This window comes from Rhizobium sp. SL86, assembly GCF_026672545.1.
Taxonomy (GTDB): Bacteria; Pseudomonadota; Alphaproteobacteria; order Rhizobiales; family Rhizobiaceae; genus Neorhizobium.
In genome coordinates this window covers 1-56,801 of record NZ_JAPPRJ010000005.1, presented here as the reverse complement: position 1 = coordinate 56,801, position 56,801 = coordinate 1, and the positions used below count along the sequence as shown (strand labels likewise).

Here is a 56,801-nt window from a genome sequence, read left to right as displayed (position 1 = left end):
GATGCCATTCATTCTGGCCTCGTTTCCCTAGCCCGCTTTGCCCGCGTTCTTCGCCGCGATATCGACGCTGTCCGTAACGCCATCGACATGCCTTGGAGCAATGGTCAAGCGGAAGGTCAGATCAATCGACTGAAGACGATCAAGCGCGCCATGTATGGCCGAGCAGGTGTAGAGCTTCTCAGAGCGCGGATGATGCCCATCAAATTGGGCTGATCTCCACACAAAGTGAGGCAGACCCGGATTAAGTGCAAAGCGACACATGTCCGGACTGTAAGTGCTAACATGGAAGCGATCACATCGGGCGTGGGAGTTGGAACAACACCCGCAGCAAAGAACTCTTTGAAGTCCATAATTATGCATACGCTGCATCGGTCTTTCCGGCGGCTTAGATGCCCCACGACGAAAGCTGAAGGTTCGATCTAGTATTGCGCATGCACCTGCAGAGAGATCGGTTCTGGGTTATGTCCCGGCACCGGTAGATAGGGGTGATCGGCGTCTTGCTCGAAATAGAAGACCCCCCATGCGACATCGGAACAGAGCATCGCGGCGGTGGCAATATACCCACATATGTGCTAATGTGGGCTTACAGTTTAGGAGGACGTCAGATGAGCCGATTGACGATCGACATAACGGACCAACAACATCAAAGCCTCAAGGCGCTGGCCGCTTTACAAGGCAAGACAATCAAGCAGTACGCACTTGAGCGCCTCTTTCCCGGTGATATCGAGGGAGAACGGGCCTGGGAAGAATTAAAGACGTTGATGAACACGCGCATCAGTAACGCGCTCGCGGGAGAACTATCGACGAAAACCGTAGGTGAGATCCTCGACGAGGAGATTGCCGAGGGGCGCGTTTGACGGCCTACATCCTTACCGCAGAGGCTGAATCGGATCTACGATCGGTCATTCGGTACACACGTGCGCAATGGAGTGCCGCCCAAGTGCGCCACTACGTCTCGGCTTTGGAGCGAGGAATGGGGAACCTTGCCGTGGGCAAAGTTCCCTTCAAGGATATGAGTGCGCTCTATCCAGCGTTGCGGATGGCGCGATGCCAACATCACTACATCTTCTGTCTGCCTCAAGAGGATGCGCCCTCCCTCATTGTCGCAATTTTTCACGAACGAATGGATCTCATGAGGCGTTTGGCTGATCGTCTGAACGAATGATGTTTTGACGAAGGGAGATTGCCTGAGCGCGAGACCGATAAATCGTTGCAATCGAGTGGTCACAAAGAGGGTCGCCAGTTCTGATCCCTTCAAGGCGGAGGCGACTAACGCATTTCGGCGTGTCGCCAATGAACTAGAATAGGTCACCCGCTTCGTACACGGCGGCGTGGTACGCTTGGTCGCGGCGATGAGTTTGCCCACGGTGGCGGCGGATCGGATTCACGCGACAGGCCAAAGCCGGTCGTTCCGCGGGACATGTTCACGCCCGATCTTCATATCGATACGCTGAAGGTGAAGAGCCGGAATTTTCACTGAAAAAAGCTCAAACCGAGCGTGTTGAGGGAGCGCATGCACCACCAAAACCCCTTCAATCCTCAGGCGTAGCGACTTGGGATGCGGTGGCCATAGCTTTCGGCGTTGCTTTCGGAAAAGGGTGAGCTGGAACTGGAAGTGAAGCGAGGCGCGCTTCTGTCTCCGGCGAGACATGGCAGCGCAGACCTGAGACTGGCCCGATGCCGTACCGGGCAAAGTACGGCCTTATGAGGTCGAAGCCACGCTGGTCGCCTGACTGAAAGTGACGGAAAATCCAGTAGGCGATCAAATCCGCCATCTGAATCAGGCGCGATGCCTTTGAATCCAGAAAAAGCGGGACTTCAGCAAAGTTGCGAAGTTGGCCGTTGGCATGCCCCACGTGCTTAAACACATGAGAGAGGGTTTGGATTTTCTCCTCATAGTTGCTCTTGTCGAGGATGACCAAGCCGCGCTGGGGGTTCTTTTTCTTGTAAAGCGTCTTCAGATAGCCGTCAAAACACGAAGCCACCTCCTCGAAGCTCCGAGCCAGAATGTCGTTCGGAGAAAAGAGCCTCTTTTCGATGACGCAAGCGTAGACCTTCAACTGTAACTGCTTGTCTGCCAGTAGCGACAAGATATCGACGACGGCTTGAACTCTGTCGTTGGGAGGCACACCTTTCCAGGTACCGTTGCCCGAGCGCATTGGGTTTCCATGGAACTCGATTTCTCGAGGATTGGTTGAGCTAAAGCGCGCCGCTACAGGATCTATCTGGGCTTCCAGCCAATGCGTTTGGCGCTCGAATATGCTAAAGCCTGCAAGGACAAAGAAGTCGGAGCTTGGATCATGCGAGTGACCAGACTCGTCGAGATATAGTAGATGCAACGAATCCCCCTGGAACGAAAAAGCGGACCGCATGCGGTCCGCTCCAATTCGGTAAGCCGAGTGAAACAATCGTTCAACGCACCGACGGATCAGCGCTCTCGACTATGCTCAATATATATCGGTTACGTGTCGGCTTTTCAAGAGGCGGCTCCGGATGGCTCACAATCGCGAACGTCCAGCATTCGCGGCCTCAGGTCGTCTGTGAACCGCCTGCAGCAGTTATGGGCATCGACTCTGACCTGATGACCGGAGCGAAAAGAAGGTAGCGTCAGGTATCGAGGGGTACAACAAGATCCGCATCAGCACGATCGTTGTTTATCGGAGGCAGGCCCATGGAGGCGTCCCAATCCCGCTCTTGATGGATGGCTTCCTGGTCCGGCCCCGGATCTCCGTCGATCAACCCGCTGACGGGGTCCGCTAGCAAGCTGCGGCCGCTTCGGCTTTGCCTTCGCGGTGATCGCGACCGGTTCCGGACACTGACGGGAGCCATCGAGCGGGAATGGCCCGCTCCAAAGATGGAGCCTCAGATGAACACCGATCTTTCTCTTGCGCAAAACCACGCCTTCCAGCTTTCCCGCACCCTGATGGTTCCGGTCACACTGTTCAGGTCCGGCGACGAGTTCGGCGTTCTGCCGAGCGACGAACTCGACGATGAAGACGATCTGGAGATCGTGCATGAATTCCATCCCTGGCCGGCTCATTGAGCCGGCATTTTCCTCTCCTTGATGCCGCTTGCGCGCGGCAGGCGACAAGGGAAGCTTCGCCGCGCCTTGGCACCGACGGGAGGTGCCAAGCTGCAGATCAGCAGGTTGCCATGGCGCGCCCTTGCCTCCTTTGCTCTTCGCGGACCGCCGGGAACGGTCCCGCAAATTGCGGGAAGAATGGATCTGGAGAGAAGGGCGGCGCCAAGAGCGCCGGGAAAATAATGGAGAAACAGAAACTGGAAGAACTTCGGGACCGTGTCCCGTGCGCAGCCGTGTTGGAACAGGCCGGCTTTTCCATCGATGTCAAGGAGAGCACCCGCAAGGCAGTAAAATACCGGCGCAGTGCGGAAATCGTCATCGTCATCCATGAGGGGCGGGGATGGTTCGATCCACTGTCCGACGCGAAGGGCGATGTCTTCGGTCTCGCGGAGCATCTGGACGGCGTGACCTTCGTCCATGCGCTCGACCGGGTGGCCGCTCTTGTCGGCATCGTCGCCAGGGATCCTGCCTGGTCTCGACCGGCCGGAAAGCCCGCTCACAGCAGTTCCGTCTCTGAACGCTGGGCAAGACGACAGTGCGCGGTCCCTCCATCCTTCCCGAAACAGTGATCTACGATCCTGACCTCACATATGGGCTTCCGGTCGCGATGAGCATCACATCCGGCCTGAACGCAATCGCTCATGCCGTAGAAGGGCTCTATGCACAGGACCGGAACCCGATTGCATCGATGTTGGCGCTCGAAGGTATCCGAGCCCTGAAGCTGGCGCTTCCAGCCATCGCCGCAAACCCGGATAATGCTACGGCACGCTCGAATGCGCTCTATGGCTCCTGGCTCTGCGGCACCGTGCTCGGAATGGTCGGAATGGCCCTTCATCACAAGATCTGCCACACGCTCGGCGGCAGTTTCGATCTACCGCATGCGGAAACACACGCAGTGATGCTGCCGCACACCGTCGCCTACACCGAAAAGGCCGTACCGGATCTGCTGGCGCCGGTGGCCCAGCTATTCGATGCGCACACCACAGGCGAAGCCCTGTACGACTTTTCTGCCGCGTTGGGGGCGCCCATGAGCCTCAAGGCGCTTGGCCTCTCATTGGACGATCTCGACCGCGCCGCGGAGCTCGCCACCACCAATCCCTATTGGAACCCACGGCCCGTGGAGAGGCAGGCGATCCGCGATCTGCTGCAACGCGCATGGAGCGGTTCACGACCAGACTAAATCGCAAGAAACGGGAGGAGAATGCGATGATTACCAGACGGACACTACTTAAAACGACCGCAGCCGCCTACGCTGCCGGTTTCGCCATGCCGGCCCTTGCCGGAAGCGCCAGGATCAAGGTCGGCTACGTGACTCCTCAGTCCGGCCCGCTTTCGGCTTTTGCCGAGGCCGACAAATACATGGTTGCCAGGTTCCTCGACAGCGCCAAGGCCCTCGGCCTCGACGTGGAGGTGATCGTCAAGGACAGCCAGTCCAATCCGAACCGGGCGGCCGAAGTCGTCAAGGAACTGATAAGCCGCGACGAAGTGAACCTCATTCTGGTCGCCTCCACGCCGGAGACCACCAATCCGGTCTGCGCCATTGCCGAAAGCGAAGAGGTGCCGGTCATTTCTTCCGTCGCTCCGTGGCAGCCCTGGTTCATCGGGCAGCAGGGAAATCCCGCCGACCCCGCGAGCTGGCAGGAGTTCGACTACGCCTATCACTTCTTCTGGGGCCTTGAGGACAATGTTTCGGTCTTCCTGAACATGTGGAAGAGCCTCGACACCAACAAGCAGGTCGGAGCCCTCTGGCCGAACGATGGCGACGGCAATGCCTGGGCATCCGAGGTCGGCATGCCGCCGGCGGCAAAGACGGCGGGATACAATCTGACCGACCCCGGCCGCTACCAGAACCTGACGGACGACTTCAGCGCCCAGATCAACGCGTTCAAGCAGGCCGGCTGCGATATCGTCACCGGCATTCCGATCCCGCCGGATTTCACCACATTCTGGACGCAGTCGGCTCAGCAGGGCTTCAAGCCGAAGATCGTATCGATTGCAAAGGCGCTCCTTTTCCCCGAAAGCGTCGCAGCACTGGGCGATTTGGGGCACAATCTGACGGCGGAGATCTACTGGTCACCGGCTTTTCCATATAAGTCCTCGCTGACCGGCGAGAGTGCGGCCGAATTGGCCAATGCCTTCTCGAAATCGGCAAAGCGCCAGTGGACGCAGCCCGTCGGCTTCACTCATGCGTTGTTCGAACTCGCCGCCGACGTCCTGAAGCGCGCCTCCGACCCCACCGACAGCGAGGCGCTGGTGAATGCCATTTCCGGGACCAATCTCGATACCGTGGTCGGTAACATTCGGTGGGGCAAGGACAACGTTCCTCCCTTCGCTCGCAAGAATGTCGCCAAGACACCACTGGTCGGCGGGCAGTGGCGTCGCAAGAGCGACGGAACCTTCGATCTCGTCATCGTGGAAAACGCCAATGCGCCGGAGATCCCACTCGGGGGCACGCTGGAGCTTCTTGGCTGAGGCACGGACCGGTCGGCGCGGTGTGCGTCGGCCGGGTCTCTTCACGATGTCTGACAATCCATTGGAGCGAACATGTCGATACTATCTCTTAAAGCCGTATCGAAGTCTTTCGGCGCCCTGAAGGTGACGGATGACGTCAGCTTCGATCTGGGCAGCGGTGAAGCCCTTGGCATCATCGGCCCGAATGGCGCGGGCAAATCCACGCTCTTCAATCTCATCACGGGCAATTTCCCGGTCGACAAGGGCCAGATATTTCTCGACGGTCTCGATGTCACCCGCGAGAGCGCGATGATGCGCTGCGCAAGCGGCATCGGCCGATCGTTCCAGATACCTCAACCGTTCGGCCGACTTTCCGTCTACGAGAACCTTCTGGTCGCCGCCCGATTCGGAGGAACCGTCCCGGCGACTGAGGCGCCTGACTTCTGCATGGACATCCTCGAGCGTACGCGCCTGGCGACGCTAGCGAACAGGGAGGCTGGAGGATTGCCACTGCTTCAGCGCAAGCGCCTCGAACTGGCGCGCGCGATGGCGACCAGACCACGTGTTATCCTGCTCGACGAAATCGCAGGCGGACTGACCGAGGCGGAGTGTCGGGAGCTGGTCGATACCATCCGCGAAATCCACGCCGGAGGCACGGCGATCATCTGGATCGAACACGTCCTCCACGCTCTCAACAGCGTCGTCGAACGCCTGATAGTGCTGAATTTTGGTCAGGTCCTCATGGCTGGCCCGCCGGAAGAAGTGATGGCGTCGCGTGCGGTTCAGGAAATCTATCTGGGGATCGAGGCATGAGCGGACACCTTCTCGAAATCGGTGGCCTGACGGCCTTCTATAGCGACTTTCAGGCCTTGTTCGGCATCGACATGTATCTTGATACGGGTGAAACGGTTGCGATGATCGGCGCGAACGGTGCGGGGAAAAGCACCCTGATGCGCGCGCTTACCGGGATCATTAGGGTCGGGTCCGGCAATGTCATGCTGGATGGATCGCGCATCGATCATCTCGATGCCCCGGACATTCTTCTCAAAGGTGTCGCCACGGTACCGGAGGGGCGACGTCTCTTTCCCTCGTTGACCGTCGAGGAAAACCTGCTGATCGGCGCCCATGCCCGCAAGGGGGATGGGCCGTGGAACCTGCAGAGCCTCTACGAGCTGTTTCCGATTCTTGCCGAACGCCGGCACAGCCCGGGCACGGCGCTGTCTGGGGGACAACAGCAGATGGTCGCCATCGGCCGTGCGCTGATGAGCAATCCCCGGGTGCTGCTTTGCGACGAGCTCTCCCTCGGTCTGGCACCCGTCATCATCAAGGACATCTATGCCGCGGTACCGAGGATCAAGGCGGCCGGAACCTCCATCGTGGTCGTCGAGCAGGACATCGGTCAGGCGCTGAAGGTCGCGGACCGCGTCTACTGCATGGCGGAAGGGCGAATCACGCTTAAGGGACGCCCCGCAGACCTGTCGCGCGAGGCCATCCATGACGCCTATTTCGGAGTTCAGGCATGATAACCCTCGATACCATCATGCAGGGCATCCTGCTCGGCGGGCTCTATGCCCTGTTCGCCGCCGGTCTCAGCCTTGTCTTCGGCATCATGCGTCTGGTCAATCTCGCCCATGGCGATCTGATTGTCCTCTCGGCATATCTCATTCTCGTCATTGCGAGTGCGTTCGGATTGCATCCGTTCCTCGCCGTTCTCGTGGCCGCGCCCGTGATGTTTGCCGCCGGGTGGCTGCTGCAGACCCATGTGCTCAACAGTGTGCTCGGCGACAACCTGCTGCCGCCATTGCTGGTGACGTTCGGCCTATCGGTGGTCATCCAGAACGGATTGCTGGAGGGTTTCTCGGCGAATAGCCAAAAGCTCTCTGCGGGGTCCATCGAGACGCAATCGTTGCAACTAGGCTCGCTGTCGCTCGGCATCATGCCACTTCTCACACTCGCCACCGCCGTGCTTGTCATCTTCGCGCTGAACAGGCTCTTCTACACCACCGCGCTAGGCCGCGCCTTCCGTGCGACATCGGATGATACAGTGACCGCACGCCTGATGGGAATTCGGCCGAACAGGATCTTCGCCATCGCGACCGGGCTTTCACTCGTCGTATCCTGCATCGCGGCCGTCTATCTCGGCACGCGGGCGAACTTCGACCCCTCGATCGGACCCGCGCGCCTGCTTTACGCCTTCGAGGCCGTCATCATTGGTGGTCTCGGCAGTCTCTGGGGAACGCTTGCCGGCGGCATCGTCATCGGTCTGGCCCAGGCGATCGGCGCGGCGGTGAACCCCGAGTGGCAAATTCTCGCTGGCCACCTCGCCTTCGTCGCCGTTCTTCTTGTCAGCCCCCGCGGCCTCTTTCCCCGCGCAAACGATTGAGGCCAGAAGCCATGAACAATCCTTGTCACACTCTTTCGCGAGTGGCAGCAACGCTCCTGTCCCTCATCACTATCGGAGCCCTGTTCGCAGTTCCCTTCTTCGCGCCACGCGCCATCGTCCAGGATCTGTTCGGTGTATTGACGCTGCTCGTCCTCGCCCTGAACTGGAACATGCTCGCGGGGTTTGCCGGCCTCGTCTCCGTCGGGCAGCAGGCTTTCGTCGGCATCGGCGCCTATGCGATGTTCGCGGCCGTCATCCTGTGGGGGCTCGACCCCATGGTGGGGATACTCATCGGCGGTCTGGCCGCGACCCTGTTCGCCATACCGATGGCCTTCTTCACCTTTCGCCTCAACGGCGCCTATTTCGCCATCGGCACCTGGGTCGTCGCCGACATCTCGCGCCTGACGGCGGGACAATGGATGGCTCTAGGGGGCGGAACCGGCACATCGCTGCCCAAAGGCACGGCGAGGGACATGTTCGGTGTCGAGGCTATCAAGGAGGTGCTTGACGTCAGCTCTGCCGCCGCTGCCGACGCACTTACATATTGGGTTGCGCTGACGCTCACACTCCTTCTGCTTGTTGCCTCCTACCTTTTCCTAAGGTCTCGTATGGGATTGGGCCTTCAGGCCATCCGCGACAATGCCAATGCGGCTCGGTCGGTCGGAGTTGACCCGGTGCGCATCAAGGTGGCGGTGTTCATTTTCACGGCCCTAGGAACCGGCCTGTGTGGTGCGCTGATGTTCATGCAAATCACGCGTGTCACGCCGGATGCGGCCTTCTCCGTGATCGACTGGACCGCGTTCGTGATCTTCGTCGTCGTCATCGGAGGGATAGGAACATTGCCCGGGCCGATCATTGGCGTCGCCGTCTTCTACTGCCTCCAGCGGCTGATGGCCGACTATGGCACGGCCTACCTGATCGTCCTCGGCCTTCTTGGCATCCCCATCATGCTTTTTGCGCGCCGCGGCCTCTGGGGCACGTTCGTCGACCGAACGGGCCTTGAGATCCTACCGCTCCGCCATCTCGCGCCACCCAGACGCTGCTCTGAAGACGTCTCTCGACTGGCAGCCAGCCAGCCAGCGAATGGCATGGAAAACCGCCGATCCGTTACATCTATATAGGAGCAAATTCTCATGAGTGACTATTTTACCGAAGCAGGCTCGGTCGAGGCTGTAAACGCGCGCATTGGGCCCGGCACCAGCCCGCGCCTTGCCGAAATTATGGCGTGTCTCGTCAAACATCTTCATGCCTTTACCAAGGAAATTCAGCTGACGCAGGAGGAATGGGAAACCGGCGTCGATTTCCTGACAAAGACCGGTCAGATCTGCAGCCAGGAACGGCAGGAGTTCATCCTACTGTCCGATACGCTTGGCCTTTCTATGCTGGTCGATGCCATTAACAATCGCCGGCCGGAGGGGGCAACGGAGAACACGGTCTTGGGACCGTTTCATGTCGACGGCCCACCAGTCCGGTCCATGGGCGATTGCATCTCGCTCGATGGCAAGGGTGACAGCTGCCTTTTTGAAGGAAGCGTTCTCGATCTCGACGGTAATCCAATCGAGGGCGCTCGCATCGATGTCTGGTCAGACAATGCCGACGGATTCTACGATGTCCAGCAGCCCGACATCCAACCAAAATGGAACAATCGCGGCCTTTTCATCACCAAAGCTGACGGTCGCTACAGTTTCGTTGGGATCAAACCGGTTTCGTACCCTATTCCTGATGACGGACCGGTTGGCCAGATGTTGGGTCATCTCGGGCGCCATCCCTATCGCCCGGCCCACATGCATTACATTGTCACGGCGGACGGATATCAAAAGCTCGTCACGCACACCTTCGTCGGCGATGACCCGTATCTCGAATCCGACACCGTTTTCGGGGTGAAGAACACCCTTGTGGCCCCCTATGAACGCCTCAGCGGAGCGGAGACGCTCTGGCGTTCGCCATTCGACTTCATACTCTGCCCCATTTCGAGGTGACCCATGCCCAACATGAAAATCTATATCGACGAAATGCTTCCTGAAACGTCTGTTCTGTCTCTCAGGTCCGCGCTGGTGCCGATCCGGGAAATGCTCTGTGCCGAGCTGAAGGTCGACAAGAGTGCGTGCCAGTTCGCGATCCTGAAGGTCACGGCGCTCGAAGTTCAGCCGCGCGTGAACGTCGAACTGATGATCCTGCCCAAACCTGACCGGACGCAGGAAACAGTCAGTGAAGTTTGCGGCAAGCTGCGCGCGATGGTTTCGGAGGCCTCCGGCCATCATGTCGCCGTTCGCGCTGCTGCGCTCGACCCGCAGACATATGTCGCACTGAAATAAGCCTGATCCCCTATTGGGGGTGGCCACCGATTATTTGGTTGCCCCCGTAGAGGCCTGGCAAAAAACAGATTTCGGTCTTTCGCAGGCGAATATTCGGTTGAGGATGGCCACGCCGATCACGGTTTCAGTCTGTTGAGCGAGGTATCACCAAGCGCGGAGCCGCGGATCGATGACGCCCTCGTATCGACCCATCACGGTTTCAACCAAAGCTCGGTTGCCATAGCCGGTCGACGTCGGTGATTTCAGCCGACCACCTGCCTGCCTGGGTCCGATGTGATCGTCTCTCTGGAAGCATGCTTGCGCGTTGGGTAGTTCAATGGAGCTCGACCGCAGCGGAATGACGCCCTTGCTTCTGCACTGTGACGCAGAACGCCGTCGTAGGTCGGAGTACCACTATGGGTGCCATCGGCAGTGAATTGGCTGATTTCATCATCCACCTGACACAGCAATGGCTGCATTTGCGAGGTGTCGCCGGCTTCCTGATCTGTAAGAATATGGGCAATGACCTCGCCACTGTCTGCTTCAACGAAAACTTTCAGGAAACACAATGTCCTGATCAACGAGAACGTTGAACTTGTAGCCAGGCCGGATTTCGAGCGTTGGCTGGACGTTGAGGTTTCGGCTGATCGTCTGCTCGGCAGCCCTTCCGAAGCTTTCCGCGAAATTCCGCCTTGCCGCATCTGATGCCGTATCCTGCGTGGCAAGCGTCGAACTTTCGGGTATGGACGCATCGATCCCGGTTCCAATCAGCGCGATCAGCGCCGCCGAGCCGAATGTTCTCCAATAATGGTTGTTCACCTTGTCCTGGAAACCGCCATAGCCTTGCGCATCTGTTCCTGCCATGCCTCCGATCTGCAGCGTGGATCCATCGGGGAAGATGATATCCGTCCAGACCACAAGCACGCGGCTCTGACCGAACGACACCTTGCTGTCGTAGCGCCCGAACAGCTTCGCTCCTTGCGGGATCAGCAGGCGATGCCCAGTCGCGCTGTCGTAAACGTTCTGACTGACCTGGGCTGTGATCCGACCGGGCAGGTCCGAATTGATGCCTGATATGAGCGTCGCCGGAATGACCGAACCGCGCTTGAGTTCATACGGCGACTGCTGTGGCACGACGCGATTTGGGAGATATCCGAGTTCCTTGAGATCGGCGTTGAAAAAGTCCTCTTTGGAGTTCTGCCCGTTCGGATCGACATTCTGCCCGCCGAGACCAGCCCGCAACGCGGCGGCGTAAAGATCTGAGCTGGCGCCGGCGGTTGTCGACGGCGAAGTGTTTGTCGTCGTTCCGGTGGTCTCGTCTGTCCGCGCCGCCAGCTTGCTGCGATCTATCGCGAGCGGGGCGTCGTAGGCCGCATCATTCGCCTGCAGCCGGGCCATGCGTTGTCGGTGCCGCTCACGCAGATATTGCTCCCTCTGCTCGCGCTCAAGCCGTGCACGCCAGACCTCTTCGTTTTCCAGTTCCTGCCCGCGCTGCTGTTCCTGGTTTTGTCCCGGCTGCGGCGTGAAGGGATTGTTCGCCTTCTCTTCCTGTTTGGTCTCGACAGGAGTCGGCTGGAACGTCGTCTGCTGTTGTGGCTCGCCGATGATGCCGTCCGTCACGCCGCGCTTGATCTGGTCGGCGAAGGTTGAAGCCGGATTGCCCGAGCTCGTTTCCGGACCGCTGTCCTTCCCGAAATAGAGTCCACGGGAGGAAAGCCCGTAGAAAATCACGCCCAGGAAAGCGATGACCAGCACGATCACCACGATAATCGGCAGGCGATTGATCCGCTTGATGCCGGATTCCGCTTCGGCATTTGCAGCGCCGCCAAGTTGCAAGGATTGGACCATGATGCTTCCCTTCAGCCACGTCGCATCAGCGAGAGCGCGCTAGCCGGCGCAGCACCGCTGGCAGTCACGGTGTAGGCCCGGCCGAGCTCGACGCTATCGGTCGAAAGACGCGCCAGCACTTGTCCGTCGAAGAGCACGATCACATAGGCGAGCGGGATGATCTTCGTTCCGTCGTCCGTCTTCTGGTCGGTGACAACGGCATAACCCCAGCCTTTCAGTGCCGCCTCTAAGGCCTGCCCGAAGGGTGACGCATCTGCCTTCAGCGCAACCGTCGCCTTGCCGGGTCCGATCTGCTCGGCAAGCCGGCTGACCAAATCGCCGGCAATGGCGCTTGCAGCCGGGCCGGAGATTTCCGGCGGTGCGTTGCTGGCGACAAGACCGTCAGTCCCTATCGACTGGCATCCGGAGAGGAGGATGGCGAAGGTGCAGGCTGCGGCGAGGCCGCGGATGGTGCGTAGGAGGAGATTGTTGGCAAAGTTTCGCATCACCGCCCTCCCCTTCTGATCTTCACCTTCTCCTGTTTCCAGCCGACGCCCGAGACCAGCAGCGCACGATCGACATGATAATCGACCACCATCATGTCGCCCTTCATTCGGTAGTTGACGATGCGGTTCTGGCCGCCGGATGTGACGAAGAGCACCGGCGCATCCTGGCCGGAGATCGAGCGCGGGAACTGGATGTAGGTTTTCAGGCCATCGGAATAGACCCGTGTCGGCCGCCAGGTGGCCCTGCCTGAGACCGAATATGAGAAGTTCAACTGCTCGGCCGGCACGCCGGCGCCGGGGATCGTGCTTGCCTCGAGCCGGGAATTGATATCGGCGAGCTTGGCAGCAACATCCTCCGGATATTCGAAACCGACACGGGCCATGTATTGGCTCGAATGCGACTTGAGCTGGATATGGTAGGTCCGCCGCGAGGTCGTCACCACCATCGAGGTGACGAGGCCTGGCTCCGACGGCTTGACGATCAGGTGGATCGCCTGGCCACCGGCCGTCCCAGATGTGGCAGGTTCGACCTTCCAGCGTACAGTGTCGCCAACCAACACGTCGCGAACGACCTCGCCGGCCTGAAGCTCGATGTCGCAGACCTGCAGCGGTGAGCAGACGACCGACGGCTGAACCTCGCCATAGAGAAAGATCACCTTGCCGTCGGCTCCTTTGGTCACGAGACCGCGCGATCCGCGCCACTGGGTGGAAATCCCCATGCCCTTCGCCTCGTTGGCGGTCACACCATCGGCAGCAAAAGCATAAAAAGGAGCCAAGATCGAAGGCGCCAGCACCGCCGAAGTGATGGCGCCGGCAGTCAATGTGGCCCGTAGTTTTCTGTGACGGATATTCATGTTCGGGGCCATGCCTTTCAAAGCTGCGCTGTCCAGTCGAAGTCCCTGACATAGAGACCGATGGGGTTGAGACGGATGACGCCCTCGTCCTGCGGCGGTGTAAGGGTAACGGTGGCGATGCCGCGAAAGCGTCGGGTGGCTGTCTCCTTGCCGCGGCGATCGCGCTCGAACTCGGTCCAATCGACCTGATAGGACTGGTTCGAGAGCGCGACGATATTGTTGACCTCGACAGCGACCGTGGCGGCCTTCGCCTTCTCGAAGGGCGAATTGGAGCGGAACCAGGCATTGACCTTCTCTGTCGCCGGATCCGAGGTCCGGAGCAGGCCGTAGGTCCGGTCGATATATTGCTTTTGCACCACCGCATCCGGCGTCACGCTCCGGAAATTCGAGACGAAGCTGCCGAGCGTGGCGCGCACCACACGCGGATCGGCATATTCGATCTGCTGCGGGAAGCCGGCATCGGAGGCCGTTCCGAGCTTGTCGACCTCGACGATATAGGGAACGAGTTTCACCTGCGTGCTTTGGTAGAGCGCGTAAGTGAAGCCGATCACTGCCATCACCATGCCGGTGACGCCGACGATGCGCCAGGCTGCGGCCGCCTTCACATAGGAACCATAGCGCTCGTTCCACTCGTTGCGTGCTGCGAGGTAGGGATTGGCAATAGGGGGATTATCTGGCGGATTGCGTCCGGCCATGGGGATCAGCCTCCAGCTACTTGTTCTCGTTGATGGGTGGGGGCGGAGGCGGCGGTGTTGGTCGGCCCGACTGACGCGTCTGGTCGAGCTTGGCGTTGGCAAGGCCAAGCAGCGATCCGGCATAGGCGCCGGGTGAGGCGATCGCCTTCTCCTTGGCTGCCGATCCGGCAGCCCATCCAGCACTTCCAATGCCGGACGCCATGCCGCGAAGTGCCGCGCCCGCCATCGACGAGCCCCCGGCCCTCGCCAAGCTTGCCGTCTGCGCCCCTTTCGTCGCAGCACTCGCGCCGAGGAACGCGCCGCCGGCTGCGAAGGTCGCGGCCTGGCCGCCGTGGCGGATCGCTTCCATGCCGCCGGCGATGGAGGCGCCTTGGACCACGCCCTGCAGGATCGGCGGGACATACATGGCGATGACGAAGACCACCACCGAGATGCCGGCGATCGCAAGCGTGGTGATGAACTGCTCGGAGGTCGCCGTCGGCGCCTCGGCGAGCCCCAGCAGAATGTCGGAGCCGATCTTGGCGATCATTACCAGCGCCATCAGTTTCATGCCGACGGAGAAGGCGTAGACCAGATATTTGACCGCGAAATCCTTGGTGAAGGACGAGCCGCCGAGACCGAGCATGATCATGCCGGCGAGCAGGCCGACATACATCTCGACCATGACGGCGACGAAAATCGCGGCGACCAACGAGAAGCATACGACGACCACGACCATGGCAAAGACTGCGGCGATCGCCAGAGCATTGTCCTCCCACAGACCAAACTTCGCCTGTTCGGACATCTTCGTCGCGACCCGGATGCCCGCGTCGAAGATGTTTGCGGGTGAGGCCGAGCCGCCGCCGGCGCCGATGTGGTAGAGGCTGTCGACAACGGCCTTGGCGAAGGACGGTCCCTGGTCGAGGATGAAGGCGAAGAGGCCGATGAACATGATCCGCCGGACGAGCTCGGCGAACCAGCTGTCGAGCGAGGCGGCGTTGATCGCCAGCCACACCGCGGCGATCCCGACCTCGATGCCAGCCAGGATCCAGAACAGCGAACGCGCCGCGTTCATCACTGTCGTCTCCCAGCCCTTGGCGGCCGTGACGACGGAGTTTTCGAGCGTCGTCAGGACCGAGCCCTGCTGTGCGAATGCGGGTGCACTCGCCAACAGGACGAGCCCAGTTGCAATGAACACGAGCTCCAGCTTCCGGGAGGGACGGACGATCACCATCGCGGCTTCATCTCCTGGCCGCCACGGACGTTGCGGTCCGGATCGCCACCGAAGAACTTTTCGCGATGCTCGCTGCGTTCGGTATCCGAAGCGGGTAGTGTAGCGGCCGCGCCTGATCCGGACACGGGCGCCGGACGCGGCTGGACCACGATCCAGGTGACGACGCCGGCACTGAGCGCGGCGATCCCCGCCAATGCGAGGATGATGACCAGACGCGGGCTCACCAGCGGGGCTCCATCATCTGACCGCCGCGGATGTCACGTTCGGTTGCGCTGAAGAACTGTTCGCGACGGGCCTGCGCGAGATCCTTTTGCGCCTGTTCGGACTGGAACCACGTGCCCATCATGGTCATCTGCTGGGAGACGAGACCGCGCAGCTTCTGCATCTGCGCGACCTGCTGTGCAGCGATCTGATGCCCGACCTGCAGCGCCTTCATCTGTCCGTCCGCCGATTCCGACATCGAGCGCAGCGACGACATCGTGCCTTCCTCGCTCGAAAACTGGTCAGCCGTGAGATTGGCGGCTTTCAGCGTACCGGCGATCGTGTCGCGGTTCGTGTCGGACCAGTTCTGGTAGGTCGTGGAAAAGCTCGCGCCATCTGGCAGATTGCTCTTCATCTCGGCAAAACTCTGGAAACGCTGCTTGAGCACGTCATCGATATTGCCCATCGAGAAGGCGACGCCCTGTCCTTGCGCGACCACGTTTTGAAGGCTCTTCAGGTCGTTTTCGACCTGGCCCCAGATGTGGTTCGGAAGCTGGGCCGTGTTCTGCAGGAGATTGTTGTAAATGTTCAGCTGGTTCTGGATCTGCTCGGCAAGCTGGGAGATCTGGGTGATCTGGTTGTTCACCTGCTCAGCCGATTTGCCGACCAGCGAAACGAGCTCGGCATTGTTGGCGAGCTGTGTCCATTCGGTCGCCTGCCCGGTGACGCCGCCGGCATTGGCAAGAACCGGTAGATTGGCGGAAAGCATGATGGCCGAGATAATTGTGGCATGCGCCACCTTACTTGGCCGGGAAGAGTGTTTCGGCATGGGCGATCCCCCTTTGCTGGAGCCAAGGACAAGGCCATGCGGCCCCGTGTTCGGAATGCAGGGCGCGAATGCGCTTCAGATCTTCCTTGCCGGACGCGCCGACGAAGGAGAGCGCGACGGGCCCGAGCGCCATGTCGAAGAGCCTGCGGCCCTCGGGCGAGACGACGTAGTATTCGCGCTTTGGAAGCGCCGTCGCGACGATCTCGATCTGCCGTTCGTTGAAGCCGATGCGCTCATAGAACTCTCGCGTGCCGGGCTCCCGCGCAGCTCCATTCGGCAGGCAGATCTTGGTCGGGCAACTCTCCTTCAGTACATCGATGATGCCGGAGCGCTCGGCGTCCGAGATCGATTGGGTGGCGAGCACGACGGCGCAATTGGCCTTGCGTAAGACCTTCAGCCATTCGCGGATCTTGTCGCGGAAGACGGGATGGCCGAGCATCAGCCAGGCCTCATCGAGGATGATCAGGCTGGGTGCACCGGTCAGGCGTTTCTCGATGCGACGGAAGAGGTAAGTCAGCACCGGGACGAGATTGCGCTCGCCCATGTTCATCAGTTCCTCGATCTCGAAGCACTGGAACGCACCGAGCGCCAGTCCGTCCTCCTCGGCATCGAGAAGCTGCCCCATCGGACCGTCCACGGTGTAGTGGTGCAGAGCGTCCTTGATCTCGCGCATCTGGACGCCGGATACAAAGTCGGAGAGCGACCGGCCGCGCGATTCCGCCATCAGCCCGATCTGCCGGGAGATGGCGTTGCGATAGTCTGGTGTGATGGTCACACCCTGCAGCGCCACCAGGGTCTCGATCCATTCCGACGCCCAGGCGCGGTCGCCATCGGTCGAAAGATCGGCGAGCGGGCAGAAGGCCAGTCCCCTCCCCTCGCCTTCCGCTGAAGAAGCGAAATCGCCACCGATCTGGTAGTGATCGCCATTGAGCCCCAGCGTCAGCGGCAGCATCGAGCCACCTTTGTCGAAGGCGAAGACTTGCGCGCCGGCGTAGCGCCGGAACTGCGCGGCGATCAGCGCCAGCAGGGTGGATTTGCCGGAGCCTGTCGGCCCGAAGATCAGCGTGTGCCCGACATCATCGACATGCAGGTTCAGCCGGAACGGTGTCGAGCCCGAGGCAACCTGCATCAGCGGCGGTGAGCCAGGCGGATAGAAGGGGCAAGGCGCCGTCGGGCTTCCTGACCAGACGCTATTGAGAGGGATGAGATCGGCGAGGTTGCGCGTATTGATCAGCGGCTCGCGGATATTGGCATAGGAAACACCCGGCAGGCTGCCGAGAAAGGCATCGGTCGCATTCAGCGTTTCGATCCGTGCGCCAAACCCTTCCGCCTGGATAAGACGGCGAACCGCCTCGCATTTTTCCTGGCAGTGGACCTGATTCTCGTCGAAGAGGATGATGACCGGGGTGTAGTAGCCATAGGCGACGAGCTGGGACGAGGCTTCGGCGATCGCGTCTTCTGTCTCGGCCACCATCATCATGGCGTCCTGATCGACCGAACGGCTCTGTGTCTGGAACAATTGGTCGAAGAATGGGCGCACCTTCTGCTGCCATTTCTTGCGGGTGCGTTCGAGCTTCGCCCTCGCCTCTTCGGCATCGAGGAAGACGAAACGCGACGACCAGCGATAAGTGAGCGGCATCAGGTCGAGGCTGTTGAGGATGCCGGGCCAGCTCTCGGCTGGCAGGCCGTCGATAGCCACGACACCCAGAAAGCGATTTTCGACCAAAGGCGTGAGGCCGTGCTGCAATTCGGCCGTTACCAGCCAGTCGAGATACATGGGGATCTCGGGCAAGCGCACCGGGTGGTTCTCGCCGGTGATGCAGAAGCGGATAAACTGGAACAACTCGTCATATCGGGCGACCCGGAAACCGCCACCTGTGTGCGCCTCGCGTGTCATCATCCGCCGGATCGAAACGACATTGGCGAGATATTGCTCGACCTCGCGGATTGAGGCCAGGAAGCTATCGAGCGCCTTATCGGCATAGGTCGCGGAACGGCTGGTCGCATCGGAATAGACATAGCGCGTCAGCCCCGAGCGCCGCGGCTCGGGCGGCCGCCAGGTCAGGATCAGTGCGTGCCGGCTCTCGAAATGACCCCTCTCCTTCTGGAAATGCGCTCGCCGTTCGGCGTCGATCGCCCGCGTGACTGGATCTGGAAAGTGGCAATTGTCCTCGGCTGGATAGTCTCCGGTCGGAACCCTGATGGCCTCGACCTGGATCATCCAGCCGGAGCCGAGCCGAGACAGGATCGCGTTGATCTGCCGCGACACCTCATTGCGCTCGGCGTCGGTCGAGCTCTCGCTGTCGGGTCCGGCAAAATACCAGCCGGCCATCAGCGAGCCGTCCTTGAGCAGGATCACGCCGTTGTCGACCAGGCCGGCATAGGGCACCAGATCGGCAAAGGACGGACCGGAATGACGGAATGACTGGAGGGCAACCATCGAGAGCCCTCAGAACTTGCGCCAGGGCGACGACGTCGCGCGATAGAACGCCTTGTAAGAGATATGGCGGACATAGACCCGCCGCATCAAAGGATCGGCTTTCGCCATCATGCGCAGTGCTGCGACGGCAATCATCCAGATCGCGAGGCCGAAGAGCGCCGCGTACCAGGTTAGAACGACGAAGATCAGGATGATGGCGGCGAGTGCCGTCAGCAGCACGAGTTCGCGGTCAGCGCCCATCAACAGGTTCGGACGCGATAGCGCCCTGTGTACAGGCGAGCGGGAAAGGGTGGAGCCGGGCTCAGCCATGCGCTCCCTCCCCTTCTCTTGAAGGTTCGCGCGGCGGCGTAGCGATGTCGGTCGGTGACGGCGTGTCGACCGCTCCAATTGATGCACCGGTTGCGCCGAACAAGGCGACGATCTGTGTGGAGCCAAGCAGGATCCCGCCGACAAGGGCGATGAAGCAAAGCCGCCGCGCGAAATCGTTCAGTTCTCCGCCGAAGATCAGCATGCCGCCGGCGATGGCAACGGCTGCCAGGGCAATAAAGCCGGCGACGGGCCCGGTGATCGATTGCTGGATCTGCTGCAGCGGAGACTCCCATGGCAGGCCTCCACCACCAGAGGAGGCCAATGCCGGTTCTGCCAACGCCAGCGCGATGGTGGCGAGACCCAGGGTGGCGAGCTTTATCCTTGTCTCATGCGGCATGGCTGTCCTCATCAATCTGGGCGTAGTGTTTGGTCCGGTAGCGGGCATTGCTGAACCCCTCGACATGGATCACGTCCCGGACCCGCCTGCCCTTGCCTGTGCGCTCGATGGAAACAACAAGATCGACGGCTTCGCCGATCACCTCCTGCATCGGCTGCTGGCTCGCTTCCGCTGTCAGCTGCTCCAGCCGGCGGAGTGCTGACATTGCCGTATTGGAATGGATGGTGGTGACGCCTCCGGGATGACCGGTGTTCCAGGCCTTCAGCAGCGTAAGAGCCGCGCCGTCGCGGACCTCGCCGACGATAATGCGATCGGGTCTGAGCCGCATCGTGCTCTTCAGGAGCCGAGCCATATCGACCGTGTCGGTGGTGTGCAGCGACACGGCATTTTCCGCCGCGCACTGGATCTCGGCGGTGTCTTCCAGAATGAGCATGCGATCGTCGGTCGCCGTTGCGACAATCTCAGCGATGACGGCATTGGCGAGCGTTGTCTTGCCCGACCCGGTTCCGCCTGAGATCACGATGTTCATGCGCGACGCGATGGCGCTTCGTAAAACCGAGGCCTGCGCTTCGGTCATCACCTTCGACGTCACGTAGTCGTCGAGCGGGATGAGGCGTGACGCGCGACGACGGATCGTGAAGGCAGGGGCCGATACCACGGGGGGCAGCAGACCCTCGAACCGGTGGCCACCGATCGGCAGTTCGCCGGAGATGATCGGCCGTTCATCGTCTGCTTCCGACTGCAGCGCATGGGCGACGCTGCCGATGACGATTTCGGCCGTGGCAGCGCTCATGGCGCCGGCCGGGGCGACCCCGTGCCCCAACCGTTCGATGAATAGCCTTCCGTCGGGATTGAGCATGATCTCGACGACCGTTGCATCGTCGAGTGCGACGCAAAGCTGGTCTCCCAGGGCGTCCTGGAGTTTGCGCACGAGGCGGGGATGGGAGCGGAGTTGGGTCACGCGGCGCTCCTGAAGGGGCCGGAACCGTTGCGCACGATTACCGAGCGGTATCCTGGCGGGCAGACCTGTTCGAAGCTGGCGCGATCAGCCGGCAGACTGCCCGCGACGGCGACGGTGTTCCCGATCGCAACCGGATTGCCGAGGCGGTGCATTGGCCAGCCCGCACGCTTCAGGATGCGTTCAAAACGAAGATCGGTCGCGGTGACGATCTCGCTGTAACCATTCGCCATCGACCATTCGATGATGCCGGCGAACATGATGAGCGTCGCCTGATGGAGGGCCGCTCCCCTCCCCGCTTGAAGCGATGTGTCGACGCAGAAGCGTGAGCTCTCGATCATTGCGGCATGGGCGCCGAGCGAACCGCGCTCCAGCAGTTGCGGGAATGTCTGCTCCAGCATCGTCGGACCAGATACGGGCAACAAGCGTGCGCAGCCGACGACCTTCTGATCGGTGGAAATTGCCAGGATGTAGGTCGGGCGGAGATCATCATACTGATCCCGCTCTCCCTGTTCTGTGATGCTGACATCCCATTCCAGGCGACCGCCAAACACGGCAGCCCGAAGACGGTGCATCTGGTTCAGGTAGTTGTGGTTGCTTTTGTACTGGTCGGCCGAGACGCTTAGAATCTGCATTGTGATCTCCGCATGAACTGGTCAGGCGAAGGAAAATCATCTCGTGCTGCGTGTGGCTATGTGCAGATTTGCATCCGGTGATTCTACCGAATCGGCGCTATACGTCTCAAACGCCGGTTGGAACCGGGTTCTGGGATGTTGATAAGAGGTGCAGATCTGCATTTCGCTTTCAGTGGTGCCGGCGGACAAAGCCGGGCTAACATGCGGAAGTCTTTGGATGAATCGATATTCTGTCAGCCACTCCGGCAGTTCCGTTAACTACTTGTTAACTTTAAATCTCTTGCGACAATGCCGGAATCGCAGGATAGTTTCGCAAATGATGGCGTTCGAGCCATTTTTTCGAAACTGACGACCTCCGGGAAATAGTTCGCAAAATGAGCAATATGCCCAACAGATTTGATATTGAGATTGCCGAGCAAGGGGCGAAGATCTCAAGCGCGTTGCATATGTTGCGCAGCCAGCAGTACCCGCCTGATGCTCGCAAGGGATTGCGCAAGTTTCAGCTTGCTGAAGTTGCGGAATTCATGGGTGTCACCCAGACACACCTGAGGCAGCTCCATTCTGATGGGAAAGGGCCTGAGATCGAGACAATCGGTGGGCGCCGATACTATACGGCTGCCCAGATGCTGGAGCTCCGGGATTATCTTGAGGCCAACAAGAAGTCCGACAAGAGATACTATGTGCCGAGGCGGAAGGAAGGAGAGCCGATGCAGGTCGTATCGGTCGTCAACTTCAAGGGTGGAAGCGGCAAGACCACCACTGCCGCCCATTTGGCGCAATATCTCGCCCTCACCGGCCATCGTGTGCTGGCGATCGACCTTGACCCGCAGGCTTCACTGACTTCGCTTTTCGGGATCCAGCCGGAGCTTGATGATACTGCCTCTCTTTATGAGGCTCTTCGATTTGACGACGAGCGCAAGTCAATTAGTGCTGCCATCCAGCCCACCAATATTCCCGGCTTGGACGTGGTGCCGGCGAATCTGGTTCTTCAGGAGTACGAATATGATGTGCCGCTGGCAATCTCCTCCAACAAGGGGGAGGACGGCCGGCTCTTCTATATGCGGATCGCTAGCGCCCTGAAGCAGGTGGATGACAAGTACGATGTGGTCGTCATCGATTGCCCTCCTCAACTGGGCTACTTGACCATCACCGCGCTCATGGCCTCAACGGGGATCCTCATCACCATACATCCTCAAATGTTGGACATCATGTCAATGAGCCAGTTTCTCATGATGCTCGGAGGCATCATGGGTCCGGTCGCCGAAGCTGGCGCCGAAATGCGGGTGCAGTGGTTCCGCTATCTCATCACGCGTTTTGAGCCCACCGACATCCCGCAGGCTCAGATGGTTGGGTTCATGCAGTCGATGTTCGCGCAGCAGATGCTGCGGAACCACGTGCTTAAGTCCACAGCGATTTCCGATGCGTCCATCAAGAAGCAGACCCTGTACGAGGTGGAGCGCGGGGAATTCGTCCGCGCAACCTACGACAGGGCGATGGAGAGCTTGAATTCCACAAACGCCGAAATTGTGGAGCTCATCCATGGTGTCTGGGGGAGAAAATGAGCAGCTTGTCAGCCGTTTTTTTCACCGTTTTGCCTAGCTCTGTCAGACCTTTACCGGCGTTGACGCAAAATTTGGAGTGCGCCCATGTCCCGTAAAAATCCATTCGCCAATCTGGATATGGTGGCGATCTCGGCCAGCCAGACGCCGACAAAGCCTGGTTATGGCATGACAGGCGCCGCCAAGACGGTTGTTCGCTCCATTGAAGATATGGCCGAGAACACCAAGAAGCTCATGGAAGGTGAGGTGATCGTGGATCTCGATCCGCGATTGATTGACGTGTCCTTCGTGGCCGACCGCCTTTCAGACGACGGCGAGGAGTTTCAGGAACTGCTTCAGGCGATCAAGGAATCTGGACAGACGACGCCTATCCTTGTTCGCCCCAGTTCCACGGATGCCAAGCGATACATGGTCGTGTTCGGTCACCGTCGTCTCAGGGTGGCTCGCGAGCTCGGAGTTCCGGTCAAAGCAATCGTAAAGAAGCTCGACGATATCACTTCGGCGATCGTGCAGGGACAGGAAAACGCAGCCCGTTCAAACCTGTCATTCATTGAACGCGCCTACTTCGCTCAGAACCTGATCGTGTCTGGGATGACCAAGGAGACGGTTCGTTCTTCGCTCGCCATCGATGAGGCGATGCTGTCGAAGATGCTTGCTGTCGTCGAGGCGGTGCCAGCGCCAGTCATTCAGGCCTTGGGTGCATCGAAGAAAATTGGGCGTGACCGGTGGCTCAGCCTCCGGCAGCTGTTACTTGCCCCTGCCCTCTCCAAGGTCGCCGTTGAGCATGCAGCGTCGGTCGACTTTCAAAAGCTTCCTGAAGCCGAGCGGTTTGATGAACTTCATGACTACGTGAAGCGATACAAGGCCAAATCGGCTGCGAAAAAGCCCAAAGCCGATACCGCAGCAAAAGACTGGATCTCGTCTGATCGCTCGCTGAATTTCGCGATGACCGCCAAAGCGAAGAAGGTTGCCATCGAGCTCACGAATGTCGAAGCCAAGCCCTTCAGCGAATGGCTGTCTTCTCGCATGGATCGCTTGTACGAGGAGTACAAGGGGTCGCAAAACGAAACCAACGGAGACTAAACCGCAAAAGAAAAAGGCCCCCAAACGGCGAACCGTGGAAGCCTCTCTCGTCATCTCTAGCAGGATCGAGAATCGCATTTCCCGGAATCACAGTCAAGAGTCTTGGCGCCATTTTGGTGAGCGGATTTCTTTTGCCTGAAGAAAGGTGAGAGAAAAATGCAAACGGGAGATGTGACGACGCCCTTTGGGCGGCGGTCGATGTCGCTTGCCCTGGTTAGAAGACAGATGGCGATCAAGGATCCGGATCACAACACGCGGATTGACAAGTGGAAAGTGTTTCGCGATGTCTGCGAGGCGCGAGAACGCCTTGGACTTCAGGATCGGGCCTTGGCCGTTCTCGATGCCCTATTGACATTTTACCCGCACGGGGAGCTCGATTGGAGCCGCTTGCTTGTCGTTTTCCCATCCAATGCGCAGCTATCGGTTCGCGCTCACGGGATCACGGAAAGCACACTCAGGCGGCAACTCGCGGCACTTGTCGAGGCCGGGCTCATCTTGCGCCGCGATAGTCCCAACGGGAAGCGATACGCGCATCGCAGTCGTGACGGTGAAGTAGAGCAGGCTTACGGCTTCGATCTGACCCCTCTTCTGGCTCGCGCCCATGAACTTGCGCAAATCGCACAGGATGTCGCTGCGGAGCGAACACGGCTCCGGCGGACAAAAGAAGCTCTTACGATCTGCCGGCGAGACGTGCGCAAGCTCATCTCAGCTGCGGTGGAGGAGGGCGCGCCCGGCAACTGGGGACAGGTAGAAGCGGTCTATGTCGACATTCTTGCGCGCCTTCCACGCTATCCGGAGAAAGGCCAGCTCGAACTCGCACTCGATGAAATGCAGCTGCTTCGGGCAGAGATCCTGAACATCCTGGAAATGCAGCTAAAATCTGAGAATATGAATGGCAATGCAGTTCAGAATGACCGGTACATACAAAATTCAAATACCGAATCTATCTATGAACTTGAACCTAGCTCTGAAAAAGAGCAGGGCGGAAACCCCGAGGATGAACGTCAGGCCAAGAGCGAGGCGAATGGGGGAACGAAGGCCAAGCCAGAGCCAATAAAGACCTTCCCACTCGGGATGGTACTTCGGGCCTGCCCGCAGATTGCCGACTATGGTCCCGGCGGCCGTATAGAAAACTGGCGCGAGCTCATGAAGGCCGCCGTCGTGGTGCGCTCCATGCTCGGCGTCAGTCCGTCAGCCTACGAGGAGGCGTGCAGCGCGATGGGGCCGGAAAATGCCGCGGTGGCCATGGCTTCCATACTCGAACGATCGAACTTTATAACATCTGCCGGCGGCTATCTGCGGGATCTCACCAGGCGCTCTGAACGTGGGGAGTTTTCGCTGGGTCCGATGTTGATGGCTCTCATGAAAGTGAATGACCCGGGAAATCGAAGGACTGCTTGACGTCAGTGAGGCGAGACAGGCGCAGGAAGTCGGCGCACGGGCTCTCTCGGAGCATGCGACTTGTCAGCCGTTTTTTTCCGCGATTTCCTGTTGCAATACAGGGTTTTACGGGTTTTGAAGGCTAAATTCCGACAGCGGATGGTAAGAATCTTAGGCTTTGGTCAGTCTTTGGTGTTGTCTTCCGATTTGCGCCAATAGGAGCCATGGACTACTTCGAGGGTGCAGGCTGGAATTGGACCGTGAGGGGACAGTCCGCTTCTGTCGGACGAACCCTGTAAGTAGACGCTTGGCCGGAGAGGCCAACAACAGTCCAGCGTCGTCCGACTTTCGGCTAGTGCGCGCAAGACCTCGAAGAGGCGAAGCGGAAATGATTTCCGCCCGCTATGGCCGGATGGCCGGAAGCTCGCGTCCCACGTCAGAAATCCCAGTCTTCGTCCTCGGTCGCGACCGCCTTGCCGATGACGTAAGATGAGCCGGACCCGGAGAAGAAGTCGTGGTTCTCGTCGGCATTGGGCGAGAGCGCCGAGAGGATCGCCGGATTGACCTTGCAGGCCTCCGGCGGGAAGAGCGCCTCGTAGCCGAGGTTCATCAGCGCCTTGTTGGCATTGTAATGCAGGAACTTCTTCACGTCCTCGGTCAGGCCGACGCCGTCATAGAGGTCTTCCGTGTAACGCGCCTCGTTGTCGTAGAGTTCGAGCATCAAATCGAAAGCGAAGTCCTTGATCTCCTGCCGGCGCGCCTCCGGCTCGCGCTCCAGCGCGCGCTGGAATTTGTAGCCGATGTAATAACCGTGCACGGCCTCGTCGCGGATAATCAGGCGAATGAGGTCGGCGGTGTTGGTGAGCTTGGCGCGGCTCGACCAGTACATTGGCAGATAGAAGCCGGAATAGAAGAGGAAGCTTTCGAGGAAGACGGACGCCACCTTCTTTTTCAGGAGATCGGCGCCATCATATTGCTCCATGATCAGTGCGGATTTCTTCTGCAGGAACTCGTTTTCCTCCGACCAGCGATAGGCATCATCGACATCCGGCGTCGAGACCACCTGCCATGACGGCGGCCTTTAGTTCCGCCCAGTCTTCCTGCGTCGGAATATGGATGCCGGCCTTGTCGAAGAGGTCGGTCACCTTCTCCGTCGCCGGTTTCCATTCGCGCTCTGTGTATTTGTCGAAATACTCGCCCGTCGCATATTTCGAGGACTCGAAGCCCTTGAAGCTTCGGCCCTTCTCGACGGCCAGGCGGTTCGATGCCCTGAGCGCGTGATAGGTCACCGTATAGAAGTAGATGTTGGTGAAATCGACGCCCTCTTCCGAACCATAGAAGATGCGCTCGCGGGCGAGATAGCCATGGAGGTTCATCTGGCCGAGACCGATCGCGTGGCTGTCGTCATTACCCTTGGCAACCGATGGAACCGACATGATGTTGCTCATCTCCGAGACGGCCGTCAGCGCCCGGATCGAGGTCTCAATGGTCCGGGCAAAGTCGGCACTGTCCATGGCAGAGGCAATGTTCAGCGAGCCGAGATTGCAGGAGATGTCCTTGCCCATTTGCGAATAGGACAGGTCCTCGTCGAACTGGCTTGCCTCACTCACCTGCAGGATTTCCGAGCAGAGATTGCTCATGGAGATGCGTCCCGCGATAGGATTGGCGCGGTTCACCGTGTCCTCGAACATGATGTAGGGATAACCGCTCTCGAACTGGATTTCCGCGATCACCTGGAAGAAGTCGCGCGCCTTGATCTTCTTCTTGCGGATGCTGGCATCCGCGACCATTTCGCGATATTTCTCCGTCACCGAGATCTCGGTAAAGGCCACGCCATAGACGCGCTCCACGTCATGCGGCGAGAAGAGATACATGTCCTCGTTGTTCTTCGCGAGTTCGAAGGTGATATCGGGAATGACGACGCCGAGCGACAGCGTCTTGATGCGGACCTTCTCGTCGGCATTTTCGCGCTTGGTATCGAGGAAGCGCATGATGTCGGGGTGATGGGCGTGCAGATAGACGGCACCCGCCCCCTGGCGCGCGCCGAGTTGGTTGGCATAGGAGAAGCTGTCCTCCAGCAGTTTCATCACCGGGATAACACCGGAAGACTGGTTTTCGATCTGCTTGATCGGTGCGCCCATCTCCCGGATGTTGGTGAGTGACAGCGCCACGCCACCACCGCGCTTGGAGAGCTGGAGCGCCGAATTGATCGAGCGCCCGATGCTTTCCATATTGTCCTCGACCCGCAGCAGGAAGCAGGAGACGAGTTCGCCGCGTTGCTTCTTGCCGGCATTCAGGAAAGTCGGGGTTGCCGGTTGGAAGCGGCCGGAGATGATCTCGTCGACCAGATCGCGGGCGAGTTGTTCACTGCCGCGCGCCAAAGTCAGCGCGACCATGCAGACCCGGTCTTCGTAGCGTTCAAGGTAGCGCTTTCCGTCGAAGGTCTTCAGCGTATAGGAGGTGTAGTATTTGAAGGCGCCGAGGAAGGTCGGGAAGCGGAATTTTCGCGCATAGGCTTCGTCGAAGAGGTCGCGGACGAAGTTGAACGAATACTGGTCCAGAACCTCACGCTCGTAATAGCCCTCGGTCACCAGGTAATCGAGCTTCTCCCTCAGGTTATGGAAGAAGACGGTGTTTTGGTTGACGTGCTCGAGGAAATACTGCTTCGCCGCCTGCCGGTCCTTGTCGAACTGGATCTTCCCCTCTTCATCGAAGAGGTTCAGCATGGCGTTGAGCGCGTGATAATCGAGCGTGGCCTCGGCCGGCGCGCCCGTCTTTGTGTGGGTCAGCGTGTCCAAAATCGTTCCAGTCCCTGTCTGACGGCGGCAACGTCTTCCTGCGTTCCGAGAAGCTCGAACCGGTAGAGAAGCGGGACGCCACATTTGTCGGCGATGATCTTGCCGGCGCGCCCATAGGCCTCGCCGAAATTGGTGTTACCTGCCGCGATCACGCCGCGGATCAGGCTGCGATTGCTTGGATTGTTGAGGAAGCGGATGACCGCTTTCGGCACCGCCCCCTTGTCACCGCCGCCGCCATAGGTGGGAGTGACAAGCACAAACGGGGCCTCGACCACGGGCGGCTCCTCCGTTCCATCGATCGGCAGACGCAGCGCCTCCCCCCCGAGCTTCTCGACGAAGCGGCGGGTGTTTTCCGATCGACTGGAGAAGTAGACGAGGCCGCCCACAGCACCGACCTCAGGAGAGCGCGCTGATCATATCAGGGCGGAAGCCTGCCCAATGCTGCTCACCAGCGATGACGACAGGCACCTGGCGGTAGCCCAATTCCTGCACGAGGGCGAAGGCTCGCGCATCCTCGGAGACATCAACGACGGTGTAGTCGATGCCCTGACGATCGAGGGCACGGGTGGTGGCGGTGCATTGAACGCAGGCGGGCTTGGAATAGACGGTGATCGACATGGGTTCCTCGTGAAAGATGGGCGCAGACGCACCCTCCCGGACTGAGTTCAGCCCGGAGCAGAAAGGGAAAAGCGGAGAAGACGAAGCGAATGGCCGCAGTCGAAACGACTACGGATCAACGATGATCTGGAATGACATGTTCATGGCCTTCACCCCGAAGCAGACATTTGACGGGGCAGCGAGAACGGCACCGGCCCGGAGACGCCCGGACTCGATCAACCGCACCCTGCCGGACACCCCGCCGGCGGACGTTTCGATCAAGGCAGGTCTCCTGGCTCACGGGTCGTCGCACCCTCTCCGCCTTCCCGGTTAATCCCAGTGGCCTGATGGAGAAAGCACTCGCCGTTCACAGTTGCGGGGGCAGCCTCGGCTTCACGGACCTCATGTCCGCTACCGAATTCCCGTCTTAGCCCCTGATCCGCATGCGAATCGAAGGGAACCTCGAACACTAGATATAGTAGACGAGGTTAAATCTGCGTCAACGGCTATGATGCGCCTGTGCCGAATCCATCGGGGATAACCGGAACAGGCCTTTGGTTTTCGTCAACGGCCACGAGGACGAAAAGGCCTTTCGCCGTCTGGCAGCGCTCGCCACTGAGAAGCGCCTCGGACCAAAGCTCAACCTCGACGGTCATCGACGTTCTGCCCGTGGAAACGACCCTGGCGACCGCCTCGACGATCGATCCCACCCGGATCGGATGATGGAAGTCGAGCCGCTCCGAGGACGCCAGCACGGCAAGCGTCCGGCACAATCTCGATGCTGCCACGAAGGCGGCCTTGGTCATGAAGGCGATCGCATCGCCACCGAACATCATGCCGGAACTGTTGGCCTGGTCGGCAAAGACGATATCCGCCATTCGGACCTCTCCGGGTGGCGGGACATCATGCGTGGTCGCCAGCGGTGGCAATGACCAGGTCTCGCGGAGCGGCGGATCCAGCGACGCGACGATGTGGAAGACACCCCGGGTGCAGCGATGCCGCTCACACGTGCTGATCGCTTCCGCAAGCATCTCGACCTCGACCGTCAGCGAGCGGCGACCAGCCCAAATCGGCGTCGCCACGAAGGACACGATCTCGCCGACATGGGCGGGCTTCTTGAACTCGACCCTTTCGCAAGATGCCGTGACGAAGGGAACACGCCCCTGCTTCGTCGCAGCGATAAAGGCGACGCGATCCATGGCGGAAAGGCCCGCTCCGCCGAAGAGCGTGCCGTGATGATTGGTGGCACCCGGAAAGACGATATCGATCAGCGTTGTGGGAGCCGGCCCGCCGGCCGGCTCTCCTTCGCTCATGAACTCCCGTTTCATGCGCTGATCCTCCACCCGTCGGTTTCGGACATGCGCTTGCGAAGAAGGCGGGCAGCCGAGACCATGTTGGCGAGTGCCGGCTTGACCTCCGCCCAGCCCCTGGTTTTCAGACCGCAATCCGGATTGACCCACAGCTGCTCGGCATCGATGCGCCTGGCCGCCGCCTCCAGCAGTTCGACCATCTCCTCCACCGTCGGGACCCGCGGGGAATGAATGTCATAGACACCGGGACCGATCTCGTTGGGATAACTGGTGTCACCGAAGACATCGAGCAGCTCCATCTTCGACCGGGAGGTCTCGATAGAAATGACATCGGCATCGAGCGCGACTATGGCCGGCATGATGTCGTTGAACTCGGAATAGCACATATGGGTGTGGATCTGGGTCTGGTCTGCCACGCTGGAGGCCGACAGACGGAAGCTTTCCGTTGCCCACTCGAGGTAATACTGCCAGTCGTCACGGCGCAGCGGAAGGCCTTCCCGGAGCGCCGGCTCGTCGATTTGGATGATCGCAATCCCAGCAGCCTCGAGGTCGGTCACCTCGTCGCGGATCGCAAGGGCGATCTGGCGGCACACCTCGGCACGGGGGATGTCGTCCCGAACGAAGGACCATTGCAGCATGGTCACCGGCCCGGTCAGCATGCCTTTGACAGGTTTTGCGGTCTTGGATTGCGCAAACTCGGCCCAGTCCACGGTCATCGGGCGTGGTCGCGACACATCACCGAAAATGATTGGCGGGCGCACGCAGCGCGAGCCATAGCTCTGGACCCAGCCACTCCTGGTGAAGGCATAACCGTCCATCTGCTCGGCGAAATACTGAACCATGTCGTTGCGCTCGAATTCGCCATGCACCAGCACATCGATGCCGATGTCCTCCTGCCAGCGGATCGCGGCTTCCGTCTCCCGCTCGAGTAAGGCACGGTAGTCGATATAGGAGAGTTCGCCCCGCTGGTGCGCAGCGCGGGCTGCCCGGACCTCCGATGTCTGCGGGAAGGATCCGATTGTCGTCGTCGGCAAGGGCGGCAGGGACAGATGATGGGCCTGAACGGCCTTCCGCGCAGCGAACGGACTTGTCCGCTTCGCCATCTCAGGCGTCAAAGATGCCAACCGCCCCTCGACCAGCGGATCATGCACCTTGCGGGATGCCCGGCGCATAGCGACCGCCCGAACCGACGCTCCGATCCGAGTTTCGACGGTCTCCCTGTTGCCGGACAGCGCCTGTTTGAGCACAGCCAATTCCTCGAGCTTTTCCGTAGCGAAGCTGAGCGAGGCCCTGAGCTCGAGATCCAGCGCCGTTTCGTCGGCGAGGTCATAAGGCAGATGCAGCAGGCTGCAGGAGGGGGCGAGTTGCAGGCGATCCGCCGCGCGCTGCCCGACCAGGGGAGCGAGATCGCGAAGAACGGCATCCAGATCGGCGCGCCAGATGTTGCGGCCGTCGAGCACCCCGAGCGAGAGGGTGAGATGCGGTGGCGCATTCGCCACGATCCGATTCAGCTCATCGGCACCCCTGATCCCGTCGATATGCGCACCATCCACCGGCAGCGCGAGTGCTGCCTCCAGATTGTCGCCGTAGGCCCCGAAATAGCTCGCGACCATCACGGAGAGATCTGGAACCGCCTGAGCGAGAGCCGAGAAGGCCCGCGTCAGGCAATCGCGCGCCTTGTCGGTGAGATCGAGCGCCAGGCATGGCTCGTCGATCTGTACCCAATCTGCACCGGCCTCGTGGAGTTCGGCGAGCATCTGGCGGTAGACCGGGAGTAGCCGGTCAAGAAGATCAAGCGGATCCGAACCGTCGCGTGCCTTGCCGAGCTTGAGGAAGGTCACAGGACCGAGGATCACGGGCCGCGTGTGAATTCCGATCTCCCTGGCCTCCAGGAACGCGTCGAGAGGTCTGTTCCCGGTCAGCGAGAAAGCCTGCCCAGCCTGAAATTCCGGGACGAGATAGTGGTAGTTCGTGTCGAACCACTTGGTCATCTCCAGCGCAGGCCGCCCGGTGCCATGCGGGTTCGCGCAGCCGCAATCGGCCGCGTCGCCAGCCCTCTTGCCCCGCGCGAGCGCAAAATAGGTTTCGAGCGAAACCTGCCCTTCCGTCCAGCCGTACCCGTCCGGAATCGCGCCGACCATCACGGCATGGTCGAGAACATGGTCGTAGAGAGAAAAGTCGTTGGACGGGATGATGTCGATCCCGTGCTCCTGCTGCAGTTTCCAGTGTCGGTGGCGCAGATCCCGCGCCACCTGAAGAAGGGTCGCCTCATCGCTCTTGCCCGCCCAATAGGCTTCGAGCGCGAATTTCAGTTCGCGCTTCCTGCCGATCCTGGGAAAACCGAGATTTGCCGTCTTGATGCTCATTTCCTTGTACCCCGAAGGTTATGGGCAAGGCATGGGCACGACGCATCAACGAGACGGACACAAATGTGCCGTTCGCAAAAGCGGCACACCGGGACACCCCGCCCGTGGACGTTATCTATCGCGGCAGGTCTCCTGGCTTGCGGGTCATCGCTGGCGTTCGTCTTCCCGAGGCGTCTTCCTCAGTGACATGTTGAACGACAGCTCTCCGCTCACAGTTGCGGGGGCAGCTCCGGTATGGATGCGCAAGGCATCGTCACCGAATTCCCTCTTAGCTCCGGACCTAACGATCCGCAGAACCACGATAGGGTTCACAATGCCGGCAAAGGTCGCAATGGTCAATCATATAAAGAGATCTTTATGTGGAGCGCAATTTCGCCGCTTGCGTTATGTGGAGCCGGATCGTCCGCTTTCAGGCTATCATGTGCGGCGGCAGGATGGCCGAGATGAAGGCGCGAAGCTGCCCTTATCCCTTCGGCCCGTGATGACCGCAGGGCCGATACCGGACATCAGAGGAGCCTTGTTGCCCGGCCGCTCCTCCTTGTAGCGCTATTGTAATAGCTCGATGCTTGTTGAACGGAGCGATGTCTTGACTGCTCCATAGCTTCGGGTAGGGGGATACCGCGATTGGCGGCTTCCGTCAGATAACCCGATCGCAAACCGTGCGCAGAAAACTCCCGCGGATCTAACCCAGCCATCACCGCCCGCTGCTTCACGATCTGGTTGACCGCACTCGGCTCTAGGGCCCGCTTCGAAACATTGCCCCAGCGATCGATCTTCCGAAAAATGCTCCCCGTTTCGTTTCTTCCAACCGCAAGCCATGCGTTGAGCGCATCCACGGGCCGACCCGTCAGATAAACGACCTCGTCGTGCTCGGAACCAGACGTTTTTGTGCGACCCAGATGGATGGCGAGAGAGGGGAGGGGAGGGCCGTTTTCGACTGTGATCGGCGGCTCGACTGAGAGCTGCTCCCTGCGCAAACCAGCGATCTCGCTACGACGTCGTCCGCCGGACGCGAACGCCACCATCAGGATCGCCCGGTCGCGGACGTCGCGCAGGCTGTCGGCGCTGCAGGTAGCAAGCATTTTTGCCAAGACGTCACCGGTCACCGCCTTGACGCTCTTGCGTTTCCTTGGCCGCGGCGTCGCGCGGACGGCAAGGCGTATCGCCGATTTCAGGGAAGGCGAGGAGAAGACGCCGGTCAGGCCGCGCCATTTCGTCAGCGTCGACCAGCTGGCAAGCCGCCGGCGCACCGTGTCGGGCGCATGCGGTCCGGAAGATCGAAGGAAGCGTTGCTCGCGCAGGCTTTGCTCAACAGCTGCAGGCATGCCGTGGTGAGGATCGATGTCGCGCTGGTCGGGCTGCCACAGATGGTGAGCGACGAATTTCAGTAGCAGTGCCTCGGGCGCCGGCCAGGGGAGGGAGGCGCCGGTTGCGGCCAGCGACCAGGCCTGCAGATAGGCGAGGTCGGAGGTGAGGGCGCGCAGGGTGTTTTCGCCCATGCCCTCGTTGACCAGATGGCGCAGTGTTTCGATGTCCTGGTCGGTCAACAATTCGGCCAGTTCGTCGCGCCGGTCGATCGGCAGGACGGCGGCGATCGTGTCGAGTTGTTTGGCGCGGGCAGAGAGGAGAACTTCGCTGTCAGTCGCCATGAGCGTAAGGGCCGAGCACGGTTACCCCCTCTTTCCGGGCTGCGGCGGCCAGCTTGCGGTCGAGGGTGGCCAGGGGTACGTTTCTATTGATGGCCAGGGTAAGATATGCCGCGTCATAGGCGCTGAGGATGTGATTGGAAGCCAGGAGCAGGATTGATCCGTCGCCGCCAATCCCTACATCGTCGAGCGGCAATCGTCGCACCCGCTCCATGCCAAGGAGCGCGCCTCCCGAAGCAATCCGGCCACGCCTTTCCGACATGACCAGAATGTTGCGAATTTCGAACCAGAACAGTGACGGCGCAGGGCAGGGCTCCGCAATCGAGGCGATAACGGTCTCGGCCGCATCGCTATACTCTTCCGGTAGCAGCCAGGCCGCTACCAGGGATGCATCAATGACGAAAGACATTATCGGCGCCCTTCGTCCCGCCAGGACATGATCTCATCGTGAGAAGAGGGCTTTGCCCGGCCACGGGCGGCCCGCACTTCGTTGACCAGAAGCTGAAGATCTGTTTCCCCGCGGATCCGGGACAGCTTGGCAATCGGGTCGTTTCCACGTGAGATGATCACGTCTTCGCCGGCTTCGACCCGGACGAGCAATTCGGACAGATGGGCCTTGGCCTCGGAAACCTTGACGGTGGTGCTCATGACGCGCTTCCATAAAACAGGTGATTTTCGCCGAGGATAAGGCGGCTGCGGCAGTTGGTCAACCGGTAGATCTTCTAACATTCGATAAGGGTTACTTATCGGAGGTGAAAGTGTTCATATCAGGATGGGTGAGATGACGGACAATAATGATCGAAAAATGTCTGTTTAATAAATTTTTTACTATAAATTCAACGTCTTGTTACTTTTCGAAAATCCCGAGGACGGGGTAAGCGGGAGTAAGCGGGGCAGATTCGGTGGCGGTGCCCGAAAACAGGCCGGTGTCCGGTTGCCTGCTAGCGGCGCTATCGGCATGGTAGCCGTAACGCCGAACAGGAGGGTAGGGCACAACGCATGAGGCAGATCGATATCGACAGCCTGGACGAGGCGACCCTTATCGAACTCAACGCACGCATCGTCGAGCGTCTGCAGTATTTGCATCACCAGCGAACCACGGCGGCCCTGCAAGACATCAGGGTGGGGAGCGGCGTGGAGTTTGAAGGCCCTGGCGGCGCTCTGGTCCGGGGTGTCGTGATCCGTCGCAACAAGAAGACGGTGACGGTGCATGCCGATGATAACCGTCAATGGAATGTTTCGCCGACACTGCTGAAGCCCACCGGCGTCCACGTGCTCGACACCGCGGGTCAGATCCAGTCCGACGACGGCAAGGTCGTGTCCTTCCCGAAGCCAGACCGTCGGTGATGCGCTCAGGATCTGGCAACGATCATCGTGGCCAGTTGGGGAATGGCTGGGTGCGACGTGCCGATCCCCAGCCGATCGCCCAGATAGTGCCAGAACGACAGACCAAGCTTCTGGCAGGTCTTGGAAAGGCCCAGCATGCTGTCGCGCGCCTGGCGCCCATTGCGACTGACCGTCCCTCCGGAAATCTTCCGCTTGATGACAAAGCCACGCAGATCTCGCTCCGACGCATTGGTGTGGAGCGGGATTTCGGGCCGCTCCAGAACCCTGAGCAGCTCCGGCTTGCGGCGCTTCAGCCGAGCAAGGAGCTTGTCGAGGTCACCATAGCCGGTCTGGATCGAGAAAATTCGATCAAACCGGACCTGAAGACCGTGAGCTGCACGTTGGCTGGGACTTCGCTGATAGTTTTTCAGCTGCTTGTAAAAGAGCCAGATCAGCTCGCGGAGGGTTTCGACGTGTTTTACCTGGCGCGGCGTTGCCGGCATCAGCTTGTGCAGCAATCGCTCTGCGTGGACCCAGCACAGCGCGTGGGTACCGACCCGAAACTGCCCGGCATCGTCGGAGACGATCACTGCCTTGCCGACCAGCCCATGATGGCGGATGGCACCCCAGATGCCGGCCTCGGCGAACGGGCGGATGATGTCCCTGTCGAAAATGTCGATACCATGTTCAGCCAGATAGGCGAGAAACGGAACTTGATTGGCAAACCGCCGCGGTTCGTTTCTCTTCAGCCGCGCCAGAAGGGCAGGGTCCACCTGCCGGTCTTCGAGAAAAGCGAAGGCGGCATCGTTGAGGATATAGTCCTGATAGCTGCCGCGCAGCAGGGCCAGGAAGTTCAGTCGCGACTTCGAAGACGTCGTGCGAAAGGCGGTGAAATGCTCACCGCCGATATGCGTCGTATAAACATTGCGGTTGGCGTGACGGGCACCGGTGTCGTCGACCGTCACAAAAGGCGCAGAGACGAGGCCGGCGTGGAGCACGGCTGCATCCTCGGCATGAAAGCCATCCAGCCTCTCTGTGAGAAAGCGGACCACCTGACGTTTGGAGATTTCGACACCAACGTCGTTGAGCAAGGTCGTCATTCGCTGCGTCGTGACTTGGCCATGCGCATGGAGCATCAGACAAAACCGTCGCAGATTGGGCCCAAAGCCACCTCGTATCCCCGCAGGCAACGGCGCGATGATGGTGTCTCCCTCCGGCGTTACCCAGCATTCCCGACGGTAACGAACCACCTCGACCCTGAGCACCAGATCCCGGACGAAGCAGTCCTTGTAGCCCTTGAAGCGCGATCCAACTGGCACGCTGACAGGCAGTACCTCTTCACGCGTCACCCGCTTCGTGTCGTTCTTCGGCCCTCGCGGCCGGGACGCCGGATCTTTGCCGGTGAGCGTCTTGTCACCGGTCGCCTTCTCCATTCCCGACGGTCTGAAGGGTGGGCGCGGCGGCAGGTTTTTCAGGCGCGCAATCTCGTCACGCAGAAGCTGGTTGTCGATCTTCAGCCGGGTGTTCTCGAGCCTGAGCTGGTCGTTCTCATCCCGAAGCCTTTGGTTCTCAGCTACGAGCTTCTCAATCCGGGCGTCTGCCCGATCAGCCCGCTCCACCAGACCCGTCACGAGTTCTCGCAGCGCCTTCAGCGACAGCGTGTCGGCATGCTCGGCCATGGGCAGGCGGCGCTTCGTCATGAAAGAAGAATCTCATGATTTGCAGAAAACAGGAATCCCTCCTGCCACCGGATTTGCTCCAGGTACCGAAAGGACTTGCTTGACCAGGCGGCTGGCGCAGTAGCATGGAATAGTACTGTAAACTTATCGGCTTGTGGTCAAAAGATGGCGGGGAGGTACGGCATCAGGCTACCTTGAGATGAGCGATCTCGCTCCACATCTGCATGGCTGTTGCTCGTAGTTCACGATGGTGGACGGATGGAACGTCGTGGCGGGGAACGTTAAAGAGGTTGGCGATCGGATCGTGGATGGAAATGAAACGCTGAAGCTGTCGCGCTGATTTGAAGCGCTTCATGATCCGCTCTCGCCTTCGGATCGGTTGATGGGAGTTTTCTGCCCGATTGTTCAATCCCTTGTGCGAGCGATGCTCGACGCCTGGCATGATCTCCCGCTTGGCTGCACCGTAGGATCGCAGCTTGTCAGTGATCATCACTCGTGGCGAACGTCCTTGTCCTTTCAGAAGCTTTCGCATCAAACGCCTTGCAGCCTTGGCATTGCGGCGACTTTGCACCAGAACGTCAAGGACGAAGCCATCCTGGTCGACAGCGCGCCAAAGCCAGTGTTTCTTACCGGCGATGGTGATGACAACCTCATCGAGGTGCCACTTATCGCCGAGCCTGCCGACCGAACGCTTGCGGATATCATTGGCGAAATGTCTGCCGAATTTCTCCGCCCAAAGCCTCACGGTCTGGTGAGAGACGTTGATGCCACGCGCTGCCAGCAAATCCTCGACCATGCGCAGACTGAGCGGGAAACGGAAATAAAGCCACACGGCATAGGCAATCACGTCCGCTGGAAATCGGTGACGACGATAAAGAGGGGCACGGGCGAATGAGGTCATGCCGCCAAATCCCACATCTTGATCGACGTTCAGTTAACTTGATGATGCCATTTGACAAGATCCTTTCGGTGCCTTCGTGGAATTAAATATGAAATGGCATCTATTTGGATCGAAGAGAGAAGGGGGCCGCAACCCACCTTGTGGTGCGATACTTATCGAATTGACACGGTCCTGAAGTTTAAATATGCATATGCATATAAAATGCCAACAAGATGGGGAACGTCATGGCAGAGCGATCATTTGCGCGCGAAGTTGAGGACCTGAAGCTAAAAGAGGGCGACATATTTCGGGGCGAAGGCATCCTCGCCATCACCAAGGCGCTCCTGCAATCGGGCGTCTCTTATGTCGGAGGCTATCAGGGATCGCCGATCTCGCATCTCATGGATGTGTTGGCCGATGCCAAGGACGTCATGGAAGAGTTGGGTGTTCATTTCGAGACGTCCGCCTCGGAAGCCGCCGCTGCCGCCATGCTGTCCGCCTCGGTCATGTATCCGGTACGCGGAGCCGTCACCTGGAAATCCACCGCCGGCACGAATGTGGCCTCCGATGCGCTGTCGAACCTTTCCTCCGGCGGCGTCACCGGCGGCGCACTGGTGATCATCGGCGAGGACTTTGGCGAAGGCTCTTCCATTATGCAGGAACGCAGCCACGCCTTTGCGATGAAATCGCAGATGTGGCTGCTGACGCCCCGGCCGAACCTGCCCTCGATCGTTGAAGCGGTCGAGAAGGGTTTCGAGCTTTCGGAGGCCTCCAACACGCCGGTCATGCTTCAGGTGGGCATCCGCTCTTGCCACGTTCACGGCCATTTCGTCGCAAAGGACAACAAGCGGCCCGACTATACGCTGCGGGAGGCGCTGGAAAATCCGCGCCGCGACGTCAACCGCATCGTCCTGCCGCCGGCCTCCTTCACCCATGAAAAGGAGAAACTTGAAAAGCGCTGGCCCGCCGCCGTCGAGTTCATCAAGGCCAACAAGCTCAACGAATACTTCGGCCCGAGCGACGGTGAGATTGGCATCGTTCTTCAGGGCGGCGTCTATAATGGCGCGATGCGCGCACTCCAGCATCTGGGCCTCGCCGACATCTACGGAAACTGTCGCGTGCCGCTCTATGTGATGAATGTCTCCTATCCGATGATCGAGGACGAGTTGATTGCCTTTGCCGCCGGCAAGAAGGCGATCCTCATGGTCGAAGAAGGCGCGCCGGAATATATCGAGCACACGCTGCACACGCTCTTCCGCCGCAAGGACATTCAGACGAAGGTTTCCGGCAAGGACGTGCTCCCACTCGGCGGCGAATATACGACCCCGGTGCTCATCAAGGGACTAGGCACCTTTATCGAGACCAATGCTCCGCAGCTTCTCGGCAACCGTCCGCCGGTGCCGAGCCCGGATGCCATCCTTTCCGATCCCAAGGTCAAGGCACTTGCCGAAGTCGTGCCGCCACGGCCCGCCGGCTTCTGCACCGGCTGTCCGGAACGCCCGATCTTCGCGGCCATGAAGCTGGTCGAGAAGGAACTCGGCGAACATCACGTCTCTGCCGATATCGGCTGTCACCTCTTCTCCATCCTGCCGCCCTTCAATATCGGCGGCACGACGATGGGTTACGGCCTTGGCCCGGCGTCTGCCTCCGCCTTCAATGTCGAGGCCGGCAAGCGTTCGATTTCCGTGATGGGCGACGGCGGCTTCTGGCACAACGGGCTTGCGACCTCGGTCGGCAATGCCGTCTTCAACAAGCAGGATGGTGTAATCCTCGTCGTCGACAACTATTACTCCGCCGCAACCGGCGGCCAGGACATCATGTCGTCGCGCGCGCTCAACCCGCGCCGCAAGACCAACAATTCCATCGTCAATGCAGTCAAGGGGATTGGCGCCACCTGGGTTCGCCAGATCGACCGCACCTATGATGTCGCAAAGATGCGCGACACGCTGAAGGAGGCGCTGACGACGACGGAAAAGGGGCCGAAGATCATCGTCGCCTCGTCGGAATGCATGCTCAACAAGCAGCGCCGCGTGAAGCCGCAATTCGCCAAGGCCGTGAAGGAGGGCAAACGCATGGTGAAAGAGCGTTTCGGTGTCGATGAGGATGTCTGCACCGGCGATCACGCCTGCATTCGCCTCTCCGGCTGTCCGTCTCTCTCTGTCAAGCAGACCGACGACCCGCTGAAGGATGATCCGGTCGCGGCCATCGACAATTCCTGCGTCGGCTGCGGCAATTGCGGCGAGGTGTCGGAGGCGGCCGTGCTTTGCCCCTCCTTCTATCGCGCCGACGTCATCCACAATCCGAGCCGCTGGGACCGCTTTGCGCACCGCGTCCGCGCCGCCGTCATCGGCTGGCTGCAGACGCGCCGCGCATCCGGCCGCATCGTCTTTGCCGATTGAGAGGGTCAAATCCATGAACATACATGTCGACAATGCATTCGCCGCCCTCTCGCACGACAAGCCACTGTCGATTGCCATCCTTGCCATGGGCGGCCAGGGTGGCGGGGTTTTGGCCGACTGGATCGTTGAGTTGGCGGAATCCCAAGGCTGGGTGGCGCAGACCACCTCCGTGCCGGGCGTTGCCCAGCGCACCGGCGCAACAATCTATTACCTGGAACTGCTGAAGGCACGCGAGGGCGCAGCGCCCGTTCTGGCCTTAATGCCGACGCCAGGCGATGTCGATATCGTATTGGCCGCCGAACTGATGGAAGCCGGGCGCTCCGTGCTGCGCGGACTGGTCACGCCGGACAAGACGATGCTGATCGCCTCGACGCACCGTTCCTTTGCCGTCGGCGAGAAAGAGAAGCCCGGCAATGGCATTGGCGACCCGACCGTGGTTGTCGATGCGACCGACTTCGCGGCGAAGAAGACGATTGCCTTCGATATGGATACGCTGGCGACGAAGAACGGCAGCGTCATTTCCTCATCCATGTTCGGCGCGCTTGCCGCCTCCGGTGCCCTCCCCTTTGCCAAGGAAGCCTTCGAGGCAACCGTGCGCCATGGCGGCAAGGGCGTGGACGCGAGCCTTCGCGCCTTCAACGCTGCCTATGACAGGGTGTTGCGCGGTGGCAATGACACGGTTTCCGCCGAGCCCGGCAAGACCTTTGCCGCAATCCCGCAGAGTGCCGGCTATCCGGCACTTGACGGATTGATCGCCCGCATCCGCCAGGAATTTCCGGAACGGGTCCAGCCCATGCTCTATGCGGGGGTGAAGAAACTCACCGACTTCCAGGATCCTACCTACGCGGATGAATACCTGACCGAGGTCGGTAAGCTGCATGCTGCCGACGCAGCCCATGGCGGAGCAGAGAAGGATTTCGCCTTCACCGCGCAAGGGGCGAAATATGTCGCCGTGGCCATGGCCTATGACGACGTGATCCGTGTCGCCGATCTGAAGACGCGTGGCAGCCGCTTTGACCGGGTGAAAAAGGAAGTCGGCATCAAGGGGGACCAGATCCTCTACACGACCGAGTACATGCATCCACGCATGGAGGAAGTCTGCGGCACGCTGCCCAGGAGCCTCGGACGCTTCATCGAAAGCCGCCCCGCCCTGTTCAACTGGCTGAACCGGCGCATCGACAAGGGCCGCCGCGTGAAGACCGGCACGCTTTTCTGGTTTGCCGGCCTTTACCTCGTCTCCTCACTTCGCCGCTTCCGGCGCGGCAACCTGCGCCACGCGGTCGAGACGGAGCATCGCAGGGCCTGGATCGCCTCGGCGCTCGAGGTGCTGGCACTCAATTATGATCTCGCCGTCGAGGTGCTGGGCAACCGCCGCCTGGTCAAGGGCTATTCCGACACGCATGTCCGCGGCCTCTCCAAGTTCGACCGCGTCATGTCGGCCCTGCCGATGCTGGCCGGTCGCGAAGACGGAGCGGCCTGGATGCGCCGGCTGCGTCAGGCGGCCCTGCTCGACGAGGGTGGTGTTGCGCTCGACGGCGCGCTGAAAACGGTTGCAACGCTTTAAGCGGCAGGACGCAATCCTGACACCCGACCGCTCATCGAGGCCTAAACAGCTCCTTGCTTGAGATCAGACAGGGAGCTTGCGATATCCTCCCGTTCAGGCGGCGCGGCGATGCGCGCAGCCGCCTGCACTGTCGGTCTTGAAGCTCTCGAGCTTACGAAGATATCCGTGCCAGCGATCAAAATGCTCACTTCGCAACACGAAAGTGACATGGGCCGAAAATCCTGCCGAGAGCGCACACGGTCTGATTAACGAGTTGGTTCGAGGCGGCAATGGCCGCCTGATCTTACGTGCCGGCATCAAATCTCGTGACGGCGAATATTGCGAAGGATCTTCTGCAGCGTGGCCAGGAAGGCCTGTTGTTCATCGTGACCGATCCCCCGGAACATGCGTTGCAAGTCGGTATACATGATGGGCCAAACATCTTCGAAGACCGCGCGACCTTCCTGCGTGATCGTCACATCGCGAACACGCATATCGTCCTGCCGTGGCGTCCGCAGAATGAGGCCTTGCTCCTCCAGCGCATCGACCGTGCGGCTCATGGTCGATTGTTCCGTCACCGCAAGGACGGAAAGCTCGTTGATCGTCAACGAACTCGATACGTGCAAAACGGCCAGCGCGCGCATCTTGATCGTGCTCATTTCGCGCACCTTGAGATCTTCCGCCAGGTTGGCGTTCCATCGCGCCATGATCCTGTTCATCACATAGGGCGCGAAGTTGTTCAGTCCGATCTCGCCCAGACCGGGCACGCGTCCCTCTTCCGCGTCCGGATTTCCGACAGTATCATCGGAAAGGCCATTCTCCATTCCATCCTCTCCCAAGTTATTTCAATGATGTGCCGAGCAGGAAGCCCGAACCGGCGCCAAGGCCCGGCCCCGGATGGGTAGATGCTCCGATATGGTAGAGCCCCGGTACATGCGTCGTGTGGTTATTCGGTCTCTTGAACGGACGCCAGAGGAAAAACTGGTCCAACCCACAGAAACCGCCGTACGGATCGCCGCCGACAAGGTTCATGTTCATCGCCTCGAGGTCGGCCGGCGAATAGACGCGCCGAGCGGCGACCGCCTCGTCGAAATTCTCGATGTGGTGGCGCAACATTGCCTCAATGCGGTCAGCAAAGGCTTCGCGCAGCGCTTCCGTCCAGCGTCCGTCCGCCGGGCAATCAAGCAGACCTGCGGCATCGCCCTTGATGGAACGCGGCGTATCGGGCAATTGCAGCCAGAGGATAGACTGGCCCTCCGGCGCACGGCTCGGATCGAAGGAGGTCGGCTGGCCGACACAGACGGTGGGTTCCGCCGGCAGAAGCCCGCGTTCCGCCTCGTTGGACGAACGGGAGACGCCATCGAGACCGGGAGTGAGGTGCAGCAGCGCCACCTTACCGAGCGCTTCCCCCGCCCTCCAGCGCGGCGGCGCTTTCAGTGCGTAGTGGATCTGCATGTTGCCCTTGCCATAGCGATAGGTTTTTAGTCCTTCCACCACATAGTCGGGCTGCGCCGCCGGCCAGTTTTTCAGGAGCCGCGTATAAATCTGGTCGGGCGTCATCGAGGCGATCACGCCGGACTTCGCCTTGAAGCTGCGGCCATCGGCGAGCGTTACGCCTGCAGCCCGGCCGCCCTGCCCTTGTATGATCTGGTCGACATCCGCATCGGTAACGATCTTGCCACCCTGGTCGCGGATCAGCTTTTCGAAGGCTTTCAGCAGGTTCACCGCCCCACCCTTGACGATCGGGCAGCCGGCGAGTTCGATGGCAAAGCCGATGACCCTGGTCATCTCGGCCGAATAGCTGCTTTCCGGCCCCAGCCCGCAATGCAGCGCCCAGGGCGCCCAGAGTGCCTTCATCTCCTCGGATGTGTAGGTCGTCTCCAAATAGGATCGCGCCGGGGCCAGCGCCTCGCCGAAGAAGGATGCCAGGCCTTTCAGCCCGCGCGCCCACGCCTCCTTCGCCACCAGCCTAGCTGTTGCCACCGACCACAGATTGCCGCCAAGCAGCCCGAAGACAAAGCCGGCATTGCCGCCGAAACGATTCATCTCGCGGTCGAATGCCTGTCCGTCGCCGGTCGCAAGCCTGTCGAAATGTGTAACATTCTCGGCCCGGTTCATCGAGAGGATCGCATGCGATCCATCGGGTCTCAGCACCCCGGTCGGTGTCGCCGCGTGGCAGAATTCGAGCCCCCGGGCTTCCAGATCCTTGCCAAGTGCTGCAAAGGCCGACGAGGTGATGAACAGCACCATGGTCGTGGCCATCACGTCATGCACAAAGCCCGGCGCGGTGATCTCTTCCGTGCGCAGGCATCCGCCGATCTGCGGGTTGCGCTCGAGCACCAGGACTTTCCTGCCCTTCTTGCCCAGCATTGCCGCTGCCACCAGCGCATTAATGCCGCTGCCGACGATAATGTAATCTGGTTCGCTCATGGGGCATCTCCGTTCGGGGGATGCGTTTCTGCGATGATGGTCTTGCCGCAGCGGTCACTCTCCTGCCCCTTATGGGGAAGGGTTTGGGAGGGTTCTCTCTTCAAGCTTGCTTCAGCATCCGCGGCAAAGATCCGCGCTGCTGCCGCCACCTCCATCTTCAAGTCGGGGAGATGGCGTGGCGAGTCTCTGTACCTTCCTTCCGCCATCCCGGACTGGGCCCGGCCTGACGGAGTGATGGAGAGCCGCCCTCGCCTCAAGCGATCAGCGCCAGAGCGCGCACCGGCGAGCCGGTGCCCTTGACGAATTTCAGCGGCGCAGCAATCAGGATAGCGCCCTTGGGCGGCAGCTGGTCGAGGTTCGACAGGCTGGCGAGGCCGTATTTATTGGCTTTGTGCATGAGGTTATGCGCCGGGAAGGGCGGGTTCATGCCGCCGGCCATGCCGGCATCGGTTCCGATCGTTTCCTGGCCCCAGCCGATAATGCCCTTGGAAAGGAGATATTCGATCGCTTCTGCCGTCGGTCCGGGCGTATGCGGTCCGGTTTCGTCTGCGTTGAGGAAGGTCTCGGAGGAACCGTTGCGCTTGTACCAGTCGGTGCGCATCAAAACCCAGGTGCCGGCGGCGATCTCTCCATGCTCCGCCTCCCATTCCTGGATGCTTTCGACGGTCAGCAGATAGTCATTATTCTCCGCAGCTTCCTTCGAACGATCGATCACATTCACCGGAGCGACAAAATTCTGCGGCGGGATCGTATCCGTCGTGTTGCCCGGATGATCCTTGCCGGTGATCCAGTGACAGGGCGCGTCGAAATGCGTACCCGTATGTTCACCGAGCTCCAGCCAGTTCCAGGCCCAGAACGGTCCATTCTCATCATAGGCAGAGATTTCATGAACCTTGACGCTCGGCGTGTTCTTGCCGAACTGCGGCGGGAGATAAAGGACCGGCGTATCCGGGCCGAGCGGCGCGGTGAGATCGACGACCTTGACCGTGCCGGTCAGAAGACTGGCGGCGAGTTGAGAGAGTGTGTTTGTATCCGACATGATGTTCCCCTTATTGACGGATGCGCACCCGGCCGACGCCCGCCCGGGCCCTGCATTGTGGCGACGCTAGATCAGAATATATGTCAATGCAAGTAAGTTTGCGAAGCGCTTTAGGTCCTCCCGAAGTCGACATCCTGAGGCCCCCGCCACACAGTGCTTGCGGCAAACCGGAGGTTTATAGCGCCGATCCCCGCACGCCAAACTATTTTAATATTGAGACATTTTCCGGAAAATGTATGCATACAGAAATATATCCGCAAACCGGGAAGCGACATGTCTGATTTCGATGCGGTCATCCTGGGCGCAGGCCACAACGGTCTGGCCGCTGCTGTTCATCTGGCGTCCAAGGGCTGGAAAATCGCCGTCGTGGAGGCCAAGTCCTCGGCTGGCGGGGCGGTCAAGACACAGGAACTGATCGAACCAGGCTTCCGTCATGACCTTGCCGCGATGAACCTTTCGATGTTTGCCGGCTCCGCGTTCCACCATCTTTATGCCGGAGAGCTTGCAGCGCACGGACTGAGATTCATCCGTGCGACCAGGTGCTTCGCCAGTGTCTTTCCGGACGGCTCCCATCTCGGCATCGGTACGAATGCGGCGGAAAACACAGCGGCGATCGCCGCACTGTCGCCGAAGGACGCCGAACGCTTCGCCGCCATGTCCAACGAATTCGGTTCGATTGCTCCGCATCTCTTTAGCCTGCTCGGCGCGCCCATGCCGTCGACGCAAAGCGCCAAGACGGTGTGGAGGGCATGGCGGGCGGGCAGCATGCCATTGCTGACCGATCTACTGCGGCTCCTGTTATCCTCGCCGCGCGGCTTCCTCGACCGGCATTTCCGCGATGAGAAGCTGAAGGCGATGATTGCCGCCTGGGGGCTTCACCTCGATCTGCCGCCGGACGCGGCCGGCGGCGCACTGTTTTCCTATCTTGAGACCATGACCAATCAAGCCTTCGGTATGGTCATCGGTGCGGGTGGGGCGGATGTCATCATCAAGGCGATGACCGGCCTCCTTCGAGCCAAGGGTGGGGAGCTCTTCCTTAACTCTCCGGTTGCCTCCGTCGATATCGTCAACGGTCGCGCCCGGACGGTGACGCTCGCCGATGGTCGCAAGCTGACGGCGAAGCGCGCCGTCATCTCCAATATCCATCCGAAGCTTCTCTTCAACGGCATGGTGCCGCAGAGCACCCTGCCCCGCCGCTTCGTCGAGGGTCTCACCACCTATCGCGCCGGGCCCGGCGCCATGATGATCCATCTGACCCTGGATGATCTGCCCGACTGGTCCGCCTCGCCCTCGCTGAAATCCTACGCCTATGTTCACATCGCGCCGACCCTTGCGATGATGACACGCGTCTATGGCGAGGCGGTGTCCGGCCTCCTGCCGCGCGAACCCGTCCTGGTTGTCGGTCAGCCGACAGCACTTGACCCCTCGCGCGCGCCGGAGGGCAAGCACGTGCTCTGGATTCAGGTCCGTGTGCTCCCCGCCGAGATCAGGGGCGATGCGGCGGGCGAGATTGAGGCGACCGACTGGGCTTCGGTGAAGGACGCCTATGCCGAGCGTGTTCTGTCTATCATCGAAACCCAGGCGCCGGGGCTGCGCACTCGCATTCGCGGTAGAGCCGTCTGGTCGCCGCTCGACCTGCAGACAGAAAACCCAAACCTCATCGGCGGCGACAGCCTCTCAGGGTCGCATCATCTCGACCAAAATTTCCTCTTCCGTCCAGTCGCGGGCTTCTCCCGGTACAAAAGCCCTATCGACGGCCTTTATATGTGCGGTGCTGCGACTTGGCCCGGCGCGGGCACGGGAGCGGGGTCCGGCTTCATGCTGGCAAAGATGCTTGCCGGATAAGAAGCGGAGAGGGCGATATCGGCGACAACAAAGACGGGCCTGTAGCAAATTTTCGTGGTTAACTGTTGGTTTCCGCGCGGAACTGAGCCGGTTTTTCACCGAAAAGTGAGCCACCTGCCTTGTCGCAAACCTTTCATTAGGCTGAGACTAGCCCGCGACCGAAGGCATTTTCACGCTTTGTTAACTTTTTGAAGTCCGAAGAGCCGTGCGAGCAGACAATTCTGATCGTTGACGGCCCAGCCGCCGGCGAAACCAAAGCCCTTCTTCAGCCACAACATCGCCTCGAATCCAGCAATCGTTCGGCGCGCGGTGTTGAGTGATTGGAAGCCGCCGATCTTTGGCATGTTCTTCTTGACCCGGAAGTGGTCGCTCTCGATTCCTTGCTGGAGGTGCTTAGTGACATAATGTAGAGGGTTTCAATGCAGGAGCCCGTCATCGACGGCCGTCTTGATCGTTGTGGGGAAGGTGTTGGCGCCATCGGTACCGATCTTCCCCGGCGATAGCAGCGGCTCATCCTTGAGCTTCTTACGGAAGAAGCGCTTAGCGGTGAGCAAAAAGCCGTGCTTATCGACGGCGCGGTACAGGTATCGCCACTTGCCCCGGATCTTGACTTAGGTCTCGTAATCCTGACTGAGCCACAACGCGTGCGCTGAAACTGGCGCAGCCGTTTCTCAATGACCGGCGCATAGGCTAGGACCCAGCGATTGATCGTGCTGTGGTCCACTTCGAAGCCGCGTTCCTGAAACATTTCTTCCAAGTCTCGGTAGCTGAGCAGATAGCGTAGGTACCAGGTCACTGCCTGCACTATCGGCCATGCCTCGAAATGCCGACCTTTGAAGTCGTCCTTTGATTGCCGCTTCAGCTTTTCGGCGATGGCGTCCAAAAGTATGGTTACGCTCCGCTACATTGGGAGCGGCAATTTCTCTGCTGGCGGTCAACAGACCGGTAACCAAGAAAATTTGCGACAGGCCCCTTTGCTGCCTTTGCCAGTCAGGGCGGCACTGTGGCGAAACGCGACGCCCTGCAGGGTCTGACGACCCGTTGGGGGGTTGCCTTTCGCGCTCAATCCGGATGTCCCCGCATGGCTGGCGCACCCTCTTTGGCGCCCAGATCTGGACCTGGGGGCCATCGTCGTCACTGACGCTCCAGCCGGATTTTCAGGATGCCTCGAATTTGATCCGAAAGACCTGCCTGTATTGGTGAGGGGAATAGATCGCGACAGTGCCGTCTACATTCCAGCCTCTGGGACGAGTGACAGTTTGCGGATCTGGGTTGCCGGGAGGTCACCGCCCGCCAGACTGGCTGTCATGCTGCCGATGGACCCTGACCTCGAGCTTCGTCTGCACAGCCTGCGACGGATGCACCGATGGCTGACACACAAGCAGGCGGGTCCAGCCATGCGCCAGCAACAGATTTCAGTATTTCATCGCCATCGCTTCATTCTGATGCTGAGGATCCTGGACGGGCTTCGTGACGGTGCATCAAGGCGCGAGATCGCCAGTGTCCTCTTTGGTCGGGACTTTCGGACCATCTCCGCCGTCGACTGGCAAAATACCTCTGCGCGTCGGCACCTTGCTCGTCTTATCGCTGAGGGCAGGGACTATGTCGGCGGTGGCTACCGTCGCATCTTGAGGGGGGCCTAACCAAGGGACAGCTTTTCCGGAACGCCGCTCATCAGCGCACCAGTTTCGCCTGACTGGTGAGGCCGGCATTCGATCGCCGGAGACAGGTTGCGTGATGGCGAATTCTGTCACACCGGCGAGCCGCAGTTTCTTTCGCCATTGTCGCTTTCGATCGCCGTCGAGACCTTTCAGCCGGCAGTCTTCTCAGCGCAGGGCGACGACCATCCGGTCAACGGCCGTCTTCAGACGCTCCGTATCGCGAAAAACGCAGAGACGGATGAAGCCGGTCGAAGAGTCGCCGAACAGATGCCCCGGGGCAAGTCCGACCCGGGCCGATTCAAGGATCATCGAGCAGGCTTCGCGCGCATCGGGCACGCCGGCGAGCCCGAAGAAGGCATACATGCCGCCCTGTGGTTTTTCCGGAAGCATGATCGAGTTGATCTGGGCGAGACCATCATAGACGATATCGAGGCCGGTCTTGATCCGCTGCCGGATGTCAGCGACCAGCGGTTCGCCCTGCTCGAGCGCAGCAACCGCACCCGCCTGGATCACCGCCGGCGTGCCGCTGTTGATATACTGGGTCATGGCCGCCACCTGGTCTGCGACGCTGTTCGGATGTGTCAGCCATCCGACGCGCCATCCGGTCATTGCCCAGGCCTTGGAGAAGCTGTTGATGGTCATGACGCGATCCTCGTCCTCGGCGATCGCCAGCATCGAAGGCGCGACATCGCCATCGAAGTAGATCCGTCCGTAGACCTCGTCGGAGATGATCCAGATGCCGGTGCGGCGGCTGAACTCCAGCAGTGCCGCCATTTCGTCTGCGCTTGCGGTCCAGCCGGTCGGATTGGCCGGCGTGGAGAGGAAGATTGCCCGTGTGCGGGCATCGCAGGCGGCGAACAGCCGATCGAGATCAAGCCTCCAGCCCTTGTCGAATTGAAGCGCGACCGCACGGGGTTCGGCGCCCAGAAGATGAATGGCGTTGTGGATGTTGGGCCATTGCGGGGCCACGTAAACCACATTGGTACCCATCTCGGCGATCAGCGCCAGCGCGATGTAGAGGGCCTGCATTCCGCCGGGTGAGACCGTCGAGCGGGTCAGGCCGATCGGTTTGCCATAGAGGCGGGACTGGTAGTCGGAGAGGGCAGTCTGCAGACGACTGGCACCGCGCATGTCCGGCACATAGAACGTCTCGCCGTCGTCCAGCGCCTTTTTAGCGGCATCACGGATGAAGGAGGGCGTCACCATGTCACCTTCACCATACCAGAGCGCGATGACGTCATCGAGCTTGCTGGCCCTGGTGGCCATCGCCGCGATGTTTTCCGTATGCAGATCCTTGACCTGATCGCGGATGCCGCTGAAGGCCGTCAGCGCCTGATGCCTTGCGGCGATTTTGTTGTCCATCAAAGACATTTTCGTTTCCATCGTTTATCGGCTCCCGGTCGCGAGGGCCGTGATTAGGCGTCTGGTTGTCCCAGATCGTGATAGAGGCCTGCCATGATCGCGAGCCCCTCGCGGATGATGCTCACCGGCAAGTGTTCGTTGGCGGCATGTTGCAGGCAGCCCGGGTAGGAATGCGGTATCCACACCGTCGGCAGTCCCAACCCATCCGAGAAGATGTTGTTGGGCAATGAGCCTCCCAGATTCGGCAGGATCGCCGGAGGGCGACCCGTAGTCGCCTCGATCGAGGCCGCGACGCGCTTAACCCACGGGTCGTCAGGATCCAGTCGGCTGGCGGGAAAGATCGCATCGGAGGGATCGGTGACTGTGACGCGGTCATAGCCAGCTTCCTTCAGAACGCGCCTCACGGCCGGAACGACGGCCATATAGTCGACCTGAACCGGAAACCGCAGCTGCATGCGTGCACGTGCCCGCGGCGGAATGGCATAGAGCGGCTGCGCCAGGTTGCCGCATTCCATCTCCATGACTTCGAACGACGACCAGGCAAACACCTTTTCTTCTGCCGACAGGCCCGGTTCGCCCCACCACTCCTCGATGGCCGGATCTCCAACATCCGGTTCGATGTGGCAGTGGGCGAGTGCGGTCCGCACGTTTTCCGGAATGTGGCCCGGTGTCATTTCCGGTACCTTGATCCGGCCGGTGCGGCTGACGAGTTCGGTGATCGCGTGGCAGAGTTCGATGCCCGGATTGGCCAGCAATCCGCCCCAATTGCCGGAGTGCTGGAAGTCTTCGCGGGCATTCACCTCCATATGAAACGACAGCCCGCCGCGCGCGCCAAGAAAGATCGTTGGCTGGTGCAGCGCCAGCCGCGGCCCGTCGGAGGCGATCAGCACGTCCGCCTTCAGCAGGTCGCGATGGCGCTGACATATTGTGTCGAGGCCGGGGGAACCGGATTCCTCGCCCATCTCGATCAGGTATTTGAGGTTGAAGCCCAGCTTTCCGCGGGTCGCCAGAACCGCCTCGATCGCAGCCATATTGATCGAGTGCTGGCCCTTGTTGTCGGCGGTGCCGCGTCCGTACCACTTGCTCTCCCGCTCGGTCATGGCGAAGGGCGCAAGCCCCTCTGCCCATTTGCCGTCGAGACCCGCAACGACGTCGCCATGGCCGTATTGCAGAATGGTGAGGAAGGCAGGATCCTCGATCCTCTCGGCCAGCAGGAAGGGGCCGGGCGCGGCGTCGTCCTCAAGCAGACGCGTCGAAAATCCCATCCTGACAAAATGTGGCTGCAGCTCATCCGTCAGATACCGCCAGAGATCCGGCTTGTGTTCGGGGAGACGACTGGCCGAGGGAATGGCAATGCGGCGCCGCATCACGGCCTCGAAGGTCCCGTCATCGAACTGGCCGACAGCTCTGGCGATCGCCTCCTGACGAACTGTGGTCGTCTGGTTCATCGTAGCATCCCTGTTCTGGATCGTGGTCGTGTCAGTCATGGCAGCAGCTTTCGCCGAGACGGTTCAGGAAGACGACGCACTTCCCCAACTGTCCGATCTCTATGCCCTCGTCCGGCTGATGCGCATCGGCGATGTCGCCCGGACCGACGACGAAGGAAGGCGTGCCGGCGAGCTGGAAGATGCCAGCCTCCGTGCCGTAGGAGACGTAGCGGGGCGCTGGCCGGTCGAGAAGGTCGAGCACCTGGCGTGTCAATGCATCCGCCTCCGGCTTGAGGCCCGGAATGCGTGCCTGGACGTCGATCGCGATGCCGCAATCGGGATCGACCGCCTTCATGGCGGGTTCAACCACCTCAGAGGCGTAGCGTCGGATGCGGTCGAGAACGGCGAGATCGTCCTCGCCGGGAATGATCCGCATCTCCCAGAAGAAGTCGCAGGATTCTGCAACGATGTTGCCATGCAGGCCGCCCTTGATCTGGTTCACCTGGATCGTCGAGTAGGGCGGGTCGAGACCCTCGAACTGCGGACCGTTGCGCATGTCGGCACGGATCCGGTTGATCTCGCTGACAAGCTCTGCGGCCGCCATGACCGCATTGACGTAGCGGTCCGGCTGTGACGAATGGCCGGGCTTGCCGCGGACCCTTGCCCAGCCGATCAGGCCGCCCTTGTGCGCGGAAACGAGATCCAGGCTGGTCGCTTCGCCGATGATTGCGAGGCGAGGCGCAAGGCCGCTGGCACCAACCCAGTCGGCCATTGCGCCGACGCCGGTGCAGCCGACCTCCTCATCGTAGGAAAAGGCAAGATGGACCGGTCGCTTCAAGGGACGCGCCGCAATCTCGGGAAGGGCGGAGAGGCAGCAGGCGAGGAAGCCCTTCATGTCGGTGGCGCCACGGCCAATGAGACGAGGGCCTTCCCGACGCAGTGTCCAAGGGTCACCGGTCCAGGCCTGTCCGGCGGTGGGTACGACATCCGTGTGGCCACTGAAGACCACGCCACCCTTCGTTTCTGGGCCGATGGAGACCAGCAGGCTCGCCTTGTCTCCCTCCGCATTCGGAAACCGCCTGATCCGTGCACCGAAGGGGGCGACGGCGGCCTCAAGATGGTCCAGCAGCGCGAGGTTGGAGACTGCGCTCACGGTTGGGAAAGCCACCAGATCGGCAAGATGTCGGGTGACGTCATGTTCTATCGGCATAGCGCCCTCGAGATGGAAGGGATGATTGGATCCTCAGCCGGCATCGGACGGCTCCTGCGCCTTCAGTTCCTCGGCGAAATGGCAGGCCGCGCGCCTGGCAGGCGCTGTGTCGCGCAGCGCCGGTACTTCGGCCGAACAGACATCCCGTGCCATGGTGCAGCGGGGGTGGAAGTGGCAGCCGGAGGGGGGGTGGAGCGGTGAGGGCATCTCGCCCTTGATGGCGGTGAAGATCCTCTTCTTCGGTTCCAGGGTCGGGATCTCCCTGAGGAGCGCCCGAGTATAAGGGTGATGCGGATTGGCAAACAGGGCCTCCGTCTCCGCCAGTTCCACGACGCGGCCAAGATACATGACCGCGATGCGATCGCAGAAGTTTTCGATCATGCCGAGGTCATGGCTGACGAAGATATAGGTGAGATCGAGATCCCGCTTCAGGTCGACGAACAGATTGAGGATCTGCGCCTGGATCGATACGTCCAGCGCCGCGGTCGATTCGTCGCAGACAAGGATGCGTGGCTTGACGGCAAGCGCGCGGGCAATGCCGATGCGGGCACGTTGCCCGCCGGAAAACTGATGCGGATAGAGGTCTCGGCTGGCCGGGTCGAGGCCAACGCGGGCCATGATCTCGCTGACATAGGCGGGCATGTCGCGCGGACGGATGATGCCGTGGACGACCGCGGCCTCGCCGATGATTTCCATCACCCGCTTGCGCGGGTTGAGCGAGGCTGTGGCATCCTGGAAGACCATCTGGATCGAAAGGCTGGCCTTGCGGCGCTCGGGTTCCGTCATGGTGGCGACATCACGGTCCTCAAGCAGGATGCGTCCCTGAGATGGCTGCAATATGCCGGAGATGATGCGGGCCAGCGTCGACTTCCCGCAGCCCGATTCACCGACCAGGCCGATGATCTCGCCCGGACGCACATCCAGATCGATGCCGTCTACCGCGCGCACCAACTGCTCCGAATTCCGGCGCGTCAGCATGTCGGAAATCCGCTGGGCAAAATCCGGCGAGCTGCGGAACTGGCGCGAGACGGCATCGAGTTTGAGGATCGGTTGCATGGTCTCACGCCCCCTGTCTTGGATGATGGCAGCGCATGAAGCGGCCGGATGGATCGTGGAGGAGCGGGGGAAGCGTCGTCGAGCAGATCTCGCTTGATACCGAACAGCGCGGATGGAAGGCGCAGCCTGACGGCATGTTGGCAAGGTTCGGAGTCGACCCGGGGATCTGTGCCAGCGGTTGGCCGCGGCGGTTACGGCTCGGAACCGATGCAATCAGACCGGCCGTATAGTGATGCCGCGGCGCTGTCAGCACCTCGGCAACCGTTCCCGATTCAACGATACGCCCGGCATACATGACCGCGATCCGGTCCGCGAGCCCCGCCACCACGGACAGGTCATGCGTGATCCAGACAAGCGCCGTTCCACTTTCCGCTGCCAGCTTCTGCACCTCACCGAGGATCTGCACCTGGATCGTCACGTCGAGCGCCGTCGTCGGTTCGTCGGCGATCAAGACGGCCGGCCGATGCAGGAGCGCGATGGCGATGGCGACGCGTTGGCGCATGCCGCCGGAGAATTGATGCGGATAGGCTTCTAGACGTGATTCCGGCGAGGGGATGCCAACCGCCCTTAGGGCGTCGATGGCGCGGGCGCGTGCCGCCGAGGCGGAGATCCGCTCGTGCGCGGTGATGGCCTCCATGATCTGCGTATCGATGCGCAGGACCGGATTGAGCGTCGAGATCGGATCCTGGAAGATCATCGCGATGCGGTTTCCGCGCAGGCCGCGCATGTCCCTGTCACTGACGCCGGCGATGTTGCGGCCTTCCAGAACGACGCGTCCTGCCGACACCCGGCCGGGGGCGTCGATCAGCCCCATCGTTGCCAAGCCGGTCACCGATTTACCGGAACCGGATTCGCCGACGACGCCCAGGACCTCGCCGGGATTGACGTGGAAGCTCACATCATTGACGGCGGTGACCGGTCCCTTGCGGGTCTGGAAGGTTACGCTGAGGTTTTCGACCGACAGAGCCGGAGCAACAACCGAATTTGTGACCGCCATCATTGCGTGAACCTCGGATTGAGGACGGCGCGCAGACGGTCACCGACCAGGTTGATGGCGACGACGATGAGCACCAGCGCAATCCCCGGATAGGTGGACATCCAGTACTTGCCAGACAGCAGGAAATCGTAGCCGGTGGCGATCAGCATACCGAGCGATGGCTGGGTTACCGGAACGCCGACGCCGAGGAACGACAGCGTCGATTCCAGCGTGATGGCATGGGCTACCTGCACGGTCGATACGACGATCAGCGGCGGGATGCAGTTGGGCAGCATATGCCGGACGAGAACGCGCCATTGCGGAATCTCGAGACAGCGGGCGGCTGCAATGTAGTCCTTGTTCTTCTCGACCAGCGCCGAACCGCGTACGGTTCTGGCATAATAGGCCCATTGGACGAAGACGAGCGACAGGACGACCTTGTCGAGACCGCGCCCGAAGAGGGTTAGCAGGACAAGAGCGATCAGGATTGACGGGAAGGACAGCTGCAGATCGACGATGCGCATGACGAGCGCATCGAAGCGTCCGCCAATATAGGCCGAGAGCACGCCGATCAGGGCGCCGATCAGGCTGGCGATCACCACGGAAGCGATGCCGACGCCAAGTGAGACGCGCATGCCATACATGATGGCAGACAGCATGTCGCGGCCCTGGTCGTCTGTTCCCAGCCAGGCAGTGAGGCCACCGCCGAGGGTCGACCCGGGCGGCAGCATGTTGTCCATGATGTCCAGTTGCATCAGATCATAGGGATTTTGCGGAGCAATCAACGGGGCGAAGATCGCCGCGAAGGAAAGCGTCAGCAGGATGACGAGGCCAATGACGGCTTCCGGGCTCGATACGAGATCGCGCAACTGCCGCAGCAGCAGCCGTTCGCCTTTGGCGACGGATGGCGCGGGGAGGGGTCGGGTGGTAATGGTTTCGCCCATAACTTACTCGTTTGGTCCGCCAAGCCGGACGCGCGGATCGAGCGCGACATACAGCAGGTCGACAATGAAATTGATGAGGACGAAGATCACCGTCGTGACCATCAGGTAGGCGACGACGACGGGTCTATCGAGCCGGTTGATGGATTCGATCAGCAGCTTGCCCATGCCGGGATAGGCAAACACGGTCTCGATGACGACGGTGAAGGCGATCATAGCGCCGAACTCCATGCCGAGAATGGTGATCACCGGGATCATCATGTTCTTCAGCAGGTGCAGCCAGATGATGCGAAAGCTGCTCAAGCCCTTGGCCCTGGCGAAACGGATGTATTCCTGCGTCACGATTTCGCGAGTCCCAGCCTCGCAGAGGCGAACCACCAGAGACGACTTGTAGAGTGCCAGGGTGAGCGCCGGAAGGATCAGATGCCGCCAGCCTTCCAAAGACGTGATTGACAACTGCATGCCGAGGACTTCGGTGGTGGGACCGCGCCCGCCCGCAGGCAACCAGCCCAGGTAGACGGAAAACAACAGGATCAGCATCATGCCGATCCAGAAATTCGGCAGGGAAAAGCCAAAGATCGAGGTCGACATGATGGCCCGGCCGGCGATCGATTTCGGGCGCAGACCGGCGATCACGCCGAGCGGTACGCCGATCATGACCGAAAAGGTGAGGGCCAGCAGGGCGAGTTCGATGGTTGCCGGCAACCGTTCGCCGATCACGGCCAGTGCAGATTTGCCGTAGACGAATGACGCCCCGAGATCACCCTGCAGGGCATTGCCGAGGAAGGCGGCAAACTGCACCGGCAGAGGCTGATCCAGTCCAAAGCGGGCGGCCAGGGCGTCGCGTTCCGCCTGATCCGCATCGGGGCTGGCAAGCATGTCCACCGGGCTGCCGAGTGCAAAGACCGCGAGGAATACGAGCACGGCCATGGTGAACAGCACCAGGGCAGATTGTCCGAGCCTGCGTAGGAGATAGGCTATCATCAGTTCGACTATCCGGAATAACTGTCGTTGATGGCCCGAAGGCCTGTGTGAGGGCATTGATGACGGCGAGCCTGACGATTGCAGGCTCGCCTTCAGGCGCCCTTATTGCCGCGGCTCAAAGGTAAAGGCCGAGGTTCGTTCATCCATGCGCGGGATGATCTTGATGTCTTTGCGGGCTGCCCAGGTCATGCCCTGGAAGTACAGCGGAACGATTGGCATGTCGTTGATCA

General features: G+C 60.5%; 52 protein-coding genes, 6 pseudogenes and 2 riboswitches (1 of these 60 running past the window's edge). Of the genes and pseudogenes, 21 read left to right on the top strand and 37 right to left on the bottom strand.

Annotated elements, in window-relative coordinates; all coding sequences use genetic code 11:
- The 3 genes and pseudogenes from OU993_RS18475 to OU993_RS18465 form a co-directional block, all read left to right on the top strand.
- Positions 1-213 (top strand): annotated as a pseudogene (locus tag OU993_RS18475) (ISL3 family transposase); it begins 1,472 nt to the left of the window's first position.
- A 392-nt stretch (positions 214-605) separates the two neighbouring features.
- On the top strand, positions 606-857 hold the full coding sequence (locus OU993_RS18470) for an antitoxin (protein ID WP_268159973.1): 252 nt from the start codon (positions 606-608) through the stop codon (positions 855-857).
- Positions 854-1,165 (top strand): type II toxin-antitoxin system RelE/ParE family toxin, encoded by a 312-nt coding sequence (locus tag OU993_RS18465; protein WP_268159971.1) that lies wholly within the window; start codon positions 854-856, stop codon positions 1,163-1,165. The genes OU993_RS18470 and OU993_RS18465 overlap by 4 nt, the downstream gene beginning before the upstream one ends.
- A gap of 367 nt (positions 1,166-1,532) precedes the next feature.
- On the opposite strand, the gene OU993_RS18460 is transcribed toward OU993_RS18465, so the two are convergent.
- The gene (locus OU993_RS18460) at positions 1,533-2,372 is read right to left on the bottom strand and encodes a DUF3800 domain-containing protein (RefSeq protein WP_268159969.1); all 840 of its coding nucleotides are present in this window, start codon (positions 2,370-2,372) and stop codon (positions 1,533-1,535) included.
- A 494-nt stretch (positions 2,373-2,866) separates the two neighbouring features.
- Here OU993_RS18460 and OU993_RS18455 point away from each other — a divergent pair, with 494 nt between their 5' ends.
- The 10 genes and pseudogenes from OU993_RS18455 (at position 2,867) to OU993_RS18410 (ending at position 10,231) form a co-directional block, all read left to right on the top strand.
- Entirely contained in the window at positions 2,867-3,043 is a 177-nt protein-coding gene (locus tag OU993_RS18455) for a hypothetical protein (protein WP_025419229.1), read from the top strand.
- A gap of 221 nt (positions 3,044-3,264) precedes the next feature.
- Positions 3,265-3,651: a hypothetical protein gene (locus OU993_RS18450; protein WP_326493852.1), complete on the top strand. Its 387-nt coding sequence runs from the start codon at positions 3,265-3,267 to the stop codon at positions 3,649-3,651.
- A pseudogene (locus OU993_RS18445) lies at positions 3,609-4,262 on the top strand (maleylacetate reductase); the annotation flags it as partial. The gene OU993_RS18450 and the pseudogene OU993_RS18445, both read left to right, overlap by 43 nt.
- A gap of 26 nt (positions 4,263-4,288) precedes the next feature.
- Positions 4,289-5,554, top strand: coding sequence for an ABC transporter substrate-binding protein (locus tag OU993_RS18440; RefSeq protein WP_268159965.1), 1,266 nt, complete (start codon positions 4,289-4,291; stop codon positions 5,552-5,554).
- 72 nt (positions 5,555-5,626) lie between these two features.
- Entirely contained in the window at positions 5,627-6,346 is a 720-nt protein-coding gene (locus OU993_RS18435; RefSeq protein ID WP_268159963.1) for an ABC transporter ATP-binding protein, read from the top strand.
- Complete coding sequence (locus tag OU993_RS18430) at positions 6,343-7,056, top strand: ABC transporter ATP-binding protein (protein WP_268159962.1); 714 nt, start codon at positions 6,343-6,345, stop codon at positions 7,054-7,056. The genes OU993_RS18435 and OU993_RS18430 overlap by 4 nt, the downstream gene beginning before the upstream one ends.
- Positions 7,053-7,916, top strand: a complete 864-nt coding sequence (locus OU993_RS18425) for a branched-chain amino acid ABC transporter permease (RefSeq protein WP_268159960.1) — start codon at positions 7,053-7,055, stop codon at positions 7,914-7,916. The genes OU993_RS18430 and OU993_RS18425 overlap by 4 nt, the downstream gene beginning before the upstream one ends.
- Positions 7,917-7,927: 11 nt before the next feature.
- Entirely contained in the window at positions 7,928-9,037 is a 1,110-nt protein-coding gene (locus OU993_RS18420) for a branched-chain amino acid ABC transporter permease (protein ID WP_268159958.1), read from the top strand.
- 12 nt (positions 9,038-9,049) lie between these two features.
- Positions 9,050-9,895 (top strand): dioxygenase family protein, encoded by an 846-nt coding sequence (locus OU993_RS18415; protein WP_268159956.1) that lies wholly within the window; start codon positions 9,050-9,052, stop codon positions 9,893-9,895.
- Positions 9,896-9,898: 3 nt separating this feature from the next.
- On the top strand, positions 9,899-10,231 hold the full coding sequence (locus tag OU993_RS18410; RefSeq protein WP_268159954.1) for a hypothetical protein: 333 nt from the start codon (positions 9,899-9,901) through the stop codon (positions 10,229-10,231).
- A 30-nt stretch (positions 10,232-10,261) separates the two neighbouring features.
- On the opposite strand, the pseudogene OU993_RS18405 reads toward OU993_RS18410, so the two are convergent.
- The 13 genes and pseudogenes from OU993_RS18405 to OU993_RS18345 form a co-directional block, all read right to left on the bottom strand.
- Positions 10,262-10,770 (bottom strand): annotated as a pseudogene (locus OU993_RS18405) (IS5/IS1182 family transposase); the annotation flags it as partial.
- Positions 10,754-12,058, bottom strand: a complete 1,305-nt coding sequence (gene trbI, locus OU993_RS18400) for an IncP-type conjugal transfer protein TrbI (RefSeq protein ID WP_268159952.1) — start codon at positions 12,056-12,058, stop codon at positions 10,754-10,756. The pseudogene OU993_RS18405 and the gene trbI, both read right to left, overlap by 17 nt.
- An 11-nt stretch (positions 12,059-12,069) precedes the next feature.
- Entirely contained in the window at positions 12,070-12,543 is a 474-nt protein-coding gene (trbH, locus tag OU993_RS18395) for a conjugal transfer protein TrbH (protein ID WP_268159950.1), read from the bottom strand.
- Entirely contained in the window at positions 12,543-13,397 is an 855-nt protein-coding gene (trbG, locus tag OU993_RS18390) for a P-type conjugative transfer protein TrbG (protein WP_268159948.1), read from the bottom strand. The genes trbH and trbG overlap by 1 nt, the downstream gene beginning before the upstream one ends.
- Before the next feature lie 17 nt (positions 13,398-13,414).
- On the bottom strand, positions 13,415-14,092 hold the full coding sequence (locus tag OU993_RS18385; protein WP_268159946.1) for a conjugal transfer protein TrbF: 678 nt from the start codon (positions 14,090-14,092) through the stop codon (positions 13,415-13,417).
- A 16-nt stretch (positions 14,093-14,108) separates the two neighbouring features.
- A complete protein-coding gene (gene trbL / locus OU993_RS18380) occupies positions 14,109-15,305 on the bottom strand; it encodes a P-type conjugative transfer protein TrbL (RefSeq protein ID WP_268159944.1) in 1,197 nt (398 codons plus the stop codon).
- On the bottom strand, positions 15,299-15,529 hold the full coding sequence (trbK, locus tag OU993_RS18375; RefSeq protein WP_268159942.1) for an entry exclusion protein TrbK: 231 nt from the start codon (positions 15,527-15,529) through the stop codon (positions 15,299-15,301). The genes trbL and trbK overlap by 7 nt, the downstream gene beginning before the upstream one ends.
- Entirely contained in the window at positions 15,526-16,335 is an 810-nt protein-coding gene (gene trbJ, locus OU993_RS18370; RefSeq protein WP_268159940.1) for a P-type conjugative transfer protein TrbJ, read from the bottom strand. The genes trbK and trbJ overlap by 4 nt, the downstream gene beginning before the upstream one ends.
- Entirely contained in the window at positions 16,307-18,775 is a 2,469-nt protein-coding gene (locus OU993_RS18365; protein WP_268159938.1) for a conjugal transfer protein TrbE, read from the bottom strand. The genes trbJ and OU993_RS18365 overlap by 29 nt, the downstream gene beginning before the upstream one ends.
- A 9-nt stretch (positions 18,776-18,784) precedes the next feature.
- Positions 18,785-19,084 (bottom strand): conjugal transfer protein TrbD, encoded by a 300-nt coding sequence (locus tag OU993_RS18360; RefSeq protein ID WP_268159937.1) that lies wholly within the window; start codon positions 19,082-19,084, stop codon positions 18,785-18,787.
- On the bottom strand, positions 19,077-19,481 hold the full coding sequence (gene trbC / locus OU993_RS18355; RefSeq protein ID WP_268159935.1) for a conjugal transfer pilin TrbC: 405 nt from the start codon (positions 19,479-19,481) through the stop codon (positions 19,077-19,079). Before trbC ends, OU993_RS18360 begins: the two co-directional genes overlap by 8 nt.
- Complete coding sequence (gene trbB / locus OU993_RS18350) at positions 19,471-20,442, bottom strand: P-type conjugative transfer ATPase TrbB (protein WP_268159933.1); 972 nt, start codon at positions 20,440-20,442, stop codon at positions 19,471-19,473. The genes trbC and trbB overlap by 11 nt, the downstream gene beginning before the upstream one ends.
- Entirely contained in the window at positions 20,439-21,074 is a 636-nt protein-coding gene (locus OU993_RS18345; RefSeq protein ID WP_268159931.1) for an acyl-homoserine-lactone synthase, read from the bottom strand. Before OU993_RS18345 ends, trbB begins: the two co-directional genes overlap by 4 nt.
- Before the next feature lie 374 nt (positions 21,075-21,448).
- Between OU993_RS18345 and repA the strand changes: the two genes are divergently transcribed.
- From repA to repC, 3 genes are all read left to right on the top strand, one after another.
- Complete coding sequence (gene repA / locus OU993_RS18340; protein WP_268159929.1) at positions 21,449-22,636, top strand: plasmid partitioning protein RepA; 1,188 nt, start codon at positions 21,449-21,451, stop codon at positions 22,634-22,636.
- Between the two features lie 84 nt (positions 22,637-22,720).
- Complete coding sequence (gene repB / locus OU993_RS18335) at positions 22,721-23,716, top strand: plasmid partitioning protein RepB (RefSeq protein WP_268159927.1); 996 nt, start codon at positions 22,721-22,723, stop codon at positions 23,714-23,716.
- A gap of 156 nt (positions 23,717-23,872) precedes the next feature.
- On the top strand, positions 23,873-25,117 hold the full coding sequence (gene repC / locus OU993_RS18330; RefSeq protein ID WP_268159925.1) for a plasmid replication protein RepC: 1,245 nt from the start codon (positions 23,873-23,875) through the stop codon (positions 25,115-25,117).
- A 415-nt stretch (positions 25,118-25,532) separates the two neighbouring features.
- On the opposite strand, the pseudogene OU993_RS18325 reads toward repC, so the two are convergent.
- From OU993_RS18325 to OU993_RS18280, 10 genes and pseudogenes are all read right to left on the bottom strand, one after another.
- A pseudogene (locus OU993_RS18325) lies at positions 25,533-26,150 on the bottom strand (ribonucleotide-diphosphate reductase subunit beta); the annotation flags it as partial.
- 1 nt (position 26,151) lies between these two features.
- Positions 26,152-27,978: pseudogene (gene nrdE, locus OU993_RS18320) on the bottom strand (class 1b ribonucleoside-diphosphate reductase subunit alpha); the annotation flags it as partial.
- A complete protein-coding gene (gene nrdI, locus OU993_RS18315) occupies positions 27,882-28,280 on the bottom strand; it encodes a class Ib ribonucleoside-diphosphate reductase assembly flavoprotein NrdI (protein WP_268159924.1) in 399 nt (132 codons plus the stop codon). The pseudogene nrdE and the gene nrdI, both read right to left, overlap by 97 nt.
- A 10-nt stretch (positions 28,281-28,290) precedes the next feature.
- Positions 28,291-28,512, bottom strand: coding sequence for a glutaredoxin-like protein NrdH (nrdH, locus tag OU993_RS18310; RefSeq protein WP_268159922.1), 222 nt, complete (start codon positions 28,510-28,512; stop codon positions 28,291-28,293).
- Between the two features lie 108 nt (positions 28,513-28,620).
- A complete protein-coding gene (locus tag OU993_RS18305) occupies positions 28,621-28,773 on the bottom strand; it encodes a hypothetical protein (RefSeq protein ID WP_268159921.1) in 153 nt (50 codons plus the stop codon).
- Positions 28,757-28,971, bottom strand: a riboswitch (cobalamin riboswitch). Its footprint overlaps the gene before it by 17 nt.
- Positions 28,972-28,997: 26 nt before the next feature.
- On the bottom strand, positions 28,998-29,819 hold the full coding sequence (locus OU993_RS18300; RefSeq protein ID WP_268159920.1) for an acyl-CoA thioesterase: 822 nt from the start codon (positions 29,817-29,819) through the stop codon (positions 28,998-29,000).
- Positions 29,816-32,167, bottom strand: a complete 2,352-nt coding sequence (metE, locus tag OU993_RS18295) for a 5-methyltetrahydropteroyltriglutamate--homocysteine S-methyltransferase (RefSeq protein WP_268159918.1) — start codon at positions 32,165-32,167, stop codon at positions 29,816-29,818. The genes OU993_RS18300 and metE overlap by 4 nt, the downstream gene beginning before the upstream one ends.
- A 105-nt stretch (positions 32,168-32,272) precedes the next feature.
- Positions 32,273-32,483, bottom strand: a riboswitch (cobalamin riboswitch).
- A gap of 190 nt (positions 32,484-32,673) precedes the next feature.
- Positions 32,674-33,816, bottom strand: a complete 1,143-nt coding sequence (locus OU993_RS18290) for a site-specific integrase (protein ID WP_268159917.1) — start codon at positions 33,814-33,816, stop codon at positions 32,674-32,676.
- Positions 33,806-34,222 (bottom strand): type II toxin-antitoxin system VapC family toxin, encoded by a 417-nt coding sequence (locus tag OU993_RS18285; protein WP_268159915.1) that lies wholly within the window; start codon positions 34,220-34,222, stop codon positions 33,806-33,808. Before OU993_RS18285 ends, OU993_RS18290 begins: the two co-directional genes overlap by 11 nt.
- Positions 34,222-34,461, bottom strand: a complete 240-nt coding sequence (locus OU993_RS18280) for a type II toxin-antitoxin system Phd/YefM family antitoxin (protein WP_037146308.1) — start codon at positions 34,459-34,461, stop codon at positions 34,222-34,224. The genes OU993_RS18285 and OU993_RS18280 overlap by 1 nt, the downstream gene beginning before the upstream one ends.
- Before the next feature lie 351 nt (positions 34,462-34,812).
- On the opposite strand from OU993_RS18280, the gene OU993_RS18275 reads away from it, so the two are divergent.
- Entirely contained in the window at positions 34,813-35,160 is a 348-nt protein-coding gene (locus tag OU993_RS18275) for a hypothetical protein (RefSeq protein WP_268159913.1), read from the top strand.
- Between the two features lie 5 nt (positions 35,161-35,165).
- Here OU993_RS18275 and OU993_RS18270 read toward each other — a convergent pair whose 3' ends face one another.
- A complete protein-coding gene (locus OU993_RS18270) occupies positions 35,166-36,839 on the bottom strand; it encodes an IS66 family transposase (protein WP_268159912.1) in 1,674 nt (557 codons plus the stop codon).
- A gap of 163 nt (positions 36,840-37,002) precedes the next feature.
- Positions 37,003-37,719, bottom strand: a complete 717-nt coding sequence (locus OU993_RS18265) for an IS6 family transposase (RefSeq protein ID WP_268159910.1) — start codon at positions 37,717-37,719, stop codon at positions 37,003-37,005.
- A gap of 224 nt (positions 37,720-37,943) precedes the next feature.
- Between OU993_RS18265 and OU993_RS18260 the strand changes: the two genes are divergently transcribed.
- Both OU993_RS18260 and OU993_RS18255 read left to right on the top strand, forming a co-directional pair.
- On the top strand, positions 37,944-40,097 hold the full coding sequence (locus OU993_RS18260; RefSeq protein ID WP_268159908.1) for an indolepyruvate ferredoxin oxidoreductase subunit alpha: 2,154 nt from the start codon (positions 37,944-37,946) through the stop codon (positions 40,095-40,097).
- Between the two features lie 13 nt (positions 40,098-40,110).
- Complete coding sequence (locus OU993_RS18255; protein WP_268159906.1) at positions 40,111-41,661, top strand: indolepyruvate oxidoreductase subunit beta family protein; 1,551 nt, start codon at positions 40,111-40,113, stop codon at positions 41,659-41,661.
- 296 nt (positions 41,662-41,957) lie between these two features.
- On the opposite strand, the gene OU993_RS18250 is transcribed toward OU993_RS18255, so the two are convergent.
- From OU993_RS18250 to OU993_RS18240, 3 genes are all read right to left on the bottom strand, one after another.
- Complete coding sequence (locus tag OU993_RS18250; protein ID WP_268159904.1) at positions 41,958-42,464, bottom strand: MarR family winged helix-turn-helix transcriptional regulator; 507 nt, start codon at positions 42,462-42,464, stop codon at positions 41,958-41,960.
- Positions 42,465-42,480: 16 nt separating this feature from the next.
- Complete coding sequence (locus tag OU993_RS18245) at positions 42,481-44,070, bottom strand: phytoene desaturase family protein (protein ID WP_268159902.1); 1,590 nt, start codon at positions 44,068-44,070, stop codon at positions 42,481-42,483.
- A 253-nt stretch (positions 44,071-44,323) separates the two neighbouring features.
- A complete protein-coding gene (locus OU993_RS18240; RefSeq protein WP_268159900.1) occupies positions 44,324-45,109 on the bottom strand; it encodes a cyclase family protein in 786 nt (261 codons plus the stop codon).
- A gap of 273 nt (positions 45,110-45,382) precedes the next feature.
- Between OU993_RS18240 and OU993_RS18235 the strand changes: the two genes are divergently transcribed.
- Positions 45,383-46,954, top strand: coding sequence for a phytoene desaturase family protein (locus tag OU993_RS18235; protein ID WP_268159898.1), 1,572 nt, complete (start codon positions 45,383-45,385; stop codon positions 46,952-46,954).
- A 170-nt stretch (positions 46,955-47,124) separates the two neighbouring features.
- Here the strand turns inward: OU993_RS18235 and OU993_RS18230 are convergent.
- Positions 47,125-47,843: pseudogene (locus tag OU993_RS18230) on the bottom strand (IS6 family transposase).
- A gap of 418 nt (positions 47,844-48,261) precedes the next feature.
- Between OU993_RS18230 and OU993_RS28915 the strand changes: the two are divergent.
- Positions 48,262-48,597, top strand: a complete 336-nt coding sequence (locus OU993_RS28915) for a DUF2285 domain-containing protein (RefSeq protein ID WP_442793007.1) — start codon at positions 48,262-48,264, stop codon at positions 48,595-48,597.
- A gap of 183 nt (positions 48,598-48,780) precedes the next feature.
- Here OU993_RS28915 and OU993_RS18225 read toward each other — a convergent pair whose 3' ends face one another.
- From OU993_RS18225 to OU993_RS18195, 7 genes are read right to left on the bottom strand one after another with little or no spacing between them, the layout of a single operon-like run.
- The gene (locus tag OU993_RS18225; RefSeq protein ID WP_268159896.1) at positions 48,781-49,977 is read right to left on the bottom strand and encodes a pyridoxal phosphate-dependent aminotransferase; all 1,197 of its coding nucleotides are present in this window, start codon (positions 49,975-49,977) and stop codon (positions 48,781-48,783) included.
- A 53-nt stretch (positions 49,978-50,030) separates the two neighbouring features.
- The gene (locus OU993_RS18220) at positions 50,031-51,464 is read right to left on the bottom strand and encodes a M20 family metallopeptidase (protein WP_442793006.1); all 1,434 of its coding nucleotides are present in this window, start codon (positions 51,462-51,464) and stop codon (positions 50,031-50,033) included.
- Positions 51,457-52,614: an acetylornithine deacetylase gene (gene argE, locus OU993_RS18215; RefSeq protein ID WP_268159894.1), complete on the bottom strand. Its 1,158-nt coding sequence runs from the start codon at positions 52,612-52,614 to the stop codon at positions 51,457-51,459. The genes OU993_RS18220 and argE overlap by 8 nt, the downstream gene beginning before the upstream one ends.
- A gap of 33 nt (positions 52,615-52,647) precedes the next feature.
- The gene (locus tag OU993_RS18210; RefSeq protein WP_268159892.1) at positions 52,648-53,670 is read right to left on the bottom strand and encodes an ABC transporter ATP-binding protein; all 1,023 of its coding nucleotides are present in this window, start codon (positions 53,668-53,670) and stop codon (positions 52,648-52,650) included.
- A 4-nt stretch (positions 53,671-53,674) separates the two neighbouring features.
- Complete coding sequence (locus tag OU993_RS18205) at positions 53,675-54,670, bottom strand: ABC transporter ATP-binding protein (protein WP_268159890.1); 996 nt, start codon at positions 54,668-54,670, stop codon at positions 53,675-53,677.
- A complete protein-coding gene (locus OU993_RS18200; RefSeq protein ID WP_268159889.1) occupies positions 54,667-55,590 on the bottom strand; it encodes an ABC transporter permease in 924 nt (307 codons plus the stop codon). Before OU993_RS18200 ends, OU993_RS18205 begins: the two co-directional genes overlap by 4 nt.
- 3 nt (positions 55,591-55,593) lie before the next feature.
- A complete protein-coding gene (locus OU993_RS18195; protein ID WP_268159887.1) occupies positions 55,594-56,571 on the bottom strand; it encodes an ABC transporter permease in 978 nt (325 codons plus the stop codon).
- Between the last annotated feature and the right edge of the window lie 230 nt (positions 56,572-56,801).

Excerpts from the sequence above, each read along its gene's own strand:
- OU993_RS18260 (WP_268159908.1), top strand. The coding sequence starts at position 37,944 with ATGGCAGAGCGATCATTTGCGCGCGAAGTTGAGGACCTGAAGCTAAAA.
- OU993_RS18455 (WP_025419229.1), top strand. The coding sequence starts at position 2,867 with ATGAACACCGATCTTTCTCTTGCGCAAAACCACGCCTTCCAGCTTTCC.
- argE (WP_268159894.1), bottom strand. The coding sequence starts at position 52,614 with ATGCCGATAGAACATGACGTCACCCGACATCTTGCCGATCTGGTGGCT.
- nrdH (WP_268159922.1), bottom strand. The coding sequence starts at position 28,512 with ATGTCGATCACCGTCTATTCCAAGCCCGCCTGCGTTCAATGCACCGCC.
- OU993_RS18240 (WP_268159900.1), bottom strand. The coding sequence starts at position 45,109 with ATGTCGGATACAAACACACTCTCTCAACTCGCCGCCAGTCTTCTGACC.
- OU993_RS18275 (WP_268159913.1), top strand. The coding sequence starts at position 34,813 with ATGAGGCAGATCGATATCGACAGCCTGGACGAGGCGACCCTTATCGAA.
- OU993_RS18255 (WP_268159906.1), top strand. The coding sequence starts at position 40,111 with ATGAACATACATGTCGACAATGCATTCGCCGCCCTCTCGCACGACAAG.
- OU993_RS18450 (WP_326493852.1), top strand. The coding sequence starts at position 3,265 with ATGGAGAAACAGAAACTGGAAGAACTTCGGGACCGTGTCCCGTGCGCA.
- repA (WP_268159929.1), top strand. The coding sequence starts at position 21,449 with ATGAGCAATATGCCCAACAGATTTGATATTGAGATTGCCGAGCAAGGG.
- OU993_RS18300 (WP_268159920.1), bottom strand. The coding sequence starts at position 29,819 with ATGAAACGGGAGTTCATGAGCGAAGGAGAGCCGGCCGGCGGGCCGGCT.
- OU993_RS18360 (WP_268159937.1), bottom strand. The coding sequence starts at position 19,084 with ATGGCTGAGCCCGGCTCCACCCTTTCCCGCTCGCCTGTACACAGGGCG.
- OU993_RS18290 (WP_268159917.1), bottom strand. The coding sequence starts at position 33,816 with ATGGCGACTGACAGCGAAGTTCTCCTCTCTGCCCGCGCCAAACAACTC.
- OU993_RS18345 (WP_268159931.1), bottom strand. The coding sequence starts at position 21,074 with ATGCAGATTCTAAGCGTCTCGGCCGACCAGTACAAAAGCAACCACAAC.
- OU993_RS18195 (WP_268159887.1), bottom strand. The coding sequence starts at position 56,571 with ATGATAGCCTATCTCCTACGCAGGCTCGGACAATCTGCCCTGGTGCTG.
- trbI (WP_268159952.1), bottom strand. The coding sequence starts at position 12,058 with ATGGTCCAATCCTTGCAACTTGGCGGCGCTGCAAATGCCGAAGCGGAA.
- OU993_RS18420 (WP_268159958.1), top strand. The coding sequence starts at position 7,928 with ATGAACAATCCTTGTCACACTCTTTCGCGAGTGGCAGCAACGCTCCTG.
- OU993_RS18280 (WP_037146308.1), bottom strand. The coding sequence starts at position 34,461 with ATGAGCACCACCGTCAAGGTTTCCGAGGCCAAGGCCCATCTGTCCGAA.
- OU993_RS18200 (WP_268159889.1), bottom strand. The coding sequence starts at position 55,590 with ATGGGCGAAACCATTACCACCCGACCCCTCCCCGCGCCATCCGTCGCC.
- OU993_RS18225 (WP_268159896.1), bottom strand. The coding sequence starts at position 49,977 with ATGGACAACAAAATCGCCGCAAGGCATCAGGCGCTGACGGCCTTCAGC.
- OU993_RS18440 (WP_268159965.1), top strand. The coding sequence starts at position 4,289 with ATGATTACCAGACGGACACTACTTAAAACGACCGCAGCCGCCTACGCT.
- OU993_RS18235 (WP_268159898.1), top strand. The coding sequence starts at position 45,383 with ATGTCTGATTTCGATGCGGTCATCCTGGGCGCAGGCCACAACGGTCTG.
- repB (WP_268159927.1), top strand. The coding sequence starts at position 22,721 with ATGTCCCGTAAAAATCCATTCGCCAATCTGGATATGGTGGCGATCTCG.
- OU993_RS18460 (WP_268159969.1), bottom strand. The coding sequence starts at position 2,372 with ATGCGGTCCGCTTTTTCGTTCCAGGGGGATTCGTTGCATCTACTATAT.
- OU993_RS18365 (WP_268159938.1), bottom strand. The coding sequence starts at position 18,775 with ATGGTTGCCCTCCAGTCATTCCGTCATTCCGGTCCGTCCTTTGCCGAT.
- OU993_RS28915 (WP_442793007.1), top strand. The coding sequence starts at position 48,262 with ATGCTGCCGATGGACCCTGACCTCGAGCTTCGTCTGCACAGCCTGCGA.
- OU993_RS18285 (WP_268159915.1), bottom strand. The coding sequence starts at position 34,222 with ATGTCTTTCGTCATTGATGCATCCCTGGTAGCGGCCTGGCTGCTACCG.
- trbH (WP_268159950.1), bottom strand. The coding sequence starts at position 12,543 with ATGCGAAACTTTGCCAACAATCTCCTCCTACGCACCATCCGCGGCCTC.
- OU993_RS18245 (WP_268159902.1), bottom strand. The coding sequence starts at position 44,070 with ATGAGCGAACCAGATTACATTATCGTCGGCAGCGGCATTAATGCGCTG.
- OU993_RS18385 (WP_268159946.1), bottom strand. The coding sequence starts at position 14,092 with ATGGCCGGACGCAATCCGCCAGATAATCCCCCTATTGCCAATCCCTAC.
- OU993_RS18205 (WP_268159890.1), bottom strand. The coding sequence starts at position 54,670 with ATGATGGCGGTCACAAATTCGGTTGTTGCTCCGGCTCTGTCGGTCGAA.
- trbJ (WP_268159940.1), bottom strand. The coding sequence starts at position 16,335 with ATGCCGAAACACTCTTCCCGGCCAAGTAAGGTGGCGCATGCCACAATT.
- OU993_RS18220 (WP_442793006.1), bottom strand. The coding sequence starts at position 51,464 with ATGACTGACACGACCACGATCCAGAACAGGGATGCTACGATGAACCAG.
- OU993_RS18415 (WP_268159956.1), top strand. The coding sequence starts at position 9,050 with ATGAGTGACTATTTTACCGAAGCAGGCTCGGTCGAGGCTGTAAACGCG.
- trbC (WP_268159935.1), bottom strand. The coding sequence starts at position 19,481 with ATGCCGCATGAGACAAGGATAAAGCTCGCCACCCTGGGTCTCGCCACC.
- OU993_RS18435 (WP_268159963.1), top strand. The coding sequence starts at position 5,627 with ATGTCGATACTATCTCTTAAAGCCGTATCGAAGTCTTTCGGCGCCCTG.
- metE (WP_268159918.1), bottom strand. The coding sequence starts at position 32,167 with ATGAGCATCAAGACGGCAAATCTCGGTTTTCCCAGGATCGGCAGGAAG.
- OU993_RS18250 (WP_268159904.1), bottom strand. The coding sequence starts at position 42,464 with ATGGAGAATGGCCTTTCCGATGATACTGTCGGAAATCCGGACGCGGAA.
- trbG (WP_268159948.1), bottom strand. The coding sequence starts at position 13,397 with ATGAATATCCGTCACAGAAAACTACGGGCCACATTGACTGCCGGCGCC.
- OU993_RS18425 (WP_268159960.1), top strand. The coding sequence starts at position 7,053 with ATGATAACCCTCGATACCATCATGCAGGGCATCCTGCTCGGCGGGCTC.
- trbL (WP_268159944.1), bottom strand. The coding sequence starts at position 15,305 with ATGGTGATCGTCCGTCCCTCCCGGAAGCTGGAGCTCGTGTTCATTGCA.
- repC (WP_268159925.1), top strand. The coding sequence starts at position 23,873 with ATGCAAACGGGAGATGTGACGACGCCCTTTGGGCGGCGGTCGATGTCG.
- OU993_RS18410 (WP_268159954.1), top strand. The coding sequence starts at position 9,899 with ATGCCCAACATGAAAATCTATATCGACGAAATGCTTCCTGAAACGTCT.
- OU993_RS18270 (WP_268159912.1), bottom strand. The coding sequence starts at position 36,839 with ATGACGAAGCGCCGCCTGCCCATGGCCGAGCATGCCGACACGCTGTCG.
- OU993_RS18210 (WP_268159892.1), bottom strand. The coding sequence starts at position 53,670 with ATGCAACCGATCCTCAAACTCGATGCCGTCTCGCGCCAGTTCCGCAGC.
- OU993_RS18430 (WP_268159962.1), top strand. The coding sequence starts at position 6,343 with ATGAGCGGACACCTTCTCGAAATCGGTGGCCTGACGGCCTTCTATAGC.
- OU993_RS18265 (WP_268159910.1), bottom strand. The coding sequence starts at position 37,719 with ATGACCTCATTCGCCCGTGCCCCTCTTTATCGTCGTCACCGATTTCCA.
- OU993_RS18470 (WP_268159973.1), top strand. The coding sequence starts at position 606 with ATGAGCCGATTGACGATCGACATAACGGACCAACAACATCAAAGCCTC.